Annotated in this window: 59 protein-coding genes and 1 pseudogene (1 of these 60 cut by a window edge); 46 read left to right on the top strand and 14 right to left on the bottom strand. The window is 56.6% G+C overall.

Features of this window, described 5'->3' with window-relative positions:
* Positions 1 to 219: 219 nt before the first annotated feature.
* The 12 genes from atpI to G9X48_RS20660 all read left to right on the top strand — a co-directional run bounded on the left by atpI (position 220) and on the right by G9X48_RS20660 (position 11,557).
* The gene (gene atpI, locus G9X48_RS20715) at positions 220 to 600 is read left to right on the top strand and encodes a F0F1 ATP synthase subunit I (protein WP_007872206.1); all 381 of its coding nucleotides are present in this window, start codon (positions 220 to 222) and stop codon (positions 598 to 600) included.
* A gap of 8 nt (positions 601 to 608) precedes the next feature.
* On the top strand, positions 609 to 1,427 hold the full coding sequence (atpB, locus tag G9X48_RS20710; RefSeq protein ID WP_004386172.1) for a F0F1 ATP synthase subunit A: 819 nt from the start codon (positions 609 to 611) through the stop codon (positions 1,425 to 1,427).
* Between the two features lie 50 nt (positions 1,428 to 1,477).
* Positions 1,478 to 1,717 (top strand): F0F1 ATP synthase subunit C, encoded by a 240-nt coding sequence (gene atpE / locus G9X48_RS20705; RefSeq protein WP_000429386.1) that lies wholly within the window; start codon positions 1,478 to 1,480, stop codon positions 1,715 to 1,717.
* Positions 1,718 to 1,781: 64 nt separating this feature from the next.
* Positions 1,782 to 2,252 (top strand): F0F1 ATP synthase subunit B, encoded by a 471-nt coding sequence (atpF, locus tag G9X48_RS20700; RefSeq protein WP_004386171.1) that lies wholly within the window; start codon positions 1,782 to 1,784, stop codon positions 2,250 to 2,252.
* A gap of 14 nt (positions 2,253 to 2,266) precedes the next feature.
* Positions 2,267 to 2,800, top strand: a complete 534-nt coding sequence (gene atpH, locus G9X48_RS20695; RefSeq protein ID WP_004386170.1) for a F0F1 ATP synthase subunit delta — start codon at positions 2,267 to 2,269, stop codon at positions 2,798 to 2,800.
* 12 nt (positions 2,801 to 2,812) lie between these two features.
* On the top strand, positions 2,813 to 4,354 hold the full coding sequence (gene atpA / locus G9X48_RS20690; protein ID WP_004386169.1) for a F0F1 ATP synthase subunit alpha: 1,542 nt from the start codon (positions 2,813 to 2,815) through the stop codon (positions 4,352 to 4,354).
* Positions 4,355 to 4,404: 50 nt separating this feature from the next.
* Positions 4,405 to 5,268, top strand: coding sequence for a F0F1 ATP synthase subunit gamma (gene atpG, locus G9X48_RS20685; protein WP_004386168.1), 864 nt, complete (start codon positions 4,405 to 4,407; stop codon positions 5,266 to 5,268).
* 26 nt (positions 5,269 to 5,294) lie between these two features.
* On the top strand, positions 5,295 to 6,677 hold the full coding sequence (gene atpD, locus G9X48_RS20680) for a F0F1 ATP synthase subunit beta (RefSeq protein ID WP_004386167.1): 1,383 nt from the start codon (positions 5,295 to 5,297) through the stop codon (positions 6,675 to 6,677).
* Between the two features lie 20 nt (positions 6,678 to 6,697).
* Complete coding sequence (locus tag G9X48_RS20675) at positions 6,698 to 7,117, top strand: F0F1 ATP synthase subunit epsilon (protein WP_004386166.1); 420 nt, start codon at positions 6,698 to 6,700, stop codon at positions 7,115 to 7,117.
* Positions 7,118 to 7,459: 342 nt separating this feature from the next.
* The gene (gene glmU, locus G9X48_RS20670) at positions 7,460 to 8,830 is read left to right on the top strand and encodes a bifunctional UDP-N-acetylglucosamine diphosphorylase/glucosamine-1-phosphate N-acetyltransferase GlmU (RefSeq protein ID WP_097640773.1); all 1,371 of its coding nucleotides are present in this window, start codon (positions 7,460 to 7,462) and stop codon (positions 8,828 to 8,830) included.
* Between the two features lie 227 nt (positions 8,831 to 9,057).
* Positions 9,058 to 10,887: a glutamine--fructose-6-phosphate transaminase (isomerizing) gene (gene glmS / locus G9X48_RS20665; RefSeq protein WP_097640772.1), complete on the top strand. Its 1,830-nt coding sequence runs from the start codon at positions 9,058 to 9,060 to the stop codon at positions 10,885 to 10,887.
* 79 nt (positions 10,888 to 10,966) lie between these two features.
* Complete coding sequence (locus G9X48_RS20660) at positions 10,967 to 11,557, top strand: hypothetical protein (RefSeq protein WP_097570796.1); 591 nt, start codon at positions 10,967 to 10,969, stop codon at positions 11,555 to 11,557.
* Positions 11,558 to 11,654: 97 nt separating this feature from the next.
* Here the strand turns inward: G9X48_RS20660 and G9X48_RS20655 are convergent, their stop codons facing one another.
* Entirely contained in the window at positions 11,655 to 11,981 is a 327-nt protein-coding gene (locus tag G9X48_RS20655; protein WP_007797714.1) for a hypothetical protein, read from the bottom strand.
* A gap of 198 nt (positions 11,982 to 12,179) precedes the next feature.
* On the opposite strand from G9X48_RS20655, the gene pstS reads away from it, so the two are divergent.
* From pstS to G9X48_RS20625, 6 genes are all read left to right on the top strand, one after another.
* On the top strand, positions 12,180 to 13,220 hold the full coding sequence (pstS, locus tag G9X48_RS20650) for a phosphate ABC transporter substrate-binding protein PstS (RefSeq protein ID WP_097640771.1): 1,041 nt from the start codon (positions 12,180 to 12,182) through the stop codon (positions 13,218 to 13,220).
* Positions 13,221 to 13,359: 139 nt separating this feature from the next.
* Positions 13,360 to 14,319: a phosphate ABC transporter permease PstC gene (pstC, locus tag G9X48_RS20645; protein WP_097570797.1), complete on the top strand. Its 960-nt coding sequence runs from the start codon at positions 13,360 to 13,362 to the stop codon at positions 14,317 to 14,319.
* Positions 14,319 to 15,209 carry a phosphate ABC transporter permease PstA gene (gene pstA, locus G9X48_RS20640; protein ID WP_004387545.1) on the top strand — a complete coding sequence of 297 codons (891 nt, stop codon included), beginning with the start codon at positions 14,319 to 14,321 and terminating at the stop codon, positions 15,207 to 15,209. The genes pstC and pstA overlap by 1 nt, the downstream gene beginning before the upstream one ends.
* 50 nt (positions 15,210 to 15,259) lie before the next feature.
* Positions 15,260 to 16,033: a phosphate ABC transporter ATP-binding protein PstB gene (gene pstB / locus G9X48_RS20635; RefSeq protein WP_004387544.1), complete on the top strand. Its 774-nt coding sequence runs from the start codon at positions 15,260 to 15,262 to the stop codon at positions 16,031 to 16,033.
* 58 nt (positions 16,034 to 16,091) lie between these two features.
* Positions 16,092 to 16,817 (top strand): phosphate signaling complex protein PhoU, encoded by a 726-nt coding sequence (phoU, locus tag G9X48_RS20630; protein ID WP_004387543.1) that lies wholly within the window; start codon positions 16,092 to 16,094, stop codon positions 16,815 to 16,817.
* A gap of 142 nt (positions 16,818 to 16,959) precedes the next feature.
* Entirely contained in the window at positions 16,960 to 18,102 is a 1,143-nt protein-coding gene (locus tag G9X48_RS20625) for an alpha/beta hydrolase-fold protein (RefSeq protein ID WP_161593574.1), read from the top strand.
* Between the two features lie 179 nt (positions 18,103 to 18,281).
* On the opposite strand, the gene yieH is transcribed toward G9X48_RS20625, so the two are convergent.
* Positions 18,282 to 18,947, bottom strand: a complete 666-nt coding sequence (gene yieH / locus G9X48_RS20620) for a 6-phosphogluconate phosphatase (protein WP_097570801.1) — start codon at positions 18,945 to 18,947, stop codon at positions 18,282 to 18,284.
* A gap of 169 nt (positions 18,948 to 19,116) precedes the next feature.
* Here yieH and G9X48_RS20615 point away from each other — a divergent pair, with 169 nt between their 5' ends.
* Positions 19,117 to 20,454, top strand: a complete 1,338-nt coding sequence (locus G9X48_RS20615) for an NCS2 family permease (RefSeq protein WP_097640770.1) — start codon at positions 19,117 to 19,119, stop codon at positions 20,452 to 20,454.
* A gap of 32 nt (positions 20,455 to 20,486) precedes the next feature.
* On the opposite strand, the gene G9X48_RS20610 is transcribed toward G9X48_RS20615, so the two are convergent.
* From G9X48_RS20610 to G9X48_RS20600, 3 genes are all read right to left on the bottom strand, one after another.
* Positions 20,487 to 21,056: an NADPH-dependent FMN reductase gene (locus G9X48_RS20610; RefSeq protein ID WP_004388038.1), complete on the bottom strand. Its 570-nt coding sequence runs from the start codon at positions 21,054 to 21,056 to the stop codon at positions 20,487 to 20,489.
* A gap of 24 nt (positions 21,057 to 21,080) precedes the next feature.
* Complete coding sequence (locus G9X48_RS20605) at positions 21,081 to 21,830, bottom strand: hypothetical protein (RefSeq protein ID WP_041460644.1); 750 nt, start codon at positions 21,828 to 21,830, stop codon at positions 21,081 to 21,083.
* Between the two features lie 214 nt (positions 21,831 to 22,044).
* Positions 22,045 to 22,905 (bottom strand): LysR family transcriptional regulator, encoded by an 861-nt coding sequence (locus G9X48_RS20600; protein ID WP_029039514.1) that lies wholly within the window; start codon positions 22,903 to 22,905, stop codon positions 22,045 to 22,047.
* A 244-nt stretch (positions 22,906 to 23,149) separates the two neighbouring features.
* Here G9X48_RS20600 and G9X48_RS20595 point away from each other — a divergent pair, with 244 nt between their 5' ends.
* The 7 genes from G9X48_RS20595 (at position 23,150) to G9X48_RS20565 (ending at position 27,502) form a co-directional block, all read left to right on the top strand.
* Positions 23,150 to 23,896: a 2OG-Fe dioxygenase family protein gene (locus G9X48_RS20595; protein ID WP_097578166.1), complete on the top strand. Its 747-nt coding sequence runs from the start codon at positions 23,150 to 23,152 to the stop codon at positions 23,894 to 23,896.
* The gene (locus tag G9X48_RS20590; RefSeq protein ID WP_004388034.1) at positions 23,880 to 24,362 is read left to right on the top strand and encodes a GNAT family N-acetyltransferase; all 483 of its coding nucleotides are present in this window, start codon (positions 23,880 to 23,882) and stop codon (positions 24,360 to 24,362) included. The genes G9X48_RS20595 and G9X48_RS20590 overlap by 17 nt, the downstream gene beginning before the upstream one ends.
* Entirely contained in the window at positions 24,344 to 25,066 is a 723-nt protein-coding gene (locus tag G9X48_RS20585) for an AzlC family ABC transporter permease (RefSeq protein WP_097640769.1), read from the top strand. Before G9X48_RS20590 ends, G9X48_RS20585 begins: the two co-directional genes overlap by 19 nt.
* Positions 25,042 to 25,368: an AzlD domain-containing protein gene (locus G9X48_RS20580; protein ID WP_004388032.1), complete on the top strand. Its 327-nt coding sequence runs from the start codon at positions 25,042 to 25,044 to the stop codon at positions 25,366 to 25,368. The genes G9X48_RS20585 and G9X48_RS20580 overlap by 25 nt, the downstream gene beginning before the upstream one ends.
* Positions 25,369 to 25,408: 40 nt before the next feature.
* Entirely contained in the window at positions 25,409 to 26,323 is a 915-nt protein-coding gene (locus G9X48_RS20575; protein ID WP_097640768.1) for an ABC transporter substrate-binding protein, read from the top strand.
* Between the two features lie 59 nt (positions 26,324 to 26,382).
* The gene (locus G9X48_RS20570; RefSeq protein ID WP_007781103.1) at positions 26,383 to 26,781 is read left to right on the top strand and encodes a rhodanese-like domain-containing protein; all 399 of its coding nucleotides are present in this window, start codon (positions 26,383 to 26,385) and stop codon (positions 26,779 to 26,781) included.
* Positions 26,782 to 27,076: 295 nt separating this feature from the next.
* Complete coding sequence (locus G9X48_RS20565; RefSeq protein WP_085661919.1) at positions 27,077 to 27,502, top strand: hypothetical protein; 426 nt, start codon at positions 27,077 to 27,079, stop codon at positions 27,500 to 27,502.
* Positions 27,503 to 27,612: 110 nt separating this feature from the next.
* Here G9X48_RS20565 and mnmE read toward each other — a convergent pair whose 3' ends face one another.
* From mnmE to rpmH, 5 genes are all read right to left on the bottom strand, one after another.
* Positions 27,613 to 28,977 (bottom strand): tRNA uridine-5-carboxymethylaminomethyl(34) synthesis GTPase MnmE, encoded by a 1,365-nt coding sequence (mnmE, locus tag G9X48_RS20560; protein WP_097570810.1) that lies wholly within the window; start codon positions 28,975 to 28,977, stop codon positions 27,613 to 27,615.
* Positions 28,978 to 29,077: 100 nt separating this feature from the next.
* Positions 29,078 to 30,730 carry a membrane protein insertase YidC gene (yidC, locus tag G9X48_RS20555; RefSeq protein ID WP_012126180.1) on the bottom strand — a complete coding sequence of 551 codons (1,653 nt, stop codon included), beginning with the start codon at positions 30,728 to 30,730 and terminating at the stop codon, positions 29,078 to 29,080.
* A gap of 2 nt (positions 30,731 to 30,732) precedes the next feature.
* Positions 30,733 to 30,990, bottom strand: coding sequence for a membrane protein insertion efficiency factor YidD (yidD, locus tag G9X48_RS20550; RefSeq protein ID WP_004386003.1), 258 nt, complete (start codon positions 30,988 to 30,990; stop codon positions 30,733 to 30,735).
* Positions 30,954 to 31,313, bottom strand: coding sequence for a ribonuclease P protein component (gene rnpA, locus G9X48_RS20545; protein ID WP_004386002.1), 360 nt, complete (start codon positions 31,311 to 31,313; stop codon positions 30,954 to 30,956). The genes yidD and rnpA overlap by 37 nt, the downstream gene beginning before the upstream one ends.
* 14 nt (positions 31,314 to 31,327) lie before the next feature.
* On the bottom strand, positions 31,328 to 31,468 hold the full coding sequence (gene rpmH / locus G9X48_RS20540; protein WP_000831330.1) for a 50S ribosomal protein L34: 141 nt from the start codon (positions 31,466 to 31,468) through the stop codon (positions 31,328 to 31,330).
* A 607-nt stretch (positions 31,469 to 32,075) separates the two neighbouring features.
* Here rpmH and dnaA point away from each other — a divergent pair.
* The 5 genes from dnaA to yidA all read left to right on the top strand — a co-directional run bounded on the left by dnaA (position 32,076) and on the right by yidA (position 39,346).
* Complete coding sequence (gene dnaA / locus G9X48_RS20535; RefSeq protein WP_004386001.1) at positions 32,076 to 33,461, top strand: chromosomal replication initiator protein DnaA; 1,386 nt, start codon at positions 32,076 to 32,078, stop codon at positions 33,459 to 33,461.
* 4 nt (positions 33,462 to 33,465) lie between these two features.
* Complete coding sequence (dnaN, locus tag G9X48_RS20530) at positions 33,466 to 34,566, top strand: DNA polymerase III subunit beta (RefSeq protein WP_004386000.1); 1,101 nt, start codon at positions 33,466 to 33,468, stop codon at positions 34,564 to 34,566.
* Between the two features lie 156 nt (positions 34,567 to 34,722).
* The gene (recF, locus tag G9X48_RS20525; protein ID WP_004385999.1) at positions 34,723 to 35,796 is read left to right on the top strand and encodes a DNA replication/repair protein RecF; all 1,074 of its coding nucleotides are present in this window, start codon (positions 34,723 to 34,725) and stop codon (positions 35,794 to 35,796) included.
* Positions 35,797 to 35,824: 28 nt separating this feature from the next.
* Complete coding sequence (gene gyrB, locus G9X48_RS20520) at positions 35,825 to 38,239, top strand: DNA topoisomerase (ATP-hydrolyzing) subunit B (protein ID WP_004385998.1); 2,415 nt, start codon at positions 35,825 to 35,827, stop codon at positions 38,237 to 38,239.
* A 294-nt stretch (positions 38,240 to 38,533) separates the two neighbouring features.
* On the top strand, positions 38,534 to 39,346 hold the full coding sequence (gene yidA / locus G9X48_RS20515) for a sugar-phosphatase (protein ID WP_004385997.1): 813 nt from the start codon (positions 38,534 to 38,536) through the stop codon (positions 39,344 to 39,346).
* Positions 39,347 to 39,466: 120 nt separating this feature from the next.
* Here the strand turns inward: yidA and G9X48_RS20510 are convergent, their stop codons facing one another.
* Together G9X48_RS20510 and G9X48_RS21565 are read right to left on the bottom strand one after the other, a co-directional pair.
* Complete coding sequence (locus G9X48_RS20510) at positions 39,467 to 39,586, bottom strand: type I toxin-antitoxin system Hok family toxin (protein ID WP_108695446.1); 120 nt, start codon at positions 39,584 to 39,586, stop codon at positions 39,467 to 39,469.
* A pseudogene (locus tag G9X48_RS21565) lies at positions 39,534 to 39,683 on the bottom strand (DUF5431 family protein); the annotation flags it as partial. The pseudogene G9X48_RS21565 and the gene G9X48_RS20510, both read right to left, overlap by 53 nt.
* Before the next feature lie 438 nt (positions 39,684 to 40,121).
* Between G9X48_RS21565 and dgoR the strand changes: the two are divergent.
* From dgoR to G9X48_RS20470, 8 genes are all read left to right on the top strand, one after another.
* Positions 40,122 to 40,805 carry a D-galactonate utilization transcriptional regulator DgoR gene (gene dgoR / locus G9X48_RS20505; protein ID WP_007703761.1) on the top strand — a complete coding sequence of 228 codons (684 nt, stop codon included), beginning with the start codon at positions 40,122 to 40,124 and terminating at the stop codon, positions 40,803 to 40,805.
* Positions 40,802 to 41,686: a 2-dehydro-3-deoxygalactonokinase gene (locus tag G9X48_RS20500; protein WP_097640767.1), complete on the top strand. Its 885-nt coding sequence runs from the start codon at positions 40,802 to 40,804 to the stop codon at positions 41,684 to 41,686. The genes dgoR and G9X48_RS20500 overlap by 4 nt, the downstream gene beginning before the upstream one ends.
* Positions 41,670 to 42,287: a 2-dehydro-3-deoxy-6-phosphogalactonate aldolase gene (locus G9X48_RS20495; RefSeq protein ID WP_097640766.1), complete on the top strand. Its 618-nt coding sequence runs from the start codon at positions 41,670 to 41,672 to the stop codon at positions 42,285 to 42,287. Before G9X48_RS20500 ends, G9X48_RS20495 begins: the two co-directional genes overlap by 17 nt.
* Positions 42,284 to 43,432 carry a galactonate dehydratase gene (gene dgoD / locus G9X48_RS20490; RefSeq protein WP_012126176.1) on the top strand — a complete coding sequence of 383 codons (1,149 nt, stop codon included), beginning with the start codon at positions 42,284 to 42,286 and terminating at the stop codon, positions 43,430 to 43,432. The genes G9X48_RS20495 and dgoD overlap by 4 nt, the downstream gene beginning before the upstream one ends.
* Positions 43,433 to 43,758: 326 nt before the next feature.
* Complete coding sequence (locus tag G9X48_RS20485; RefSeq protein WP_007872317.1) at positions 43,759 to 45,051, top strand: MFS transporter; 1,293 nt, start codon at positions 43,759 to 43,761, stop codon at positions 45,049 to 45,051.
* A gap of 136 nt (positions 45,052 to 45,187) precedes the next feature.
* Positions 45,188 to 46,507, top strand: coding sequence for an MFS transporter (locus tag G9X48_RS20480; protein ID WP_007872319.1), 1,320 nt, complete (start codon positions 45,188 to 45,190; stop codon positions 46,505 to 46,507).
* A complete protein-coding gene (locus G9X48_RS20475; protein WP_097640765.1) occupies positions 46,504 to 47,436 on the top strand; it encodes a 2-hydroxyacid dehydrogenase in 933 nt (310 codons plus the stop codon). Before G9X48_RS20480 ends, G9X48_RS20475 begins: the two co-directional genes overlap by 4 nt.
* Positions 47,437 to 47,497: 61 nt before the next feature.
* On the top strand, positions 47,498 to 48,760 hold the full coding sequence (locus tag G9X48_RS20470; protein WP_097647390.1) for a DUF3748 domain-containing protein: 1,263 nt from the start codon (positions 47,498 to 47,500) through the stop codon (positions 48,758 to 48,760).
* Here G9X48_RS20470 and G9X48_RS20465 read toward each other — a convergent pair whose 3' ends face one another.
* Complete coding sequence (locus G9X48_RS20465; protein WP_007872325.1) at positions 48,761 to 49,087, bottom strand: YceK/YidQ family lipoprotein; 327 nt, start codon at positions 49,085 to 49,087, stop codon at positions 48,761 to 48,763.
* A 304-nt stretch (positions 49,088 to 49,391) separates the two neighbouring features.
* On the opposite strand from G9X48_RS20465, the gene ibpA reads away from it, so the two are divergent.
* Positions 49,392 to 49,808, top strand: coding sequence for a small heat shock chaperone IbpA (ibpA, locus tag G9X48_RS20460; protein ID WP_004385985.1), 417 nt, complete (start codon positions 49,392 to 49,394; stop codon positions 49,806 to 49,808).
* Between the two features lie 111 nt (positions 49,809 to 49,919).
* On the top strand, positions 49,920 to 50,405 hold the full coding sequence (gene ibpB / locus G9X48_RS20455) for a small heat shock chaperone IbpB (RefSeq protein WP_007765888.1): 486 nt from the start codon (positions 49,920 to 49,922) through the stop codon (positions 50,403 to 50,405).
* Positions 50,406 to 50,465: 60 nt separating this feature from the next.
* Here ibpB and G9X48_RS20450 read toward each other — a convergent pair whose 3' ends face one another.
* Positions 50,466 to 51,182, bottom strand: coding sequence for a GntR family transcriptional regulator (locus G9X48_RS20450; protein ID WP_007872328.1), 717 nt, complete (start codon positions 51,180 to 51,182; stop codon positions 50,466 to 50,468).
* 221 nt (positions 51,183 to 51,403) lie between these two features.
* Between G9X48_RS20450 and G9X48_RS20445 the strand changes: the two genes are divergently transcribed.
* The 5 genes from G9X48_RS20445 to G9X48_RS20425 all read left to right on the top strand — a co-directional run.
* Positions 51,404 to 53,020 carry an alpha-glucoside-specific PTS transporter subunit IIBC gene (locus tag G9X48_RS20445; RefSeq protein WP_097564204.1) on the top strand — a complete coding sequence of 539 codons (1,617 nt, stop codon included), beginning with the start codon at positions 51,404 to 51,406 and terminating at the stop codon, positions 53,018 to 53,020.
* Positions 53,017 to 54,339, top strand: coding sequence for a 6-phospho-alpha-glucosidase (locus tag G9X48_RS20440; RefSeq protein WP_007779762.1), 1,323 nt, complete (start codon positions 53,017 to 53,019; stop codon positions 54,337 to 54,339). Before G9X48_RS20445 ends, G9X48_RS20440 begins: the two co-directional genes overlap by 4 nt.
* Before the next feature lie 118 nt (positions 54,340 to 54,457).
* Complete coding sequence (locus G9X48_RS20435; protein WP_007703818.1) at positions 54,458 to 54,805, top strand: DUF202 domain-containing protein; 348 nt, start codon at positions 54,458 to 54,460, stop codon at positions 54,803 to 54,805.
* Positions 54,795 to 55,136, top strand: coding sequence for a DUF202 domain-containing protein (locus tag G9X48_RS20430; RefSeq protein ID WP_007872333.1), 342 nt, complete (start codon positions 54,795 to 54,797; stop codon positions 55,134 to 55,136). The genes G9X48_RS20435 and G9X48_RS20430 overlap by 11 nt, the downstream gene beginning before the upstream one ends.
* A gap of 73 nt (positions 55,137 to 55,209) precedes the next feature.
* A protein-coding gene (locus tag G9X48_RS20425; protein ID WP_038879247.1) for a cellulase family glycosylhydrolase crosses the window boundary here: on the top strand, positions 55,210 to 55,527 show its beginning. Its footprint extends 780 nt past the window's final position; only the first 318 of its 1,098 coding nucleotides appear in the window; its start codon is at positions 55,210 to 55,212; its stop codon lies off the right edge, out of view.

The raw sequence follows: 55,527 nt of genomic DNA, 5'->3' as shown, positions 1-55,527 counted from the left end.
CGCGCGATTTGCAGTTTTTACATTTGCTTTCAGATTTAAGAGAAACTTGAAAAAAACGCCTCCTGAAAATTATTTAAACATTTATTCACCTTTTGGCTACTTATAGTTTGAAATCACGTGCTCGCCCCGTATAATTTGAGCGCTTTTTGAGGCTTGACTCAGAGCGTCAAAGAACGTTTTATACGACACGCGTCATACCTCGAAGGGAGCAGTGGCAAAATGTCTGCGTCGCTTATGAGTAAAAAAGTGGCCCGCAAGCTCCTGCTCATCCAGTTCATCGCGGTTCTGGCGGCAGGATTGTTGTTTTGCTTCAAAGACCCTTTCTGGGGCTTCTCTGCGTTATGCGGAGGGCTGGCAGTGTGGCTGCCGAATGTGCTGTTTATGAATTTTGCCTGGCGTCATCAGGCGCATACACCCGCTAAAGGCCGCGTGGCCTGGTCTTTCGCCTTCGGCGAAGCGTTTAAGGTGATTGCGACTTTTACCCTGCTGGTGGTGGCGCTGGCGTGTTTGAAGGCGGTTTTCTTGCCGCTGATTGTGACGTGGGTTTCGGTGCTGGTTGTGCAGATACTGGCGCCAGCTGTAATTAACAACAAAGGGTAAGAGGCATCATGTCTGCAGGAGAAATCTCGACGCCGCAGGAGTACATAGGCCACCATCTGAATAACCTTCAGATTGACCTGCGTACCTTCTCGCTGGTGGATCCGCATAACCCCCCGGCCACCTTCTGGACGCTCAACATCGACTCGATGTTTTTCTCGGTGGTGCTGGGCCTGTTATTCCTGGTTCTGTTCCGTAAAGTCGCCAAACACGCGACCAGCGGCGTACCGGGCAAATTCCAGACCGCGGTAGAGCTGGTTATCGGCTTTGTGCATGGTAGCGTACAAGACATGTACCACGGCAAAAGCAAGCTCATTGCGCCGCTGGCCCTGACGATTTTCGTCTGGGTATTCCTGATGAACCTGATGGATTTGCTGCCTATCGACCTGCTGCCGTACATCGGCGAGCACGTATTTGGCTTGCCGGCCCTGCGCGTGGTGCCGTCTGCGGACGTGAACATCACCCTTTCCATGGCGCTTGGTGTATTTATCCTCATTCTTTTCTACAGCATCAAAATGAAAGGCGTTGGCGGCTTTACTAAAGAGCTGACGCTGCAGCCGTTCAATCACCCGGTATTTATTCCGATCAACCTGATTCTGGAAGGTGTGAGCCTGCTGTCCAAACCGGTTTCTCTCGGTCTGCGACTGTTCGGCAACATGTATGCCGGTGAGCTGATTTTCATTCTGATTGCGGGTCTTCTGCCGTGGTGGTCACAATGGTTGTTAAATGTGCCCTGGGCCATTTTCCACATCCTGATCATTACGTTGCAGGCCTTCATTTTCATGGTTCTGACGATTGTCTATCTGTCGATGGCATCTGAAGAGCATTGATTTTTTACTCAACACTACTGCGTTTTAACTGAAACAAACTGGAGACTGTCATGGAAAACCTGAATATGGATCTGCTGTACATGGCTGCCGCTGTGATGATGGGTCTGGCGGCAATCGGTGCTGCGATCGGTATCGGCATCCTCGGGGGCAAATTCCTGGAAGGCGCTGCGCGCCAGCCTGATCTGATTCCTCTGCTGCGTACTCAGTTCTTTATCGTAATGGGTCTGGTGGATGCTATCCCGATGATCGCTGTGGGTCTGGGTCTGTACGTGATGTTCGCCGTCGCGTAGTAAACGAAGTTGTCTGAATTTCCAGACAATATCAGAACATTAACCAGATAAGAGGCATTGTGCTGTGAATCTTAACGCAACAATCCTCGGCCAGGCCATCGCGTTTGTCCTGTTCGTTCTGTTCTGTATGAAGTATGTATGGCCGCCAATTATGGCTGCCATCGAAAAACGTCAGAAAGAAATTGCTGACGGTCTGTCTTCTGCAGAACGCGCTAAAAAGGATCTGGAGCTTGCACAGTCCAACGCGACCGACCAGCTGAAAAAAGCGAAAGCGGAAGCCCAGGTGATTATTGAGCAGGCGAACAAACGCCGTGCTCAGATCCTGGACGAAGCGAAAGCTGAAGCAGAGCAGGAACGTAACAAAATCGTGGCGCAGGCCCAGGCCGAAATCGAAGCCGAGCGTAAACGTGCCCGTGAAGAGCTGCGCAAGCAGGTTGCTATCCTGGCTGTTGCTGGCGCCGAGAAGATCATTGAACGTTCCGTGGATGAAGCTGCTAACAGCGACATCGTGAATAAACTGGTCGCTGAACTGTAAGGAGGGAGGGGCTGATGTCTGAATTTGTAACGGTAGCTCGCCCCTACGCCAAAGCAGCTTTTGACTTTGCCGTCGAACACCAAAGCCTCGACCGCTGGCAGGATATGCTGGCGTTTGCCGCTGAAGTGGCCAAAAACGAACAGATGGCTGAGCTTCTCTCTGGCGCCCTGGCGCCAGAAACGCTCGCTGAGTCGTTTATCGCAATCTGTGGTGACCAGTTAGACGCCAACGGCCAGAACCTGATTCGGGTGATGGCAGAAAACGGCCGTCTGAAGGTACTTCCTGATGTTCTTGAGCAGTTCATTCAGTTACGCGCAGCCCTTGAGGCTACCGTTGAAGTCGAAGTGACTTCCGCCAGCGCACTGAGCGATGAACAGCTTGCGAAAATCAGCGCCGCGATGGAAAAACGTCTGTCACGCAAAGTGAAGCTGAATTGCAAAATTGATAAGTCTGTAATGGCGGGCGTCATCATCCGTTCGGGTGATACGGTCATTGACGGCAGCGTGCGCGGCCGTCTTGAGCGCCTCGCAGACGTCTTGCAGTCTTAAGGGGACTGGAGCATGCAACTGAATTCCACCGAAATCAGCGAACTGATCAAGCAGCGCATTGCTCAGTTCAATGTTGTGAGCGAAGCTCATAACGAAGGTACTATTGTTTCTGTAAGCGACGGTGTTATCCGCATTCACGGCCTGGCCGATTGTATGCAGGGTGAGATGATTTCCCTGCCGGGTAACCGTTACGCTATCGCACTGAACCTGGAGCGCGACTCCGTTGGTGCAGTGGTTATGGGGCCGTACGCTGACCTCGCCGAAGGCATGAAGGTGAAATGTACTGGCCGTATTCTTGAAGTACCGGTTGGCCGCGGCCTGCTGGGCCGTGTGGTTAACACCCTCGGCGCGCCGATCGATGGTAAAGGTCCGGTTGAACACGATGGCTTCTCGCCAATCGAAGTTATCGCACCAGGCGTTATCGATCGTCAGTCCGTAGACCAGCCTGTACAGACCGGTTATAAGTCCGTTGACGCCATGATCCCAATCGGTCGTGGTCAGCGTGAACTGATCATCGGCGACCGTCAGACCGGTAAAACCGCGATGGCTATCGACGCCATCATCAACCAGCGCGATTCCGGCATCAAATGCGTGTACGTGGCTATCGGCCAGAAAGCGTCCACCATTGCTAACGTGGTTCGTAAACTGGAAGAGCACGGTGCGCTGTCCAATACCATCGTTGTGGTTGCGACCGCTTCTGAATCCGCTGCGCTGCAGTACCTGGCTCCGTATGCCGGTTGCGCGATGGGCGAATACTTCCGTGACCGCGGCGAAGACGCGCTGATCGTTTACGATGACCTGTCTAAACAGGCTGTCGCTTACCGTCAGGTTTCCCTGCTGCTCCGTCGCCCGCCGGGACGTGAAGCATTCCCGGGCGACGTGTTCTACCTCCACTCCCGTCTGCTGGAGCGCGCATCCCGTGTTAACGCGGAATACGTTGAGAACTTCACCAAAGGTGCAGTGAAAGGTAAAACCGGCTCTCTGACCGCACTGCCGATCATCGAAACCCAGGCGGGTGACGTTTCCGCGTTCGTTCCGACCAACGTAATTTCTATTACCGATGGTCAGATCTTCCTGGAAACCAACCTGTTTAACTCCGGTATTCGTCCGGCGGTTAACCCGGGTATCTCCGTATCGCGTGTGGGTGGTGCTGCTCAGACCAAGATCATCAAGAAACTGTCCGGTGGTATCCGTACCGCGCTGGCGCAGTATCGTGAACTGGCGGCGTTCTCTCAGTTCGCCTCCGATCTGGACGAAGCAACCCGTAAGCAGCTGAGCCACGGCCAGAAAGTGACTGAACTGCTCAAGCAGAAACAGTACGCGCCGATGTCCGTTGCACAGCAGGGCCTGGTCCTGTTCGCGGCGGAGCGCGGTTACCTCGAAGATGTGGAACTGGCGAAAATCGGTAGCTTCGAAGCCGCTCTGCTGGCTTACGCTGACCGTGATCACGCTCCGCTGATGCAAGAGATCAACCAGACCGGTGGCTATAACGATGAGATCGAAGGCAAGCTGAAAAGCCTCCTCGACTCCTTCAAAGCAACCCAGTCTTGGTAACGTCTGGCGGCTTGCTGTAAGGCAAGCCGCAAGGCATTGAGGAGAAGCTCATGGCCGGCGCAAAAGAGATACGTAGTAAGATCGCAAGCGTCCAGAACACGCAAAAGATCACTAAAGCGATGGAGATGGTCGCCGCTTCCAAAATGCGTAAATCGCAGGATCGCATGGCGGCCAGCCGTCCTTATGCAGATACCATGCGCAAAGTGATTGGTCACCTTGCTACCGGTAATCTGGAATACAAACACCCGTACCTGGAAGAACGCGACGTTAAGCGCGTGGGCTACCTGGTGGTGTCGACTGACCGTGGTCTGTGCGGCGGCTTGAACATCAACCTGTTCAAGAAACTGCTGGCGGATATGAAAGCATGGTCCGATAAAGGCGTTCAGTGCGATATCGCAATGATCGGCTCTAAAGGCGTTTCTTTCTTCAATTCAGTGGGCGGCAACATTGTGGCGCAGGTCACCGGCATGGGGGACAACCCTTCCCTGTCCGATCTGATTGGCCCGGTTAAAGTGATGTTGCAGGCTTATGATGAAGGCCGTCTGGACAAGCTTTACGTTGTCAGCAACAAATTTATTAACACCATGTCTCAGGCTCCGACCATCACTCAGCTGCTGCCGCTGCCGGCATCAGAAGACGATGAGTTGAAGCACAAATCCTGGGATTACCTGTACGAACCCGATCCGAAGGCGCTGCTGGATACCCTGCTGCGTCGTTATGTCGAATCGCAGGTTTATCAGGGTGTGGTTGAAAACCTGGCCAGCGAGCAGGCCGCACGAATGGTGGCGATGAAAGCCGCAACCGATAATGGCGGCAGCCTGATTAAAGAGCTGCAGTTGGTGTACAACAAAGCTCGTCAGGCCAGCATTACTCAGGAACTCACCGAGATCGTCTCGGGGGCCGCCGCGGTTTAACCAGGTTATTTCGTAGAGGATTCAAGATGGCTACTGGAAAGATTGTCCAGGTAATCGGCGCCGTGGTGGACGTCGAGTTCCCTCAGGATGCTGTACCGAAAGTGTACGACGCCCTTGAGGTAACGAATGGTAATGAGCGTCTGGTGCTGGAAGTCCAGCAGCAGCTCGGCGGCGGTATCGTACGTACCATCGCGATGGGCTCTTCCGACGGTCTGCGTCGCGGTCTGCCTGTTGCAGACCTTGAGCACCCGATCGAAGTGCCGGTAGGTAAAGCGACGCTGGGTCGTATCATGAACGTCCTGGGTCAGCCTATCGACATGAAAGGCGACATCGGCGAAGAAGAGCGTTGGGCGATTCACCGCGCGGCGCCGTCCTATGAAGAGCTGTCCAGCTCTCAGGAACTGCTGGAAACCGGCATCAAAGTTATCGACCTGATGTGTCCGTTCGCGAAGGGCGGTAAAGTCGGTCTGTTCGGTGGTGCAGGTGTAGGTAAAACCGTAAACATGATGGAGCTTATTCGTAACATCGCGATTGAGCACTCCGGTTACTCCGTGTTTGCGGGCGTGGGCGAACGTACCCGTGAAGGTAACGACTTCTACCACGAAATGACCGACTCCAACGTACTGGATAAAGTATCCCTGGTGTACGGCCAGATGAACGAGCCGCCGGGAAACCGTCTGCGCGTTGCGCTGACCGGCCTGACCATGGCTGAGAAATTCCGTGACGAAGGTCGTGACGTTCTGCTGTTCGTCGACAACATCTACCGTTACACCCTGGCCGGTACTGAAGTATCCGCACTGCTGGGCCGTATGCCTTCAGCGGTAGGTTACCAGCCGACCCTGGCGGAAGAGATGGGCGTTCTGCAGGAGCGTATCACCTCCACCAAAACCGGTTCTATCACCTCCGTACAGGCGGTATACGTACCGGCGGATGACTTGACTGACCCGTCACCAGCCACCACCTTTGCGCACCTTGACGCAACCGTGGTACTGAGCCGTCAGATTGCTTCTCTGGGTATCTACCCGGCCGTTGACCCGCTGGATTCCACCAGCCGTCAGCTGGATCCGCTGGTAGTAGGCCAGGAGCACTACGACACCGCTCGCGGCGTGCAGTCCATCCTGCAGCGTTACCAGGAACTGAAAGACATCATCGCCATCCTCGGTATGGACGAGCTGTCTGAAGAAGACAAACTGGTCGTTGCGCGTGCTCGTAAAATTCAGCGTTTCCTGTCACAGCCGTTCTTCGTGGCAGAAGTGTTTACCGGCGCGCCGGGCAAATACGTATCGCTGAAAGACACCATCCGTGGCTTTAAAGGCATTATGGAAGGTGAATACGATCATCTGCCGGAGCAGGCGTTCTACATGGTTGGCTCCATTGATGAAGCCGTGGAAAAAGCCAAAAAACTTTAACGCCTTAATCGGAGGGTGACATGGCAATGACTTACCACCTGGATGTCGTCAGCGCAGAGAAACAGATGTTCTCTGGTCTGGTCGAGAAAATCCAGGTTACGGGTAGCGAAGGTGAACTGGGTATTTACCCGGGCCACGCGCCGCTGCTCACCGCCATTAAGCCTGGTATGATCCGCATCGTGAAACAGCACGGCCACGAAGAGTATATCTATCTCTCCGGCGGCGTGCTGGAAGTGCAGCCGGGCAACGTAACCGTGCTGGCTGACACCGCGATTCGCGGCCAGGATCTCGACGAAGCGCGAGCCCTGGAAGCGAAGCGTAAAGCGGAAGACCATATCCGTAGCTCCCACGGTGACGTGGACTACGCTCAGGCTTCTGCTGAGCTGGCCAAGGCGATCGCCAAACTGCGCGTTATCGAGTTGACCAAAAAAGCGATGTAACACCGGCTTGAAAGTTAAAAAGCCAGCCAGGGCGACCCGGCTGGCTTTTTTTATGTCTGCGTTATACGCAAGGACGTATGTTTGCTGGATTTTAGTCGGCATTTATCGCGCTTTATTCCAGACGCAAAAAAACGGCATCCCATTGTTTTTATGAATGATAAGACGCCAGAAAGCGTTTACGCTCTCTTTTTACGCCTTCCGGCATGCATTACGCGACTGTATAACGTGGTAAAACAGGCTTAAAGCGGCGATTTGCCAGCAGCCCGTTTTATGCTGAAAAATATGTAGAATTTCGGGCGCTAAATCGCTTTACTTCATTCACTTTCATAAGACAGGACGACTATGTCTAGCCATGCTATGAGCGTTGTGATCCTTGCCGCTGGCAAAGGCACGCGCATGTACTCCGATCTTCCAAAAGTGCTGCACACTCTGGCCGGGAAGCCGATGGTGCAACACGTGATTGATGCCGCCAAACATGTTGGCGCGCAACATATTCACCTGGTTTACGGTCATGGCGGCGATCTGCTGCAAAGCACTCTTAAAGACGCCTCGCTCAACTGGGTATTGCAGGCCGAGCAGCTCGGCACCGGTCATGCGATGCAGCAGGCAGCGCCGTTCTTTAGCGACGACGAAGATGTGCTGATGCTCTACGGCGACGTACCGCTGATCTCCGTTGACACCCTGCAACAGCTCTGCGCGGCGAAGCCGCAGGGCGGCATTGGGCTGTTAACCGTGAAGCTCGACGATCCGACCGGTTATGGCCGCATTACCCGTGAGAATGGCAATGTCTCCGGTATCGTTGAGCATAAAGATGCCAGCGACGAGCAGCGCCAGATTAACGAAATCAACACCGGCATCCTCGTCGCCAACGGCGCGGATCTGAAACGCTGGCTGGCGAAGCTCGATAACAACAATGCGCAGGGTGAATACTACATCACCGATATCATCGCGATGGCCTGGAACGAAGACCGCGAGATTGCCGCCGTGCATCCACAGCGTTTAAGCGAAGTGGAAGGCGTGAACAACCGCCTGCAACTGGCGCGTCTTGAGCGCGTTTATCAGGCCGAGCAGGCAGAAAAACTGCTGCTGGCGGGCGTGATGTTACGTGACCCGGCGCGTTTTGATCTGCGCGGCACGCTGCAACACGGGCGCGATGTCGAAATTGACGCTAACGTGATTATTGAAGGCGACGTAGTGCTGGGCAATCGCGTGAAAATCGGCGCGGGCTGCGTGATTAAAAACAGCGTCATCGGCGACGACTGCGAAATCAGTCCTTACAGCGTGGTGGAAGACGCCCGTCTGGATACCGCCTGTACCATCGGGCCGTTCGCGCGTCTGCGTCCGGGCGCGGAGCTTCTCGAAGGCGCGCATGTCGGCAACTTCGTCGAGATGAAAAAAGCGCGTCTGGGTAAAGGCTCAAAAGCGGGTCACCTGACCTATCTCGGCGACGCGGAAATCGGCGATAACGTTAATATCGGCGCGGGCACCATCACCTGTAACTATGATGGCGCTAACAAGCACAAAACCATCATTGGCGATGATGTGTTTGTCGGCTCCGATACCCAGCTGGTGGCACCGGTGACGGTGGCGAAAGGCGCGACCATCGCCGCAGGCACCACCGTGACGCGCAATATCGCGGAAAACGAGCTGGTGCTCACCCGCGTGCCGCAGGTACACAAACAGGGCTGGCGTCGCCCGGTGAAAAAAAAATAAGTTATGTTCATGGCGGGCGCGCTGTATCTGCCCGCCATACGGTTTTGTCGGTCGCAGAGCAGTCATGCCCTGCGGCAGACTCGGGATGAGGGGATAACATAATCTTCCGCCCACAGGCAGTACCAAAACAATAACCCCACTCTCTACAAGGCTCGGGGAGCCCGGCAAACGGGCAAATACAGGTCGGCGACAACGCATGGCGAAATGCCATTGTCAGGAAATTAATTATGTGTGGAATTGTTGGCGCTGTAGCGCAACGTGATATTGCTGAAATCCTTCTCGAAGGTTTGCGTCGTCTGGAGTACCGCGGCTATGACTCCGCTGGTCTCGCGGTGGTGGATAACGCGGGGCATATAACCCGTCTGCGTCGTCTGGGCAAAGTACAGATGCTGGTTCAGGCGGCGGAAGAACATCCGCTGCACGGCGGCACGGGTATCGCGCACACCCGCTGGGCGACCCACGGCGAACCGTCAGAAGGCAACGCGCACCCGCATGTCTCCGGGCATATTGTGGTGGTGCATAACGGCATTATCGAAAACCACGAACCGCTGCGCGAACTGCTGAAAACGCGCGGCTACGAATTCGTCACCGAAACCGACACCGAAGTGATCGCGCACCTGGTGCACTGGGAGCTGGAGCAGGGCGGTACGCTGCGTGAGGCGGTGCTGCGCGCTATTCCTCAGCTGCGCGGCGCTTACGGCACCGTCATTATGGATAACCGCGATCCGAGCGTCCTGCTGGCGGCCCGTTCCGGCAGCCCGCTGGTGATTGGCCTCGGCGTGGGCGAAAACTTCATCGCCTCCGATCAGCTGGCGCTGCTGCCGGTGACCCGCCGCTTTATCTTCCTCGAAGAGGGCGATATCGCCGAAGTGACCCGCCGCTCCGTCGCGATTTTCAACACCCAGGGCGAAAGCGTCTCCCGCCCGGAAATCGAATCTAATGTGCAGTATGACGCCGGTGATAAAGGCATCTACCGCCACTACATGCAAAAAGAGATCTACGAGCAGCCGAACGCGATTAAAAACACGCTGGCCGGGCGCATCAGCCACGGCGAGGTGGATTTAAGCGAGCTGGGTCCGAACGCCGACGAACTGCTCTCTAAAGTTGAGCATATTCAGATTGTCGCGTGTGGCACCTCGTACAACTCCGGTATGGTTTCTCGCTACTGGTTTGAAGCGCTGGCAGGCGTGCCGTGCGATGTCGAAATCGCCTCGGAATTCCGCTATCGCAAATCCGCCGTGCGCCGCAACAGCCTGATGATCACGCTGTCGCAGTCCGGCGAAACCGCAGACACCCTCGCGGCGCTGCGTCTGTCCAAAGAGCTCGGTTATCTCGGTTCGCTGGCCATCTGTAACGTTCCGGGCTCATCGCTGGTGCGTGAATCGTCGCTGGCGCTGATGACCAAAGCCGGCACGGAAATTGGCGTGGCGTCCACCAAAGCGTTCACTACCCAGTTAACCGTTCTGCTGATGCTGGTGGCGAAACTGGGCCGGCTGAAAGGTGTGGATGCCGCCGTTGAGCACGATATCGTTCACGGCCTGCAGGCGCTGCCGAGCCGTATCGAGCAGATGCTCTCTCAGGACAAACGCATCGAGGCGCTGGCGGAAGACTTCTCCGACAAGCACCACGCGCTGTTCCTGGGTCGTGGCGATCAGTACCCGATCGCCCTGGAAGGCGCGCTGAAGCTCAAAGAGATCTCCTACATTCACGCCGAAGCCTATGCGGCAGGCGAGCTCAAGCACGGCCCGCTGGCCCTGATTGACGCCGATATGCCAGTTATCGTCGTGGCGCCGAATAACGAACTGCTGGAAAAACTGAAGTCCAACATCGAAGAAGTTCGCGCCCGTGGCGGCGTGCTGTATGTCTTCGCCGATCAGGATGCCGGCTTCACCAGCAGCGATAACATGAACATCATCCCGATGCCGCATGTTGAAGAGGTTATCGCGCCGATCTTCTACACGGTTCCGCTGCAACTGCTGGCTTACCACGTCGCGCTGATTAAAGGCACCGACGTTGACCAGCCGCGTAACCTGGCGAAATCCGTTACGGTGGAATAACGCGTTCTCGCGCGTGTTATGCTCTGAAGAGGTTGCCGGAAGGCAGCCTCTTTTTTTTAACGTCACGCAAAGGGATGTTATGTCGCTAAAGCGCTTTCTCGCCGGTACGCGGTTTTATCAGCTCATCACCTATAGCGCAGAGGTGGATGACGATATCGCCCACCGCAGGCTGCATAAGCTCAAACTTAAAATGGCCGAGCGCCACGATCTGCCCGATGTCCGCATCATCGGCTCGCGCCGTTTCTGGCGAGTGCCGGTGGGGTGCGTCTATGCCATGGTGTTGAGTGCCGTCCTCAATCTCGCCGCGCTGCGGCCCGCTTTTTCTGTGCTGTGGATACTCTCAGGCGCTATCTGGCTGGTGTTGCTGATACTCGTGATGTTGATGATAGAAAAAGGGCGGCACCGCGGTTTGCAGCTGTTTCTCTTCAGCGCGTTTTTTCATGCGGCGTTAAGCCTGGCGACGCTAATTACCGGCCTGATAATGTGCCCGTTTTCCGGTGTGTTCTGGCTCTGCTGGAGTGCGGGCGCGCTGCTGGTGTGCGCCGCATGGCGAATGATGAACAGTGAGGAGATGTTCAGGCTGGTCCGCTGGTGTCTTGCGAACAAAATGCGACGCGCTCATACCAAAGCCCTTCAGCGCCCTTCGGAAAAACGCGCTTTAAAACGTTAAGCGCTGCAGGCGGATGATCCGCTCAATATTGTACGCCATTCATCTGCGGGGCAAATGAACAGGCTCCCTGCCTGTCGCTATACAGGGAGCGCATCGCTTATTTAATCTTGCGTTTTAAATCATCCAGTTCACGGGACAGCTTGTCATTTTCCTGCTCCAGCGCCCGCACGCGATTTTCCAGATCGCTATCTTTTCTGTCGTCCGAGTAGCGGTTTTGCTCTTTGCGCTTATACGCCTCGACGGCCTTTTCCACATCCGAGATATCGACATTAGACGGTGCCACGACGCCATCGCTGGTAAATATCGTCACCGGCGCGCCGTGAATACGGGTACTGTGGTCATCCAGTTGAACCGGCGCGGCATAACTTATTGATGAAAAAGTAAGTAATGACGCAGCGGAGAAAAGTGACATTTTTTTTATCATTACGGCTATCCTTATAAATGACGGGCGGGTTGAGGAATTATAAAAGCATTAATTTTCAAAAAGTTAAGTAAGACATTTCTGCATCTTTTTCATTGTCATAAAACTGTCATAATTCGTACATTTATCTGTCACCAAACTGTCCTACTTTGCTCACCGTAGCCACGAAACAATAAATTACGAACACCAGCAGGAGACATTATGAAAGTTATGCGTACCACCGTCGCAACTGTTGTCGCCGCGACCTTATCTCTGAGCGCTTTTTCCGCTTTCGCGGCAGCAAGTCTGACTGGCGCGGGCGCAACATTCCCGGCACCGGTGTATGCCAAATGGGCGGATACCTACCAGAAAGAAACGGGTAACAAGATAAACTACCAGGGTATCGGCTCCTCCGGTGGCGTTAAACAAATCATTGCTAACACGGTTGATTTTGGTGCTTCTGACGCGCCGCTTTCTGACGAAAAATTACAGCAAGAAGGACTTTTCCAGTTCCCGACCGTGATCGGCGGCGTGGTGCTGGCGGTTAACCTGCCGGGCTTCAAGTCTGGCGAGCTGGTGCTGGATGGCAAAACCCTGGGCGACATCTACCTTGGCAAAATCAAGAAGTGGGATGACGAGGCGATCGCCAAACTGAACCCGGGCAAAAAACTGCCTTCTCAGAATATCGCCGTGGTGCGCCGCGCTGACGGTTCCGGTACCTCTTTCGTCTTCACCAGCTATCTTGCGAAAGTGAACGACGAGTGGAAATCCAAAATCGGCTCTGGCTCTACCGTTAACTGGCCGACCGGCCTTGGCGGTAAAGGTAACGACGGTATCGCCGCGTTCGTACAGCGTCTGCCGGGTTCTATCGGTTACGTGGAATACGCGTACGCCAAGCAGAACAACCTGACCTATACCAAACTGGTTTCCGCTGACGGCAAACCGGTCGCACCGACCGAAGAGAGCTTCGCCAACGCCGCGAAAGGCGCTGACTGGAGCAAATCCTTCGCGCAGGATCTGACCAACCAGAAAGGCGACGACGCGTGGCCAATCACTTCCACCACTTTCATTCTGGTTCACAAAGAGCAGAAGAAACCTGAGCAGGGCGCCGAAGTGCTGAAGTTCTTCGACTGGGCCTACAAGTCAGGTGCGAAACAGGCTAACGACCTGGATTACGCCTCTCTGCCGGACAGCGTGGTTGAGCAGGTTCGCGCCGCATGGAAGACCAACGTGAAAGACAGCAGCGGTAAAGCGCTGTATTGATCGAGATTTACCGATGATGGCGGATGGCGCTTCGCTTATCCGCCCTACAAAAATCCGGTAACATGCTGTTTTTTGTAGGCCCGGTACGCATCACGCTGCCGGGCATCATTCAAAACAGAGTTTAACTGAAGAGTGAAATATGGCTGCCACCAAGCCTGTATTTAACCCCCCCGGAAAAAAGGGCGATATGATCTTCAGCGCGCTGGTACGACTGGCTGCGCTGATTGTGCTATTGCTGCTGGGCGGGATTATCGTGTCGCTGATCTTCTCTTCCTGGCCGAGCATGGAAAAATTCGGTTTTTCCTTCCTCTGGAACAAGGAATGGGATGCGCCTAACGAAACCTTTGGCGCGCTGGTGCCCATCTACGGCACGCTGGTGACCTCGTTTATCGCGCTGCTGATAGCGGTTCCCGTGAGCTTCGGCATTGCGCTGTTCCTGACGGAGCTGGCGCCTGGCTGGCTGAAACGCCCGCTGGGTATCGCCATTGAACTGCTGGCGGCTATTCCGAGTATCGTGTACGGCATGTGGGGGCTGTTTATCTTCGCCCCGCTGTTCGCGACGTATTTCCAGGAGCCGGTCGGCAACGTCCTTTCTGCCATCCCGTTTATCGGCGCGCTCTTTTCAGGCCCGGCGTTCGGTATCGGCATCCTGGCGGCGGGCGTCATTCTCGCCATCATGATCATTCCATACATCGCCGCGGTTATGCGTGATGTGTTCGAACAGACCCCGGTGATGATGAAAGAGTCGGCTTACGGCATCGGCTGCACCACCTGGGAAGTTATCTGGCGCATCGTTCTGCCGTTCACCAAAAATGGGGTGATTGGCGGCGTTATGCTCGGCCTTGGCCGTGCGCTCGGCGAAACTATGGCGGTGACCTTTATCATCGGTAACACCTACCAGCTCGACAGCCCGTCGCTCTACATGCCGGGCAACAGCATCACTTCGGCGCTGGCTAATGAATTCGCCGAGGCGGAATCCGGGCTGCATGTGGCAGCGCTGATGGAGCTGGGCCTGATCCTCTTTGTGATCACCTTTATCGTGCTGGCCATCTCCAGGCTGATGATCATGCGTCTGGCGAAAAACGAGGGGGCACGCTAATGGCGACGATGGAACTGCAAAACACCACGGAGCTTGCGGAATCCCGCCGCAAAATGCAGGCGAAGCGCCGCATGAAAAACCGCATCGCGCTGACGCTTTCGATGGCGACGATGGCGTTCGGCCTGTTCTGGCTTATCTGGATCTTAATCTCCACGGTATCGCGCGGGTTTGACGGCATGTCGCTGGCGCTCTTTACCGAGATGACGCCGCCGCCGAACACCGCCGGTGGCGGCCTTGCGAACGCGCTCGCAGGCAGCGGGCTGCTGATCCTGTGGGCGACGGTTATTGGTACGCCGCTTGGCATCATGGCGGGTATCTATCTCGCGGAATATGGCCGCAAGTCGTTTCTCGCGGAAGTCATCCGCTTTATTAACGACATTCTGCTTTCTGCGCCGTCTATCGTCGTCGGGCTGTTCGTCTACACCATCGTGGTGGCGCAGATGGAACACTTCTCCGGCTGGGCGGGCGTGATTGCGCTGGCGCTGTTGCAGGTGCCGATTGTTATCCGCACCACCGAGAACATGCTCAAGCTGGTGCCGGACAGCCTGCGTGAAGCGGCCTACGCGCTCGGCACGCCGAAGTGGAAGATGATCTCCGCCATTACGCTTAAAGCTTCTGTGTCGGGCATCCTGACCGGCGTGCTGCTGGCGGTCGCGCGTATCGCGGGCGAAACCGCGCCGCTGCTCTTTACCGCGCTCTCCAACCAGTTCTGGAGCACGGACATGATGCAGCCTATCGCCAACCTGCCGGTGACGATTTTCAAATTCGCCATGAGCCCGTTTGCCGAATGGCAACAGTTGGCCTGGGCAGGCGTGCTGATTATCACCCTTTGCGTACTGCTGCTGAACATCCTGGCGCGCGTGCTGTTCGCCAAACGTAAACACGGTTAATTTTTTGACGGCGTGGCGTTTCGCGACGCCGGATAAGGAAAACGATTGAGATGAGTATGGTTAATAAGGCCCCGGGCAAGATTCAGGTTCGCGATTTGAACTTTTACTACGGGAAATTCCATGCCCTGAAAAACATCAGCCTGGATATCGCCAAAAACGAAGTGACCGCGTTTATCGGCCCGTCTGGCTGCGGTAAATCCACGCTGCTGCGTACCTTTAACAAAATGTTTGAGCTCTACCCGGAGCAGCGCGCGGAAGGCGAGATCCTGCTGGATGGCGAAAACATTCTGAACCACTCCCAGGATATCGCGCTGCTGCGCGCGAAAGTGGGCATGGTGTTCCAGAAGCCGACGCCTTTCCCGATGTCAATTTACGACAACATCGCGTTTGGCGTGCGTCTGTTTGAGAAACTCTCCCGCGCCGATATGGACGAGCGCGTGCAGTGGGCGCTGACCAAAGCCGCATTATGGAACGAAACCAAGGATAAACTGCACCAGAGCGGGTACTCTCTCTCCGGTGGTCAGCAGCAGCGTCTGTGTATCGCCCGCGGCATCGCTATCCGTCCGGAAGTGCTGCTGCTGGACGAACCGTGTTCGGCGCTGGACCCGATCTCCACGGGCCGTATCGAAGAGCTCATTACCGAGCTTAAGCAGGATTACACCGTCGTTATCGTGACGCACAACATGCAGCAGGCGGCGCGCTGTTCCGATCACACGGCGTTTATGTACCTTGGCGAGCTGATCGAGTACAGCAACACCGACGATCTCTTCACCAAGCCGAAAATGAAACAGACCGAAGACTATATTACCGGTCGCTACGGTTGATATGCCCGGATTTCTCATGTGGGCCGCTTTTGAATTTATCGGGCATGTGGAGTGCTAAATGGATAATCTGAATCTGAATAAACATATTTCCGGTCAGTTCAACGCTGAACTGGAATACATTCGCACCCAGGTGATGACCATGGGCGGGCTGGTGGAGCAGCAGCTCTCCGATGCGATCACCGCCATGCACAACCAGGACAGCGAACTGGCCAAACGCGTTATCGACGGCGATAAAAAGGTCAACATGATGGAAGTGGCGATCGATGAAGCCTGCGTGCGCATCATCGCCAAGCGCCAGCCGACCGCGAGCGATCTGCGTCTGGTGATGGCCATCATTAAAACCATCGCGGAGCTGGAGCGTATCGGCGACGTGGCGGATAAAATCTGCCGCACCGCGCTTGAGAAATTCTCGCACCAGCACCAGCCGCTGCTGGTGAGCCTGGAGTCGCTTGGCCGCCATACCGTACAGATGCTGCATGACGTGCTGGACGCCTTCGCGCGTATGGATCTCGATGAAGCGGTACGTATCTATCGCGAAGATAAAAAAGTCGACCAGGAATATGAGGGCATCGTGCGTCAGCTGATGACCTATATGATGGAAGATTCCCGCACCATTCCGAGCGTTCTGACCGCGCTCTTCTGCGCCCGATCTATCGAGCGTATCGGCGACCGCTGCCAGAATATCTGCGAATACATTTTCTATTTCGTGAAGGGCCAGGATTTCCGCCACGTGGGCGGCGACGAGCTGGATAAACTGCTCGCCGGTAAAGATCCGAAAGAGTAAGCCTGTCGCCCTCGTCACGCGCGAGGGCAATTTTGGGGCGCGCGTCGCCCATTTTGCGGATTTTACTCAATACTATAAGGGGTTACCGAGCCCGTTATAAAAGGATAAATCCGTGAAATTACCTTCCCGTACCGCTCTCGCGATGGCAGCCGTGATTGGTTGCGCCAGTTTATCCGCCTTCAGCGCGCCGCTGCCGGCAACCCCCGATCCGTCTATTCCGGTCAGCCATTACATCACGCAGGTGAATCCCGATAAATCCATTACCTTCCGCCTGTTCGCGCCCCAGTCGAAGCGCGTGGCGGTCGTGCTCGGCGCGACGGCGGACAGCCAGGTGTCCCATGAGATGCGCAAAGAGGCGAACGGCGTCTGGAGCTGGAAGAGCGCGCCGATGACGCCGGATCTGCACGAGTATTTTTTTGACGTTGACGGGTTTCGCTCCATCGATACCGGCAATCCGTATGTGAAACCGCAGCGCCAGCCGAATACCTCGCTGATTCTGGTACCGGGCAGCATTATTGATGACCGGGCGGTGCCGCACGGCGATCTGCGCACGCTGACGTACCACTCCGGCGCGCTGAAATCGGAGCGGCGGGTGTACGTCTGGACGCCGCCGGGCTATAGCCGTGAAAGTGAGCCGCTGCCGGTGCTCTACTTCTATCACGGCTTTGGCGATACCGGGCTTTCCGCCGTTACCCAGGGTCGTATCCCGCAGATGATGGATAACCTGCTGGCGGAGGGCAAAATCAAACCGATGCTGGTGGTTATCCCGGATACCGAAACGGATATCGCCGACGCGGTGCCGGAGAATTTTCCGCCCGCCGAACGTCGCAAAGATTTCTACCCGATTAACGCCCGCGCAGCGGATAAAGAGCTGATGAACGATATCATTCCGCTGATCGGGCAGCGATTTAACGTGCGCCAGGATGCGCAGGGGCGCGCGCTGGCGGGGCTGTCGCAGGGTGGCTACCAGGCGCTGGTGTCCGGCATGTCGCATCTGCAAAGCTTTGGCTGGCTGGCCTCGTTGAGCGGCGTGACCACCGCCACGGTGCCGAATGACGACGTGACGAAACAGCTCTCCCGCGCGGACGAGGTGAACAGCCAGTTGCGTAACTTTACGCTGGTGGTGGGTGATAAAGACAGCGTGACGGGCCGGGATATCGCCGGGTTGAAAACCGAGCTTGAGCGTGACGGCGTGAAATTTGATTACCACGTTTATCCGGGGCTCGGCCATGAAATGGCCGTATGGCGCCCGGCCTATGCCGAGTGGGTGCAGAAGATTTTTTAATGGTGGTTGATGTGGGGCGGTAGGGGCGAGTTGTCAAAGGTGGGTGCGCTGGCGCTTACCCACCCTACAAAAACTCTGCATCCCTGCACAGGTGGGTGCGCTGCGCTTACCCACCCTACAAAATTCTGTATCCATACCGTAGGGCGGGTAAGCGAAGCGCACCCGCCGTTGCCCCATGATCAGCGCGTCACATCCCAGCCGCGAGCCCGCCATAAATCCGGCAGCTGCGCTAAATCGGTAAACACCGTCACATTCGGATGCTCCAGCGGCGGGTTATGCGGATCGGCACAGAAATAAAACACCTGCATCCCGGCGGCGATGCCTGCCTTTGCGCCGGCGGCGGAATCATCCACCAGAATGCAGCGCTCCACATTCACCTGCATCGCATCGGCGGCAAAATGCATTAACGCCGGGTCGGGTTTCCAGCGCTGAATATCGTAGCCGCTAAAGAGTTTATCGGTGAAATAGCGCAGCATCCCGGTTTTGCCGAGCGACTGCTGCATTTTGCTCACCGGGCCGTTCGAGACGATACATATCGGCACCGCCATTTTCTCAAGCAGCGCCGCGGCACCGGGGATCTCTTTGAGCTCCGCGTCAAAAAGCCGGGCCACTTCTGCGCGGTAGACCGGCTCAAGCTCGGCTTTCTCCAGCTGTACGCCATATTCAGCATTGATGGTATCAATGATTTCGTAGAGCTTTACGCCCTTAAAGCGCTTAAACACCTCTTCCAGCTCAAGCGTAATGCCTGCCCTTGCGAACATATGTACATAGGCGCGGGAGCAGATCACTTCGCTATCCACCAGCGTACCGTCGCAGTCGAAAAATACCGCTTCAATTCGGGACATGCCGTTTCCTGTTGTTGCAAGTTGAACGATTACTCTAAGCGCTTTGCGTCACGCAATCGATGCCGTATAAGCAAATTCAATGAAAAAAAGTCTGTGATGACCATCAATATCGGGCCTTTTTGGTATAGGATAGCGACGAATTTTTCCCCTCCTTGTACGGAATTAAAGAATGAGCCAACAACAGACGTCCCAGGCCGAAGGGCAGGGATTGCTTGAGCGCGTGTTTAAATTACGCGCGCACGGCACCACGGCCCGCACCGAGGTGATCGCAGGCGTAACGACCTTCCTGACGATGGTGTATATCGTTTTTGTAAACCCGCAGATCCTTGGCGCGGCTGGCATGGACACCAGTGCAGTCTTCGTAACGACCTGTCTTATCGCCGCGTTTGGCAGCATTCTGATGGGCCTGCTGGCGAATCTGCCCGTTGCGCTGGCACCGGCGATGGGCCTGAACGCCTTCTTCGCGTTTGTCGTGGTTGGCGCGATGGGGCTTTCCTGGCAGGTAGGGATGGGTGCGATTTTCTGGGGCGCTGTCGGCCTGCTGCTGCTGACCATTTTCCGCGTGCGCTACTGGATGATTGCCAATATTCCGGTGAGCCTGCGTATCGGGATCACCAGCGGTATCGGCCTGTTTATCGGCATGATGGGGCTTAAAAACGCGGGCGTTATTGTCGCGAACCCGGAAACGCTGGTGGCTATCGGTAATCTCACGTCGCATACCACGCTGCTTGGCGTGCTGGGCTTCTTTATCATCGCTATTCTCGCCTCCCGCAACATTCACGCGGCGGTGCTGGTCTCTATCATTGTGACCACACTGCTGGGCCTCGCGTTTGGCGATGTGCATTTCAAAGGCGTGGTATCAGAGCCGCCGAGCGTAATGACGGTGCTGGGCCATGTTGACCTCGCGGGCTCGCTGGATATCGGCCTCGCGGGCGTGATTTTCTCGTTTATGCTGGTCAACCTGTTCGACTCCTCCGGCACGCTGATTGGCGTGACCGATAAGGCCGGGCTTGCCGATGAAAGCGGTAAATTCCCGCGCATGAAACAGGCGCTGTATGTGGACAGCATTTCGTCGGTGGCGGGCTCGTTTATTGGTACGTCGTCCGTAACCGCTTATATCGAATCTTCGTCCGGCGTCTCCATTGGCGGGCGCACCGGCCTTACCGCGGTCGTGGTCGGCCTGCTGTTCCTGCTGGTGATTTTCCTCTCGCCGCTGGCGGGCATGGTGCCGCCTTACGCCGCTGCGGGCGCGCTGATTTACGTGGGTGTGCTAATGACGTCCAGCCTGTCGCGCGTGAAGTGGGATGACCTGACCGAAGCGGTGCCGGCGTTTATCACCGCCGTCATGATGCCGTTTAGCTTCTCGATTACTGAAGGTATCGCGCTGGGCTTTATCTCTTACTGCGTGATGAAAATTTTCACCGGTCGCCTGCGCGATCTGAACGCCTGCGTGCTGGTTGTGGCGCTGCTGTTCCTGCTGAAAATTATCTTTATCGACGCGCATTAATCAAAAAGGCCAGCGAATCGCTGGCCTTTTTATTATTCGCGGCGCACCCGCTTGATATACTCCGCAAACGCGGTCAACTGGCCGGTCAGGTGATCCAGCGTGCTTTGGTCCACCACTTCGCCGGTCTGCGTATCGACTTTGTTCTGAATCGCCCCGCCCATAAACTCCGGTTTGTTCATCACCATCGCATCGAGAAACACCAGAATCTGACGCAGATGATACTGGCAGCGTGCGCCGCCAATCGCGCCCATTGAGCTGGTCTGAATAAGCACCGGCTTGCCCGCGAGCGGCTGGTCGGGCAGGCGCGACAGCCAGTCAATGGCGTTCTTCAGGCCGCCCGGCACAGAATAGTTATATTCCGGCGTCACAATCACCACGCCGTCTGCTTCGCGGATCTGCGCGGCTATCGCTTCCACTGTCTGCGGAAAGCCTTCTTCCTGCTGGATATCGGCGTCATAAATCGGGATGTCGCGAATCGAGGGCAGCTCGTCCACCGTCATACCGGCGGGGGCCAGTTTTGGCAACGTGCGGGCGACCATCGCGTTAAAGGAGCCTTTGCGCAGGCTGCCAATCAGCGTTACTACCTTAAGCGTGTCAGACATTGAAACCTCCGGGCGTGTCAAAGCTTAGTTAATACTCATCGCTTTTTCCGAGGGCAGACTGGTAAAGCGCATCAGACGCGTATCCGGGCTGGTGCTGCGTTTACGCATATCCGGCAGGCTGCGCCAGCCCTGTATGCTGTCATATTCCCACAGATACAGCTTTTCAATAGCGGGCGATACCGCCACTGTCCAGATTAATACGTCTTCAGCATCGCACGCCGCTTCCACATGCGGAAATTGCGCCACGCGCAGTTTTCCGGCGCCTGGCAACAGCTGGAAATGCTGACCGTCATCATTCTGCTGGCCTGTCAGCTTCAGCAGGCTGCGGCGCAGCGTCACCAGCTGGGTACGCGCTTCCAGCGGATCATTTTGATTATCAACCCAGATAGTTTCATTTTTGCTAAGCGTATGGCCGGTTTGCGGTGCGAGAGGGTGCGTAAACGTGCGAGTGGCGGGCTGTAGTTCCATATCCAGCCCACAACAGCCTTCGGTGGTAATCGCCACACCCAGCATATTGCCGGTATGGGCGAGAGAGAAGTCCGCAAGGCCTGGGTCAGTAAAGCGCGGGCGGCCCTGCTCATTAACCACGATTTCCGGCAGCACAGGAATGCCATAGAGCATAAATACCAGCTCGGCCAGCAGCGAGCGCGACGCCAGAAAACGGCTGCGGCGGTGCTCCGGCAGGTGTTGCGCGGCTTTCAGCGCGTCAGCTGAGAGCCTGGGGGAGATGCTGAGTTCGGGGCCAAGCGTCCTTCTTGCAAAATGCGTTGCCATTTTTCGCTCCGTGATAATGGTCACTAACGGGTAATTATCGAAATGATAAATGCATAATCTGCAACTCATCAGCCCGATAGTGTTTAGGTTTTAATGCCTAATGCGGACGCTGAAAAGTACTCTGTACGGACTTTTACAAAATTATCACACGGCCAGGGGCAACACACCGTTATAAAAGCGCGATCCTGCGCTCTCAGGGCTGTGGCAGAACCGTTTATGCGGTCAGCGGGATCTCTGGCAGATGCACCACATTGTTATAGAACGATTCCAGATCGTGCTCGGTCAGAATCGGTTCTTTCATTATCAGATGCACATCAAGCACATCTTCAAAGCCCGGCAAAATATTCAGGCCGTTCGCCTGCGCCAGATCCTGAGAAATAATCCCGATGCTGCTGAAACTCTTCATCAGGGAAACGGTAATCAGCTCACTGCCGGAGAAAATCACGCTGGCCTCCTGCAGGAGCGGTTTATGCCGGGCGGTAAATTTATCAAAGCTCGCGGAGTACGGGCATTCCGCCAGCGGTTGCACCAGCGTGGTGGCGGCGGCGGCGCTTTCTGCCGAGCAGGCGGCAATCACTTTAATATTCAGCCCGGTTAATTTTATGCTGTAGAAGCCGGGCGGCACGTTCCCACCCAATACCACTGCGATGTCCGTTTCGTCTTTGGCGATTTTCACCAGATTTTCCGGTGATTCCGACGTGCTGAAAATTACGCTGTAGTCGCTCAGTTTGTCGATCATGAAGTTGATGATTTTCTTATTAGTATCGACAGAGAAGGTACTGTTGAGTGCGATGCGAATGGGCGTTGTCGTGCTTTTCTTAAGCTGTTCGGCTTTGAGGCGCAGGTGCTCGGAGGTTTTGACGACATTCATAATATAGGGCAGTAAATCCTTACCCTCAGACGTTAGTACCACGCCTTTATTATTGCGATTAAATATTTTAAAACCGAAATATTCTTCCGCTTTGTTAAGTTGCGCCGCCAGCGCCTGAATAGTGATATTCGCCTCTTCCGCGGCACAGGTTAACGAACCCATCTGCGCGGTTTTTAGCAGATTCCTCAAAACCTTAATATCCATATGTCACCCCATGACGTGCCGGTCTTTCCTTTATATCAACCGCCATAAGAATTATCAATTGATACGCGGACATTACGCTGACCGAAAACTCCGGTTTTGCTGGTTTTTTCGGTCAGAAAGACCTCAAAACGGCTTGCTTAAAATGATTATTAAGGTGACTGAAAAAGAATTGAATATAAACAACTTAATTAACTGGTAGTTTAACACAAAACCTCCCTACCAACCCTGGATGAATATAGAATATATGTTACAGCTCAATAAAGACATCGGCGATGACCTGAGAAAAAATAAAGCGGTAAATGTTCTGGGTTTAGATTTCTCACTGACGGGTGGATTTAGCGACTTCGTTAAATTCACGCAAAGCTGGGAAACGATGGGCATTGATAAATTCTATGGTCAGGCCGATCGCGGAACGCGTTATCGCCGTTACAGCGATTTTGATTACAACCCGGTTACTAAAACGCTAACGCCGCTCGGCCATCGCGCGTATGAACAATCGGTCGAGCATAATAAATATGTTGGTGGTATTGAACGTCACTTTGATGATATTACCACTGAGGTATTACATTCACCGGTATTACGTGCGCTGGTGGAGCTGGATTTCAACGTCTATAAAGAAGTGCTGCCGCCGGAATTGCATAATGAAGTCTGGCAGTGCCAGATTCATCAAATCCGCATTGAAATTAAACCTGGCTGTGAGCTGGAAATCACGCCAGAAGGCATCCACTGCGACGGCTATCCGTTCAGCGGCGTTCACTTCTGGGGCCGTCATAACGTTGAAGGCGCCATGAGCCAGGTCTTTAAGAAAGACGGCACGCTGGTGGATTCCGGTACCTATCGCAATATTCTCGACACCACCTTTTTCCTCGATCGCGAAATGCTGCATTACGTGACCAGCGCGTTTAACCCGACAGAAGACGCGATGGGCTTTCGTCAGATAATCGCCGTTTCGTTTTCAAGACCGGGGACGGAATATGATATCATCAAATAAACTCCAGCTTGTTTCTTCTGACGTTGAAAAAAACACGGCACCGGATGGGTTAGTCATTTCTAAAGCGACTATTAACGATGCCTGCGATATTGTCAGCTTTTTAAAATTCTTTAAAGAGGTGGCTTTTTGCGAATGGCAGGATGAAGAGCATATTCGAAAAATTGTCGCGGCAGAAAATGCCCGCTGTTATTTAGCGAAAGACCAGAATGGCGTCCTGGTGGGCGCTATTATTGGCGGTATGCTCGGCACGCGCGCCACGCTAAATCACATCGCGATTTCGCCTATCTTCAGGAATAACAAAATAGGTACGGTACTGACAAAAACCATTCTGAATGATTTTTATCTGAGCGGTATTAAACGTGTCTTTTTGTTTATTGAAGATAAAAACCAGGTCGCGTTCAAATTCTGGCGTTCCCAGGGTTTTCAACCGACCACAGGAGAAACGACGTGCGAACTGGATCTTTAAAAAACCTGAATTACGCCGAGCGTAGCGATCTTAAAGAGAGCCTGTTGAATGCCTCGCCGATTATGGCGGGGTATTTCGTCGTCGCGTTTGTCTTCGGCGTCATGTGCATCAACGCCGGGCTGCCGGTCTGGTTCCCGGCGGCGATGTGCCTGTTTGTCTACGCGGGAACGGCGCAATTCGCCGCGCTGGCGCTGCTCACTTCGGGCGCGTCGCTGCTGCCCATTGTGCTCTCGACACTGCTTATCAATTCCCGACATATTTTGATGTCGATGTATATGTCGAAGAAACTCGGCCCTGTCGGCATGTCCGGGCTGAAAAAGTCGCTTTATGCGTTCGGTCTGACGGATGAATCTTTCGCAATGCACAGCCAGCGCCTGGAGAGCCGTATCGCGACGACGGCGGGTTATCTGCTGAGCTTCAATGCCTTTTGCCATGTGTCGTGGGTGGTGGGCGGCTTTGCGGGGGCGGTGGCGTCTGAGTATCTGGCGAAATTCATCAGCTTCAAACTCGACTACGCGCTCACGGCCATGATGCTGTTCGTGCTGGTCGCGCTCTGTAATACCACCGGTAAGCGCATCGTCGCGCTGGTCTCTGTTGCGACCACGATCGGTATGAACTTTATCCATATTTCACCGTTGAACGTCTTTGTGGCGACGGCGGTCGGTTGCGGAGTCGGCGTATGTCTCAAGAAATCTTCCTCCTGATTGTCATCTTCTCAATGATGGCGGTGACGTTTGCGATTCGTCTGATCCCGCTGCATTTAAGCCCGGAGCGCACGCCGCGCTTTATTAACGCGGTGATTGAGTACATTCCGGCCGCGGTGATTTCCAGTATTACGATTCCGGCGCTGTGCTTTCCGCAAAACGCGGAGTTCAGTTTATATAACGCCAGCGTCCTGGCGGCGTTGCCCGTCGTATTCACTGCCTGGTTTACGAAGAATTTAATTGTCAGTGTGGTGGTGGGTGTTATCTGTCAGGTGCTCGCCAGCCATTTTCTTTTTGGGTAATTCACCGCTTCGGCGCACGGACAAAGGATCGACGCTATTAATGAAACGTATTGCCTGCGTGGCCTGCCTTGATCCGAAATTTTCTGTGCATGCGCATACTTTTTTACGTGCCGTAGTGCTCGCCAGACATGGACAGCTGGTAAAAGAGGCGCAGATCAGACTGTTTGACGACGGCGGCAGTCGGGAGGGCGCGCTACGCGCCGCGCGGGAGATAGCGTCCTGGGGGGCGGACGCTGTCGTCGGGCATTATGTCTCTTCCGCGGCGGCGGCCGCCGCGCCTGAATACGCCAGATGCGGCGTACCGCTGTTTCTGCCTGCCGCGACCGCCAGCCATCTGACGCGCAATGAGACGACATGGCGGCTCTGCGATAACGATGCCGACTATGTCGCCTGGCTGAAAGAGCGTGTCAGTCAGGCGCAGTGGCAGGTCGCCACACCTGAACATGACGGCTCGCTGCATGGCATCAGCGTATCAGAACAACTGGCGGCAGCGCTGCCGATTACGCCCTATGGTCCGACACGGATATTTACAGGCCGCTACGCCGCGTCGGTTCGCTATGCCATTCGCTGGGCGCATATTGAACTGCCCGGGCGGTTGATTCTGACAGACGACGCGGGCTCACCCGCGCTGGTGCCGGATTTGCTGGCGCACGGTATCGATCCTAATCAGCACGAGATCCTGATTGCGGGCATTAGTCCGCACCCTGTTGGTGATATAGCCCATTTGGTACGCCAGACCTGGCAGCGACGCTGGGGTGGCGAGCCAGGCGCGTACCTGTGGGAAACGCTGGCGGCGATTCAGACGGCGGCGGCGTTTCCGCATATCCCCGCCCGAACGGTACTGGGGCCGCTGCGTTTCGATGCGCGGCGCGAGAGCCGTCCTGGTCATTTTCGACTCTGGCAGGTGACGCGCCAGGGCTTTATCGCTTATCAGCCCGTACCGGAGACGATATGACATCGCCCAGTGCGCTGACTGGCGCTTCACCATTACCCATCTGACGACACGAGGAATTTATGTCAAACCTTGAGCAACTGGCGTATTACCAGAAAAAACTCTCCTTTGAAGCCGATTCATGGGATCTCTATCTCGCGCTTAATGCCGGGGAAAATATTGTCGTCGTGGATGGCCGTAGTGAAGAGGCGTACCAGCGCGAGCATATTCCGGGCGCGATTAACCTGCCGCATAAAGCGCTGTGTTTTAACAACACCGCGGAGCTGGATAAATCTAAAGTCTATATCTGCTATTGCGATGGCATCGGCTGCAACGGCTCGACCAAAACCGCGATGAAACTGCTGACGCTGGGGTTTCAGGTAAAAGAGCTTATCGGCGGGCTGGACTGGTGGAAACGCGATGGTTACGCCACCGAAGGCCATCAGGGCCGCGACGGTACGCCGGTCAGCTGCGGCTGCTGATTTACAAGGCGTGGTGCTGCGGTAAGAAGGAGCACAACGGAAAAAATAACGGAGAACGGCTGACAATGCCGTTCTTTTTTTGCCTGAACCATGCTGCTGGTTAATAAGATCGGTTGTTGAGAGCCCGGTTATCGCGGCGTCCGGATATTCATTTTATGACGCGCAATCAGGTTGATATTCCTGCCAATAATTAACGTTTCTGGCGGGAAAATAAATTACATTTTGCAAAGCCGGTTGGTTGTAAGTTTCGTTATTCATGAAAGGAGTTTTACCGTGCAGTGAGGGTGCACATCATATGAAAAAAGCAGCCCTGTTTTTCCTGCTGGCAATCGTTGTTTGCCCTTTAGCGCAGAGCCGTGAATGTTCTAAAGAGAAAGCAGAAGCGGCAGAAAACGCCGTAGATAACCTTAAAACATGGAAAGCGGTTTATGAAAGTTATAGGCGTTATTCGTCATGCGATGAGGGAAGTATTGGTGAAGGCTATTCTGAAGCGATAATTCGTCTTTTAGCTGATCGCTGGAGCGAATTACCGGCTTTAGATGCACTGGGAAAACGTAGCGCATCTTTTGAACGTTGGGTGCTGAGTCATATCGACTCCACGCTCGGCTCAGACGATCTGCAAAAGGTGAGCGATATCGCTAAAACGCAATGCCCATCAGGACATACCGCGCTGTGCGAAAAGATAGCGGCGGCGGCTTCTAAAGTGATAAACGAAGGTTGATTCACCTTTTAGGATGCCATGCTGTATTACTGCTCTTTATAAATAAAAACCCACCTTAACAAGTATTAAGGTGGGTTAGTGGATGCTTACTTGCTCAGGCGAAGCGGGCGTTATTTACCAATACAGAAGCTGGAGAAAATACGGCCGAGCAGGTCGTCGGAGGTAAATTCGCCGGTTATCTCGCTTAGCGCCTGCTGCGCCAGACGCAGCTCTTCGGCCAGCAGTTCGCCAGCCCATGCGCCAAGCAACTGCGCTTTGCCCTGCTGCAAGTGATTCGCCGCGTCTTCCAGTGCCTGGAGATGACGACGGCGGGCCAGGAAGCCGCCTTCCATGCTGGTATCAAACCCCATGCTTTGCTTCAGATGATTGCGCAGCACGTCCACGCCCTCATTGGTGCGCGCCGAAAGGCGGATAAGTGAGTGACCATTCACTTCGCTTATGCCCGGCTGTTCGCCGGTGACGTCCGCTTTATTACGCACCACGGTAATCGGCAGTTTCGCCGACAGACGGGCGATAAAATCGGGCCAGATCTGCGCCGGGTCGGTGGCGTCGGTCGTCGTGCCGTCAACCATAAACAGTACGCGGTCGGCCTGTTCGATTTCCTGCCATGCGCGCTCAATGCCGATGCGCTCCACTTCGTCGCTCGCCTCGCGCAGACCGGCGGTATCGATGATGTGCAGCGGCATGCCATCGATGTGAATATGCTCGCGCAGCACGTCGCGGGTGGTGCCCGCGATATCCGTTACAATCGCCGCCTCGCGGCCCGCCAGCGCGTTCAGCAGGCTCGATTTGCCCGCGTTCGGGCGGCCTGCAATCACCACTTTCATTCCTTCGCGCAGCAGGCTGCCCTGACGCGCTTCGGCGCGTACCGCGTCGAGATCGCCGATGACCTCGTTAAGCTGCGCCTCGATTTTGCCATCGGAGAGAAAGTCGATCTCTTCATCGGGGAAATCGATAGCCGCTTCGACAAAAATGCGCAGGTGCGTCAGCGCTTCGACCAGATGGTTCACGCGCGCGGAGAATGCGCCCTGTAGCGAGTTCAGCGCCGAGCGCGCCGCCTGTTCAGAGCTGGCGTCAATCAGATCGGCGATGGCTTCCGCCTGGGCGAGATCGAGCTTGTCGTTGAGAAACGCCCGCTCGGAGAATTCGCCGGGCCGTGCGATACGCACGCCGGGCAGGGTGAGGATGCGCTTTAACAGCAGATCCAGAATCACCGGGCCGCCGTGACCCTGCAGCTCCAGCACATCTTCGCCGGTAAAGGAGTTCGGGCCAGGGAACCACAGCGCGATGCCCTGATCGAGCGCGGTGCCGTCCGCGTCTTTAAACGGCAGATAATCGGCATAGCGCGCTTTCGGCAGCTTGCCGAGCACGGCCTGCGCCACGTCCCGCGCCTGTTGGCCGGAGACGCGAAGAATGCCCACGCCGCCGCGTCCGGGAGGCGTCGCCTGGGCGACAATAGTGTCGTTATGGCTCATGGTCTTTCTGTCACTCTGTCTGGCGGGGCGTTTTCTCTGCCCCACGTAAAGAAAAAGGCGGTCATCAGACCGCCTTCCATTTTAGCGTTGCCCTGACGAATCAGGCTTTTTTCTTCTTCTCGCGGCTGTGCAGACCGCGTTTTTCCAGACCGCGGTAGATCAGCTGCTGCTGAAGGATGGTCACCAGGTTGCTGACGATATAGTACAGCACCAGACCGGACGGGAACCACAGGAAGAAGACCGTAAAGATGACCGGCATAAAGGTCATGATCTTCTGCTGCATCGGGTCGGTCACGGTGGTCGGCGACATCTTCTGGATGAAGAACATGGTCGCGCCCATCAGGATCGGCAGAATGTAGTACGGGTCCTGCGCGGAAAGGTCGTGGATCCACAGCGCGAACGGCGCGTGACGCAGTTCCACCGAGCCCATCAGCATGTAGTACAGCGCAAGGAAGATTGGCATCTGGATGAGCAGCGGGAAGCAGCCGCCCAGCGGGTTCACTTTCTCCGCTTTGTACAGCGCCATCATCTCCTGGCTCATACGTTGCTTATCGTCGCCCAGACGCTCGCGCATCGCCTGAATCTTCGGCTGCAGCAGGCGCATTTTCGCCATGGAGGTGTACTGCGCTTTGGTCAGCGGGTACATCACGCCACGAACGATAAAGGTGATGGCGATAATCGAGAAGCCCCAGTTGCCAAGGAAGCTGTGGATCCATTTCAGCAGCTTGAACAGCGGCTGAGAGATGAACCACAACCAGCCGTAGTCAACGGTCAGGTCAAGATGCGGCGCGACCTGCGCCATTTTGTCCTGAATCTCCGGACCCACCCACAGAGTGCTGGCAAGTTTGGCGGTCTGGCCTGGCTGAACCTGAACCGGCTCAGATTTGTAACCGATAGCCGCAACGCCATGACCCAGATCGGCGGTATAGAAGTTGCTGGTCACATTGCTTGCCGGAACCCACGCGGTCGCGAAGTACTGCTGGAGCATCGCTACCCAGCCGCCTTTGGCGTTCACGTTCAGGTTCTCGTCGTCAGCGATAGTATCGAACTTATATTTCTCATACTTCTCGTCCGGCGTGGAGTAAGCCGCGCCGCGGAAAGTATGCAGAGCAAAGTTGCTGCTGCCGGTGTCGCGATGGCTCGGCAGGTCGATAGTTTGCTTCAGCTGACCGAATGAAGAGATTTCAAGCGGCTGCGTGCCGGCGTTCTTCACGTCGTAACCCACATAGACCGCGTACTGGCCGCGTTTCAGGGCAAACGTTTTGGTGAAGGCGTTACCTGCCTCGTCAGTGAAGGTCATCGGGATCACCAGTTCATCCTGGCCGTCAGCCAGAACATAGGTGTCACGCTCGGTGTTATACAGCGGGCGACCCTTGTTGTTATTCGGGTTGTCCGGGCCGTTACGACCAGTCAGGCCGCTCTGAGCCTGATAAACGAAGTTTGGCGTCGTTTCCAGCAGCTGGAAAGGTTCGCTGGAGCCCAGCTCTTTCGGGTATGCCAGCAGAAGCGCCTGCTCGATGTCGCCACCACGGGTATTGATGGTAAGAGAGAGGACATCGGTCTTAACGGTAATGAGTTTCCCCTGGCCACTGGCCGGTACGCCCTGGCTTGCGGCGCTACCCGCTGCGGTGGTCGTAGTCTGCGTGGTCTGCTGAACCTGAGGTTTTGGAGCTTTATCTTGCTCCCAGGTTTGCCAGATCATGAAAGACACGAACAACAAAGCGATGACAAGAAGATTGCGTTGCGAATCCATCGTTAGTGTTCTCTGGTATCAAAAGGTCCTGGCGGGACGGGGTCGTCGCCACCCGGGTTCAAAGGGTGGCATTTTAATACGCGTTTCACTGTCAACCAACTGCCTTTTAACACCCCAAACCTGCGCAATGCCTCAATTCCGTACTGCGAACAGGTGGGGTGAAAACGGCAATGCGGCCCGAGAAGCGGACTAATGAAGCGTTGATAGACCCGGATGAGGGCTATCAGGAGCCGCGAACCAGGCGACAATGACGACGCCATAATTTTTCCAAAGCTTCCGAAAGCTCCCGGTTATCGAGGTCGGCAATCCCGCGCTTCGCCACCACCACGAAATCCATCGGAGGGAGTTCATGCTGACGTAAACGAAAGCTTTCACGCGTCAGACGTTTAATCCGATTGCGTTCATGCGCGCGTTTAACGTTTTTCTTGGCGACGGTAAGACCGATGCGGGGATGCCCCAGCGAATTAAGGCGGCCGAGGATGGTGATTTGCGGCGTGCCAGCCCGTTGTGGCTGCTGGAAGACGAAGGTGAAATGAGCGGGAGTTAACAAACGTAACTCCCTGGGAAATGCGAGCTTAACCACTAAAGGGTTAGCTATTACTTGGAAACGGTCAGACGAGCGCGGCCTTTAGCACGACGACGTGCCAGAACCTGACGACCATTTTTAGTAGCCATACGAGCACGGAAGCCGTGAGAACGGTTGCGCTTCAGTACAGACGGTTGAAAAGTGCGTTTCATGGCGATTTCTACCTAAACTTGAATAAATTCACTGACTTTGCGTATGCGCGAACGGCCTGCCGGACGACTTACGCCAAAGTAATCGACGATTAAAGAGGCCGGATTGTAATAATTGTACACTCCGGAGTCAATTCACTTTCCTTATTTCCCGCGCTTTTCCCCTCGGTTTGAGGATAAAAAACACGCAAAATTCAGGCGATAAACCGCGCTTTACGCACCGGGTGGGGAATTATACGGGCTCGCCGCCAAAGCGCAAGGATCGTCAGGGATCTTCCTTAGATCGATAACGCGCGGTTTTCCGGATCGTCATTAATTTTTCCGATATGCCGGGTAAAACGCACCGCAGCCGCCAAAGGATCGATTACACTTAAGCGTCCTGACGCAGGCCTGTGGATAAATCGGGAAGAATCTGTGAGAAACAGGAGATCTCTGGCTCGCTTTAGGCTATGATCCGCGGTCCCGATCGGGATCCCTGATCTCAGCCTCGGGTAAAAACCGCAAATAGCGGTTCGCACGCCTCCCGACTCGGGGCTTATCGGCGTGTGTCAACAATCATGAATGTTTCAGTCTTCGTCTTTTATCGACTTTTGTTCGAGTGGAGTCCGCCGTGTCACTTTCGCTTTGGCAGCAGTGTCTTGCCCGATTGCAGGATGAGTTACCAGCCACTGAATTCAGTATGTGGATACGCCCCCTACAGGCGGAACTGAGCGATAACACGCTGGCTTTGTATGCGCCAAACCGGTTTGTGCTCGATTGGGTAAGGGACAAATACCTCAATAATATTAACGGATTACTGAATGATTTCTGCGGCTCTGACGCGCCGCTGCTGCGCTTTGAAGTCGGCACGAAACCCCTGACGGCGGCGACAACCGCACCGGCAAGCCAGGCGGTAAAACCTGCGCAGGCCGCGCCTGCGGCCGCACCCGTGCGCCCGGCGTGGGACAACGTGCCCGCTCCCGCGGAGCCGTCATACCGTTCGAACGTCAACGTCAAACACACCTTTGATAACTTCGTTGAGGGTAAATCCAACCAGCTGGCCCGCGCGGCGGCGCGTCAGGTGGCGGACAACCCTGGCGGCGCGTATAACCCGCTCTTCCTTTATGGCGGCACGGGTCTGGGTAAAACGCACCTGTTGCACGCGGTGGGCAATGGCATCATGGCTCGCAAGCCTAACGCCAAAGTGGTCTACATGCACTCTGAGCGTTTCGTCCAGGATATGGTGAAAGCGCTGCAAAACAACGCTATCGAAGAGTTTAAACGCTACTACCGTTCGGTGGATGCGCTGCTTATTGATGATATCCAGTTCTTCGCCAATAAAGAGCGATCCCAGGAAGAGTTTTTCCACACCTTTAACGCCCTGCTGGAAGGCAATCAGCAGATCATTCTGACCTCGGATCGCTATCCAAAAGAGATCAACGGGGTTGAGGATCGTCTGAAATCGCGCTTCGGCTGGGGTCTTACGGTAGCCATTGAGCCGCCGGAGCTGGAAACTCGCGTGGCGATCCTGATGAAAAAGGCGGATGAGAACGATATCCGTCTGCCGGGCGAAGTGGCCTTCTTTATCGCCAAGCGTCTGCGATCCAACGTGCGTGAGCTTGAGGGCGCGCTGAACCGCGTGATCGCCAACGCCAACTTTACTGGCCGCGCGATCACTATCGATTTTGTGCGCGAGGCGCTGCGCGATCTGCTGGCGCTCCAGGAAAAACTCGTCACTATCGACAATATTCAGAAGACGGTGGCGGAGTACTACAAGATCAAGGTGGCGGATTTGCTCTCCAAGCGGCGTTCCCGCTCGGTGGCACGTCCGCGCCAGATGGCGATGGCGCTCGCCAAAGAGCTGACCAACCACAGCCTGCCGGAGATCGGCGATGCGTTTGGCGGCCGCGACCACACTACGGTGCTGCACGCCTGCCGCAAGATTGAGCAGCTGCGTGAGGAAAGCCACGATATCAAAGAAGATTTCTCCAATTTAATCAGAACATTATCTTCGTGACGCTATGAAATTTACCGTTGAACGTGAACACTTATTAAAGCCGCTCCAGCAGGTCAGCGGCCCGCTGGGCGGCCGTCCGACGCTGCCTATCCTCGGCAACCTGTTGCTTCAGGTCGCGGATGGCGCGCTGTCGCTGACCGGCACCGATCTGGAAATGGAAATGGTGGCGCGCGTCGCGTTGGTGCAGCCGCATGAGCCGGGCGCGACCACAGTCCCTGCCCGTAAATTCTTTGATATCTGCCGCGGCCTGCCGGAAGGCGCGGAAATCGCGGTTCAGCTGGATGGCGACCGTATGCGCGTGAGCTCCGGGCGTAGCCGTTTCTCGCTCTCCACGCTGCCCGCGGCGGATTTCCCGAATCTGGACGACTGGCAGAGCGAAGTGGAATTCACGCTGCCTCAGGCGACCATGAAGCGTCTTATCGAAGCTACGCAGTTTTCCATGGCGCATCAGGATGTCCGTTATTATCTCAACGGCATGCTGTTTGAAACCGAAGGTGAAGACCTGCGAACCGTTGCGACCGACGGCCACCGTCTGGCGGTCTGCGCGATGCCGGTCGGCCAGCCGTTGCCGAACCATTCGGTGATCGTGCCGCGTAAAGGGGTGCTGGAGCTGATGCGTATGCTTGATGGCGGTGACGCCCCGCTGCGTATTCAGATCGGCAGCAACAATATTCGCGCGCACGTCGGCGATTTCATCTTTACCTCAAAGCTGGTCGATGGCCGCTTCCCGGATTATCGCCGCGTGCTGCCGAAAAACCCGGACAAAACGCTGGAAGCGGGCTGCGATATTCTCAAGCAGGCGTTTGCCCGCGCGGCCATTCTCTCCAACGAGAAATTCCGCGGCGTGCGTCTGTATGTGAGTGAAAACCAGCTTAAAATCACCGCCAACAACCCGGAGCAGGAAGAGGCGGAAGAGATCCTCGACGTCACTTATGCGGGCGCGGAGATGGAGATCGGCTTCAACGTCAGTTATGTGCTGGACGTACTGAATGCGCTCAAATGCGAAAATGTTCGTATTTTGCTGACGGATTCGGTATCGAGCGTGCAGATAGAAGATGCGGCGAGCAGTTCCGCGGCCTATGTTGTTATGCCCATGCGTCTATAGAAAATATCGGGCTATCTTACTTGCCATTTTCAACCTGGGCAGTGCTCGCCCCTGTCACGTACGCCGTGTACGCTCCAGGGCCTGCGCGCTGTCCGCGTTGAAACTGGCTGCGCCGATAACGCCCTGGGTTTGCTGTAAAGGCGGAAAAGTCACTCTATGTCTCTGACGCGTCTCCTTATCAAAGATTTCCGCAATATTGAAAACGCGGATCTCGCGCTCTCTCCCGGCTTTAACTTTCTGGTTGGCGCGAACGGCAGCGGGAAAACCAGCGTGCTGGAAGCGATTTACACGCTGGGCCACGGACGCGCGTTTCGCAGTCTGCAAATCGGTCGCGTGATCCGCCACGAACAGGATGCCTTTATTCTCCACGGGCGGTTGCAGGGCGACGAGCGCGAAGTCTCGGTCGGCCTGACGAAAGATCGCAACGGCGACAGTACGGTGCGCATCGACGGCAGCGACGGTCACAAAGTCGCCGAACTGGCGCAGCTGATGCCGATGCAATTAATTACCCCCGAGGGGTTTACTTTACTCGGCGGCGGCCCCAAATACAGAAGAGCGTTCCTCGACTGGGGATGCTTCCATAACGAACCGGGCTTCTTTGTGGCCTGGAGCAACTTAAAGCGCCTGCTCAAACAGCGCAACGCCGCGCTGCGACAGGTGACCCGCTATGAACAACTGCGCCCGTGGGACCGTGAACTGGTTCCGCTGGCCGAACAGATAAGCCAGTGGCGCGCCAGCTATAGCGAAGCGATCGCCAACGACATGGCCGATACCTGCGCGCAATTTTTGCCGGAATTTTCGCTCACGTTTTCTTTCCAGCGCGGCTGGGAGAAAGAGAGCGACTATGCCGACGTGCTGGAGCGCGGCTTCGAGCGCGACCGGATGCTGACCTACACCGCGCACGGCCCGCACAAGGCCGATTTCCGCATTCGCGCCGACGGCGCGCCGGTGGAAGATACGCTGTCGCGCGGGCAGCTCAAGCTCCTGATGTGCGCGCTGCGTCTGGCCCAGGGCGAGTTTCTGACTCGCGAAAGCGGGCGACGCTGCCTGTATCTGATAGATGATTTTGCCTCTGAACTCGACGATGCCCGACGTGGGCTTCTGGCGCAGCGCCTGAAGGCTACGCAGTCGCAAGTCTTTGTCAGCGCGATCAGCGCTGAACATATTCTCGACATGACGGACAAAAATTCGAAGATGTTCGCTGTCGATCAGGGTAAAATAACGGATTAACCCAAGTTAAAATGAGCGAGAAACGTTGATGTCGAATTCTTATGACTCCTCCAGTATCAAAGTCCTGAAAGGGCTGGATGCGGTGCGTAAGCGCCCGGGTATGTATATCGGCGATACGGATGACGGCACCGGTCTGCACCACATGGTATTCGAGGTGGTAGATAACGCTATCGACGAAGCGCTCGCGGGTCACTGTAAAGATATCGTCGTGACTATCCATGCCGACAACTCCGTCTCGGTATCGGATGACGGGCGCGGCATTCCGACCGGTATCCACCCGGAAGAAGGCGTTTCGGCGGCGGAAGTTATCATGACCGTGCTGCACGCGGGCGGTAAATTCGATGATAACTCCTATAAAGTCTCCGGTGGTCTGCACGGCGTAGGCGTATCCGTGGTTAACGCCCTGTCCCAGAAACTGGAACTGGTGATTCGCCGCGAAGGTAAAATCCACCAGCAAACTTACGTGCACGGCGTGCCGCAAGCGCCGCTGGCCGTAACCGGCGACACCGATCAGACCGGTACTCAGGTCCGTTTCTGGCCAAGCCTCGAAACCTTCACCAACGTCACTGAGTTTGAATACGATATTCTGGCGAAGCGCCTGCGCGAACTCTCGTTCCTGAACTCCGGCGTGTCGATTCGTCTCGTGGATAAGCGCGACGGTAAGCAGGATCACTTCCATTATGAAGGCGGCATCAAAGCGTTCGTTGAATACCTGAACAAGAACAAAACGCCGATCCACCCAAATATCTTCTATTTCTCCACCGAAAAAGACGGTATCGGCGTGGAAGTGGCGCTGCAGTGGAACGACGGCTTCCAGGAAAACATTTACTGCTTCACCAACAATATTCCGCAGCGCGACGGCGGTACGCACCTGGCGGGCTTCCGTGCGGCGATGACCCGTACGCTGAACGCCTATATGGATAAAGAAGGCTACAGCAAGAAAGCGAAAGTCAGCGCTACCGGCGATGACGCACGTGAAGGCCTGATTGCCGTTGTGTCCGTTAAAGTGCCGGACCCGAAATTCTCTTCCCAGACCAAAGACAAGCTGGTCTCCTCAGAGGTGAAATCCGCGGTTGAGCAGCAGATGAACGAGCTCCTGGCGGAATACCTGCTGGAGAACCCGAACGACGCGAAAATCGTGGTCGGCAAAATCATCGACGCCGCGCGCGCCCGTGAAGCGGCACGTAAAGCGCGTGAAATGACCCGTCGTAAAGGCGCGCTCGATCTCGCAGGGCTGCCGGGCAAACTGGCGGATTGCCAGGAGCGCGACCCGGCGCACTCTGAGCTCTACCTGGTGGAAGGGGACTCCGCGGGCGGTTCTGCAAAACAGGGCCGTAACCGTAAGAATCAGGCGATCCTGCCGCTGAAAGGGAAAATCCTGAACGTGGAGAAGGCGCGCTTTGACAAGATGCTCTCTTCCCAGGAAGTCGCGACGCTTATCACCGCGCTCGGCTGCGGCATCGGCCGTGACGAATACAACCCGGATAAACTTCGCTACCACAGCATCATCATCATGACCGATGCTGACGTCGACGGCTCGCACATCCGTACGCTGCTGTTGACCTTCTTCTATCGTCAGATGCCGGAAATCATTGAGCGCGGCCATGTCTATATCGCCCAGCCGCCGCTCTATAAAGTGAAAAAAGGCAAGCAGGAACAGTACATTAAAGACGACGAGGCGATGGATCAGTACCAGATCGCCATCGCGCTGGACGGCGCGACGCTGCATGCGAATGCCAGCGCGCCTGCCATTGCCGGTGAAGCACTGGAAAAACTCGTCTCTGAGTACAACGGCGCGCAGAAGATGATCAACCGTATGGAGCGTCGTTACCCGCGCGCGCTGCTGAAAGAGCTTATCTATCAGCCGACACTGTCCGAAGAGACGCTGGCCGATGAAGCGAACGTGACCCGTTGGGTGTCTGCGCTTATCACCACGCTCAATGACAACGAGCAGCACGGCAGCGTCTGGAAATACGATATCCGTGAAAACGCGGAAACGCGTCGTTTCGAGCCAGTGGTGCGCGTGCGTACCCACGGCGTTGATACCGATTACGTGCTCGACCACGAGTTTGTGACCGGTGGTGAATACCGTCGTCTGTGTACGCTTGGCGAGAAGCTGCGCGGCCTGATTGAAGAAGACGCGTTTATCGAGCGCGGTGAACGCCGTCAGCCGGTGGCAAGCTTCGAGCAGGCGCTGGACTGGCTGGTGAAAGAGTCCCGTCGCGGCCTGTCGATTCAGCGTTATAAAGGTCTTGGCGAGATGAACCCGGAGCAGCTGTGGGAAACCACGATGGATCCGGAAAGCCGCCGTATGCTGCGCGTGACGGTAAAAGACGCGATTGCGGCCGATCAGCTCTTTACCACGCTGATGGGCGACGCCGTTGAACCGCGTCGCGCCTTTATCGAAGAAAACGCCCTGAAAGCGGCGAATATCGATATCTGATGGTCGTTATGGCGGGTGGCGCTTCGCTTACCCGCCCTACAACAGCACACAAGGCGGGTAAGCGCAGCTTCACCCGCCTTTATCATTTATAGCGCCACCCAATGCAGGGCGGGTAAGCGAAGCGCACCCGCCACTCGCCCTTCATACACCCGCTACCCTGTTCTTCCCTTCGCCACGGGCGCATTAACCGGCATTTTCCCTGCGGATCCATCCCCTTTTCTCGCCCCGGCTGCTACTGTGTTTTGAGCACAATCGCGTTAGCATGCGAAAAGACTCTTTTATGCAGGGGAACTCATGGCTATTAAACTTATCGCAATCGACATGGATGGCACATTACTGCTGCCCGATCACACCATTTCACCCGGCGTGAAAAACGCCATCGCCGCCGCCCGCGAACAGGGCATCAACGTGGTGCTGACGACCGGCCGACCTTTTGCGGGCGTGGAGAGTTATCTGCGCGAGCTGCACATGGATAAACCCGGCGATTACTGCATCACCTATAACGGCGCGCTGGTACAAAAGGCGAGTGACGGCAGCACCGTGGCGCAAACCCCGCTCAGTTATGACGATTACCGCTATCTGGAGCAGCTTTCGCGTGAAGTGGGCTCGCACTTCCATGCGCTCGATCGCACCACGCTCTACACCGCGAACCGCGACATCAGCCGCTATACCGTACATGAATCATTTGTCGCCACCATTCCGCTGGTATTCTGCGAGGCGGAAAAAATGGACCCGAACATGACTTTTCTGAAGGTCATGATGATCGACGAGCCGGAAATCCTCGATAAAGCCATTACGCGCATCCCGCAGGACGTGAAAGAGAAATACACCGTGCTGAAAAGCGCGCCTTACTTCCTGGAAATCCTCGATAAACGCGTTACCAAAGGCACCGGCGTGAAATCGCTGGCGGAAGTTTTAAACATCCAGCCGGAAGAAGTGATGGCGATTGGCGATCAGGAAAACGATATTGCGATGCTGGAATATGCGGGCGTCGGCGTGGCGATGGAGAACGCCATTGATGCGGCGAAAGAGGCCGCCAATTTTGTGACCCGCTCGAACCTGGAAGATGGCGTTGCGTACGCGATTGAGAAATTCGCCCTGCGCTAAGGGGGAATGTTGACGCGCCGCCCGTTACGGGCGGCGCGTCAGAAAGGCGCTTTCGGCTGCAAAACCACCTTCAGCCTCGCCTTACCTGAAAGAGCGGGGTTGCCCCCGCCCGACAGGTTGCTACTTACCGGATTCGTAAGCCAGAAACGCAGCAAACTCCCTTTGCCCGTCCTTCAGCCTCAGTTCGCACAGCGAATGACGCGTCAGAAATGTGAACATTAACAACGTTATACATATCATTAATACACACCAGAACAGGGTGCTTCGCAGCAGTTTCATGGCCTTCTTCTCCTTGCCTTTCGGCGGGTAAGAGGCTACGCTGATGGTGTCTAGGCATCAGGGGCCTCGTTGGTTAATTGAATAAATGACCTTCGGGGCTTTCTTCTTTCTGCCTCACCATCACGGCATTTCTGCCGACAGCATGAGGCAAAAAGCCTCAAGCGCCGCCGCCATTATAAATTGTCCATCCTGAGCGAAACCATCGAAAACCTACGGGCATTTTGCTGAATTTTCACGCCTTTTTCGTAACGCTTTCCCGTAAATCACGTCTTTTACATTCCCATCGAACAACCTGATAAATCCCCTTCTGTTATCTCGCCCGATATATTCTTTTGTCGTTTTTGTGATCTAAATTGTAGTACAACCATAATGGATTGTACTACATTGAACCCATCGGCACGGCCACCCGCGTCACGGTTGTACTTCAAAAATGCGGCGAAAATCGGCGGTCAGGGTAAAGTAAGCGAAGAAACCTCGCGTGAAAGGAACCCATAACATGACCAAAACCGACCGCATCATCGTGACGCTGGGCCGCCAGATAGTTGGCGGGAAATATGTACCGGGCGCGTCACTGCCGGCAGAAGCGGAGCTGTGCGAGGAGTTTGAAACCTCGCGCAACATCATTCGCGAAGTGTATCGCTCGCTGATGGCGAAGCGGCTCATTGAGATGAAGCGCTATCGCGGCGCGTTTGTTGCGCCCCGCAACCAGTGGAACTACCTCGACACCGAGGTGCTCCAGTGGGTGCTGGAACATGACGATGACCCACGCCTGATTGCCTCAATGAGCGAAGTGCGTAACCTGGTTGAGCCCGCTATCGCCCGTTGGGCGGCAGAGCGCGCGACCTCAAGCGATCTGGCGCGTATTGAAGCGGCGCTGAACGACATGATTGCCAACAACCAGGATCGCGACGCCTTTAACGAGGCGGATATTCGTTATCACGAAGCGGTACTGGAGGCGGTGCATAACCCGGTGCTGCAACAGCTCAGCGTGGCGATAAGTTCCCTGCAACGCGCCGTGTTTGAGCGTACCTGGATGGGCGATGAGGCCAACATGCCGAAAACGCTCCAGGAGCATAAAGCGCTGTTCGATGCGATCCGGCATCAGGACGGCGAGGCGGCGGAGCAGGCGGCATTAACCATGATTGCCAGCTCGACAAAAAGGCTTAAGGAAATCACATGACATCTCGCTACATCGCTATCGACTGGGGTTCCACCAACCTGCGCGCCTGGCTTTACCAGGGCGAACAGTGCCTGGAAAGCAGGCAATCGGAGGCGGGCGTCACCCGCCTCAACGGCAGAACCCCCGAAGCGGTGTTAGCGCAGGTAACCGAAGGCTGGCGCGATGACGCTACGCCGGTCGTCATGGCGGGCATGGTCGGCAGCAACGCGGGCTGGAAAATCGCCCCGTATCTGCCTTGTCCGGCCCGTTTTGCCGATATCGGCAGCCAGCTCACGACGGTTGCGGAACGCGTTTTTATTATCCCTGGCCTGTGCGTAAGCCGTGACGACAACCGCAACGTCATGCGCGGCGAAGAAACCCAGCTGCTTGGTGCCTGCGAGCTGGCCCCCGCGCCGCTCTACATCATGCCCGGCACGCACTGCAAATGGGTACAGGCGGACGCGCAGCAGGTCAATGATTTTCGCACGGTGATGACCGGCGAGCTGCACCATCTTTTGTTAACCCATTCGTTGATTGGCGCGGGCCTGCCGGAACAGCAGCAGAGCGCCGATGCCTTTAACGCCGGGCTTGAACAGGGCGCGGAAACCGACGCGCCGCTGACCCGCCTGTTTGAAGTTCGCGCCGCCCATGTGCTGGGAAGCCTTGCACGCGAACACGTCGCCGAATTTCTTTCCGGGTTGCTGATTGGCAATGAAGTGGCAAGCCAGCTTCGCCACTGGCAGCCAGACAGCAAGCAACCCCTCACGCTGGTCGCCAGCTCCTCGCTCGCCAGCCGTTACCAGCGCGCGCTGTCGCTGCTGGGATATACGGCGCAGGCGCTTGAAGGCGACCGTGCATTTCAGACAGGCATAAGGAGTCTCGCTCATGCAGTGGCACAATAAACTTCCACTCATCGCCATCCTGCGCGGCATCACGCCCGACGAGGCGCACGATCACGTCGCGGCGGTTATCGACGCCGGGTTCGAGGCGGTGGAAATCCCGCTCAATTCGCCGGACTGGCGCACCAGTATCGCCGCAATGGTCAACGCGTTTGGCGATCGTGCGCTGATTGGCGCAGGCACGGTGTTAAAGCCGGAGCAGGTGGATGAGCTGGCAGAGATGGGCAGCAAACTTGTCGTCACGCCCAATATTCAGCCGGAGGTGATCAGGCGCGCTGTGAGCTACGGCATGACCGTCTGCCCTGGCTGCGCCACGGCGACCGAGGCGTTCAACGCCATCGAGGCGGGCGCGCAGGCGCTGAAAATTTTCCCGTCCGCTGCCTTCGGCCCCGATTACATCAAAGCATTAAAAGCCGTGCTGCCGCCGGAAATTCCGGTGTTCGCAGTAGGCGGCGTCACGCCGGAAAACCTGGCGGTGTGGCTGAATGCGGGCTGCGTCGGCGCCGGGCTTGGCAGCGATTTGTATCGCGCCGGGCAGCCGGTTGAGCGCACGGCCGCGCAGGCGAAAGCATTTGTTAAGGCGTATCGGGAGGCAGTGCAATGAAAATAACCAAACTAACGACATACCGTTTACCGCCCCGCTGGATGTTTCTGAAGATTGAAACTGACGAAGGCGTGGTTGGCTGGGGTGAGCCGGTCATTGAGGGCCGGGCGCGGACGGTCGAGGCGGCGGTCCATGAGCTGGGCGAATATTTGATTGGCCAGGATCCGGCGCGCATCAACGACCTGTGGCAGGTGATGTATCGCGGCGGGTTTTACCGCGGCGGCCCAATCCTGATGAGCGCCATCGCCGGTATCGATCAAGCGCTGTGGGATATTAAAGGCAAAGTGCTGAACGCGCCGGTCTGGCAGTTAATGGGCGGCCTGGTGCGCGATAAAATTAAAGCGTACAGCTGGGTGGGCGGCGACCGTCCGGCAGAAGTCATCGCCGGTATTAAAACGCTGCGCCAGATTGGTTTTGATACTTTTAAATTAAACGGCTGCGAAGAGTTAGGCATTATTGATGATTCGCGTAAAGTCGATGCGGCGGTCAATACCGTGGCGCAGATCCGTGAAGAATTTGGCAGCGATATCGAGTTTGGTCTCGATTTCCATGGTCGCGTCAGCGCGCCGATGGCGAAAATATTAATTAAAGAGCTGGAGCCGTATCGCCCGTTATTTATTGAAGAGCCGGTATTAGCCGAGCAGGCGGAATATTATCCGCGCCTCGCCGCGCAGACGCATATTCCGATTGCAGCGGGTGAGCGCATGTTCTCGCGCTTTGAATTTAAGCGCGTGCTGGAAGCAGGCGGCCTGGCCATTCTGCAACCCGATTTATCGCATGCGGGCGGTATTACCGAGTGCGCGAAAATCGCCGCGATGGCGGAGGCGTATGACGTCGGCCTTGCGCCGCATTGCCCGCTTGGGCCCATCGCGCTGGCGGCCTGTCTGCATGTCGATTTCATCTCGCGCAATGCGGTGTTCCAGGAGCAGAGCATGGGCATCCATTATAACCAGGGCGCTGAGCTGCTTGATTTTGTTAAAAATAAAGACGATTTCAAAATGGAAGGCGGTTACTTCCAGCCGTTGATGAAGCCGGGGCTTGGCGTGGAGATCGATGAAGAGCAGGTAGTGGCGCGCAGTCAGGGTTGCGCAGACTGGCGCAATCCGTTGTGGCGGCATGCCGATGGCTCCGTCGCCGAGTGGTAATGTCCGTCCTGTTTCGCGCTGTAACGGCGTTGGCTGCGTTTACTCACTGCGGTCATTTACTTCAGTAAGCGCCCGAGGATTTGTTAATTTGCCGCCTTCCCACAACGCGAATTATTTAGCGCGTTGCGCACAGCGGTTTTTCATGCAACGCGAATTATTCAGGACAAGGTAATTCCGGCTTTTACGAAAATTATTTCGCGTATTGATTAAATGAAAATGAGCCCGGCTCGCCGGGCAGTACACCCGAATATAAAAAACACACCCTCTGTATTTTACAGGGCATGGTGAGCGGCCTCGCTATGCCTTAATTCTGGAGACAGAACGTTATGGATATTTCTGTAACTGCTGCAAAATCGGGGCGTCGTCGTTATCTGACGCTGGCGATGATCTTTATTACCGTGGTGATTTGTTATGTTGACCGCGCCAATTTAGCCGTGGCGTCGGCGCATATTCAGGAGGAGTTTGGCATCAGCAAAGCGGAAATGGGCTACGTCTTTTCCGCCTTCGCCTGGCTCTATACGCTCTGCCAGATCCCCGGCGGCTGGTTTCTCGACCGCATGGGCTCGCGCCTGACCTACTTCATCGCCATTTTCGGCTGGTCGGTCGCGACGCTGTTTCAGGGCTTCGCCACAGGGCTGCTCTCGCTCATCGGCCTGCGCGCCATCACCGGCGTGTTTGAGGCCCCCGCGTTCCCGACCAACAACCGCATGGTGACCAGCTGGTTTCCGGAGCACGAGCGCGCCTCGGCGGTCGGGTTTTATACCTCCGGTCAGTTCGTCGGGCTCGCGTTTCTCACGCCGCTGCTCATCTGGATCCAGGAGCTTTTAAGCTGGCACTGGGTGTTTATCGTCACCGGCGGCATCGGGATTATCTGGTCGCTCGTCTGGTTTAAGGTTTACCAGCCGCCGCGGCTCACCAAAGGCATCAGCCAGGCGGAGCTGGATTACATCCGCGACGGCGGCGGCCTGGTGGACGGCGACGCGCCCGTTGCGAAAGCCGAGCGTCAGCCGCTCTCCCGCGCCGACTGGAAGCTGGTGTTTCATCGCAAACTGATTGGGGTTTATCTCGGCCAGTTTGCGGTCACCTCCACGCTCTGGTTCTTCCTCACCTGGTTCCCGAACTATCTCACCCAGGAGAAAGGCATCACGGCGCTGAAAGCAGGCTTTATGACAACCGTGCCGTTCCTCGCCGCGTTCTTCGGTGTGCTGCTCTCCGGCTGGCTGGCGGATAAGCTGGTGAAAAAAGGGTTTTCACTGGGCGCGGCGCGTAAAACGCCGATTATCTGCGGCTTGCTCATCTCTACCTGCATCATGGGCGCGAACTACACCAACGATCCGACATGGATTGTGGTGCTGATGGCGCTCGCGTTCTTCGGTAACGGTTTTGCGTCGATCACCTGGTCGCTGGTCTCGTCGCTGGCCCCGATGCGCCTGATTGGCCTTACCGGCGGCATGTTTAACTTTGTCGGCGGGCTGGGCGGCATCACGGTGCCGCTGGTGATTGGTTATCTGGCGCAGGATTACGGCTTCGGCCCGGCGCTGGTGTACATCTCGGTCGTGGCGCTTATCGGCGCGCTCTCTTACATCCTGCTGGTCGGGGAGGTGAAACGCGTCGGCTAAGGCCGTGATGGAAGGCAGGGACGCCAGCGACGGAATGCGCAGATAACGCGCCGCCGGTCACCGGCGCGCGTTACGTATCAACGTATAACAACCATAAACCTGCCGGGTTAGCCACGGCAGGAAAGAGGGTTCTGCTATGCATACCGATCTGTACTCGACCACCCTGCGGCAGCTCAACGCGAAGATAATTCCGTTTATCATCATCTGCTACTTTGTCGCTAACCTCGATAAAACCAACATTTCCATCGCGGCGCTGCAAATGAACGCCGATCTCGGTCTGAGCGCCAGCATGTATGGCCTCGGCGTCGGGATGTTCTACATCTCCTACATCATTTTTGAAATCCCGAGCAACGTCATCATGACGAAGGTGGGCGCCCGCGTCTGGATAGCGCGCATCATGATCACCTGGGGCATCGTCAGCGCCGGGATGTCGCTGGTGCAGACGCCAACGCAGCTCTACGTCATGCGCTTTTTGCTCGGCATGGCGGAGGCGGGCTTTACGCCGGGCATCATCTATTACATCTCCTGCTGGTTCCCGAAGAGTAACCGCGCGCGGGCGATGTCGTTCTTTTACATGGGCTCGGTGATGGCGTCGATTATCGGCCTGCCGATCTCCGGCTCTATTCTCAATATGCACGGCCTCGCGGATATCGCAGGCTGGCGCTGGCTGTTCGCCATCGAGGGCGTGCCGGCGGTGGTGCTCGGCATCATGGTGCTCTGGCGGCTACCGCAAACGCCGGATCACGCCCCGTGGCTGTCGGCAGAACAAAAAGGCTGGCTGAAGGCGCAGCTGGCGCGCGACAACGCGGGTGTGGAAGTGGGTAAAAACCACAGCTGGCTGAGCGCGCTGAAAAACAAAACCGTGCTGCTGCTGAGCCTGGTCTGGTTCCTCCAGGCGTTTGGCTCTATCGGCATTACGCTGTTTCTGCCGCTCATTATTAAGAGCATGGCGAGCGATCAGAGCAACATCGTGGTGAGCCTGCTCTCCGCCGTGCCGTTTATCGCTGCCTGCCTGTTTATGTATCTCAATGGCCGCCACTCCGACACCACGCATGAGCGCTCCTGGCATCTCGGCCTGCCGCTGATCCTCTCTGGCGTATCGCTGGCCATCGCTGTCTGGTCCAGCAACCTGCTGGTGGCCTACGGGCTGCTGGTGCTGACGGTCGGTTTTAACTTCGCCCTCACGCCGATTTTCTGGGCGGTCACGACCGAAAAACTGGCGGGCGTCGCCGCTGCCGCCTCTATCGCCTTTATTAATACCGTGGCGAATTTCGTCGGGCTTGGCCTGCCGCCGGTGCTCGGCAAAATCAAAGACGCGACGGACAGCTACCACTACGGGCTGCTGATTGTGGCCGTGGCGCTGATCCTGGGCGGCATTATTGGCGTGCTGGTCTCGCGCCCGGCGCGCCCTGGCATGGCTGGACCGTCCGCCTCACTTAAACAGGAGTCCCGATGAAACCGATGGTGCTGAAACACGCGTACCTGCCGGATGCGCTTACGGCTGAACTGCGCGAGCGCTACGATCTGCGTGAGTTTTCGCAGATGTCTGACGCCGACTTCGTGGCGATTGCTGGCGACATCACGGCGCTGGTCACCAACGGCGAAGCGGTGGTCACTGCTGAGTTTATCGCCCGACTACCGGCGCTTTCGTTGATTGCGGTTTTCGGCGTCGGTTATGACGGCGTGGACGTGGCGGCGGCGCGTGAGCGCGGCATCGCCGTGACCCATACGCCCGGTGTGCTGACGGATGACGTGGCCGATCTCGCCATCGGCCTGATGCTCGCCACGTCGCGCCGTATCGTCGCCGCGCAGAAGTTTATCGAACAGGGCGGCTGGCAGCAGGGCGGCTTTACGTGGTCGCGGAAAGTCTCCGGCGCGCGGCTCGGTATTTTCGGCATGGGGCGCATCGGGCAGGCCATCGCCCGCCGCGCGCAGGCGTTTGATATGGAGATCCGTTACACCGGCCGCCAGCCGCACAGCGCGCTGCCGTACCGCTTTGTGCCGGGTTTAGCGCAGCTCGCGCGGGAGAGCGATTTCCTGATGCTCTGCGCGCCGGGTGGCGATGCGACGCGCGGCGTGGTCAATGCCGCCGTGCTGGAAGCACTCGGCCCGCAGGGGATTCTGATTAACGTCGCGCGCGGCAGCGTGGTGGACGAAACGGCGCTGATTGCGGCGCTGGAGAGCGGCAAGATTGCCGGTGCCGGGCTGGATGTTTTCACGGATGAGCCGAACGTGCCCGCAGCGCTTCAGCAGCGCGACAACGTCGTCATCACGCCGCATATGGCGAGCGCCACGTGGGAGACGCGGCGCGAGATGTCGCGGCTGGTGCTGGAGAACGTCAACGCCTGGTGCGCGGGCGAGCCGCTGATTACGCCCGTTCCCTGATAGGCTTTTTCCGCGGAATCTTTTACCCTGAGGCCCTCTTTGGCTTCAGGGTTTTCTCTTGATGAAACAGCTCACCTTCGCCCCGCGTCACCATCAGCTCACCAATATTAACGTCTGGACGCCCGACAGCCAGTGGCTGGCGTTTGACGTGCGCCCGTCCGGCGCGTCGTTTACCGGCAAAACCATTGAGCGCGTCAATGTCGGGACGGGCGAGGTGGAGGTTATCTATCGCGCCCCGGAAGGCGCACACGTGGGCGTGGTGACGGTGAGCCCGGTGGCGGAGCAGTATGTTTTTATTCACGGCCCGGAGAACCCGGACGACACCTGGCGCTACGATTTTCATCACCGCCGTGGTGTGGTGGTGGAAAACGGCGCGGCAGAGAATCTCGACGCGATGGATATCACGCCGCCGTTCACGCCCGGCGCGCTGCGCGGCGGCAGCCATGTGCATGTGTTCAGCCCGGACGGCGCGTGGCTGAGCTTTACCTATAACGACCACGTCCTGCATGAGCGCGATCCGGCGCTCGATTTGCGTAACGTCGGCGTGGCGCTGCCGTTCGGGCCGGTCACGCCGCCCTGCACGCACCCGCGCGAATACGCAGGCAGCCGCTGGTGCGCGCTGGTGAGCCGCACCACACCTGCGCCGCGCCCCGGCAGCGATGAGATCAACCGTGCGTATGAAGAGGGCTGGGTCGGGCTTGACGGTTATCAGAAAGCGGACGGCACGCGGCAGCGGCGTGCGCTGGCGTTTATCGGCGATACGCTGACGCAGGCAGGCGTGAAAGCGCCGGAGCTGTTTATCGTCGATTTACCGCAAGACGAGGCCGCGTGGAAGACGCCTGGCGACGCGCCGCTCGAAGGCACGCCAGACGCCATGCCTGCGCCGCCTGCAGGCGTTATGCAGCGCCGTCTGACGTTCACGCACGATCGCCGCTATCCGGGGCTTGCCGCCACGCCGCGCCACTGGGTGCGCAGCAATCCGCAGGGCACGGAAATCGCGTTTTTGATGAACGATGATAACGGCGTGGCGCAGTTGTGGCTCATTGCGCCTGCGGGCGGCGAGCCGCGTCAGGTGACGCAGGGCGCACAGGGCGTATCGTCAGCGTTTAGCTGGCATCCGTCGGGCGAGGCTATCGGGTTTATGCAGGGCAATCGGATTGTGCTTTGCGATATCAACACGGGCGAGATAACGCCGCTCATGCCGCCGCAGACGGCGGCAATTTCCGCCGATGCCGTAGTGATCTCGCCGGATGGAAAACGCATCGCCTGGATGCAGGAGACCGACGGTTTCCGTCAAATCTGGATGACGGAAACCGGAAGATAATCAGGGCGCGGGAGGGATCACGGCGTTAATGGCGAAGGACTTCTTTTCGCTTTCTTCCACCCGTGATTTCACCGATTTATCGGTACGGAAGGCGTCCCACGGGATAAGCAGCGTATCCGCTATCGCCGTAAAGGGGAGATCGAGCGCCACCAGCGGCTTCAGCCCCCAGCTGGTGTCGTCATCGGCGAGCATCGTCGCGCTGGCCCGCGTGCCGGGATAATACCCTTGCTCGCCGCCGCCAGTGTGCGACATGACGCTGGAACAGCCGCCGAGTAGCAACGCGCTACTACAAAAAATCACTTTCCCGAGAGTATTGTTCATTTTCATTCTTCTGTTATGTCGTCGCATCGCAGGCGTCAGTCATGAGATATAACGCCCCTGAATCAGAATGAATAGCGCGCCTTTGCCGTCCTGTGGCAGCGCTCGCAGTTTAGCATTAGATGCTGTTATCCCCAGTCTACGCAAAGAAATGTAAATCGACAAAAAAAGGCCGATTTCGGCCCTTGAAAAGCGTCGGGCCGCACCCATTTTTGGATCGTGGTCGCAGGGAGGATGCCGAACGGGCCTTCCGCCACAGCCGCCTGTCCTTTGAGGAAGGCGATGTTAACTCTCGCTGATTTCAGGAGTATGTATGCGTAACTTTGATTTATCCCCGCTGTATCGTTCCGCCATCGGTTTTGACCGTCTTTTCAATCTGCTTGAGAACAACCAGAGCCAGAGCAACGGCGGCTACCCTCCGTACAACGTCGAGCTGGTAGACGAAAACCACTACCGTATCGCCATTGCCGTGGCAGGCTTTGCAGAAAGCGAGCTGGAGATCACCGCCCAGGACAACCTGCTGGTGGTGAAAGGCTCTCACGCGCCGGATCAGAAAGAGCGTACCTACCTGTATCAGGGTATCGCCGAGCGCAACTTCGAGCGCAAATTCCAGCTGGCCGAGAATATCTTCGTGCGTGGCGCAAATCTGGTGAACGGCCTGCTCTACATCGAGCTTGAGCGCGTGATCCCGGAAGCCAAAAAACCGCGCCGTATCGAAATCGGTAACTAATTTCGCCGGGTCGCCGCGGCGGCCCGCCTTTGATGTTCCGTGCTCGCCGAACGGGAGCACAGCCAGTCAACGCACTGGCGTTTTCACTCGCTTCAAAGAAGGAGAGATACTATGCGTAACTATGATTTATCCCCGTTTTTCCGTCAGTGGATCGGTTTTGACAAACTGGCCAACGCGCTGATGAACACCGCTGAAAGCCAGAGCTTCCCGCCCTATAACATCGAAAAAAGCGACGATAACCACTATCGCATTACCCTTGCGTTAGCCGGTTTCCGTCAGGAAGATCTGGAGATTGAGCTGGAAAATACCGTGCTGCGCGTGAAAGGCACGCCGGTGAAACCGGAAAATGAACCGAAATGGCTCCATCAGGGGCTGGTTATTCAGCCCTTCAGCCTGAGCTTCACGCTGGCTGAACATATGGAAGTCTCCGGCGCGACCTTCACCAACGGGCTGCTGCACATCGATCTGGTGCGCAATATCCCTGAAGCGCTGGCCCCGCAGCGTATCGCCATCGGTCAGCCGCGCGCCCAGGATGACGAGCGCGTCATTGAGGGCGAACGCCCGGCGCTGAGCCACAGCGAAACCGAAAACCAGTAACGGCATCGTATGAAAAGGCCCCCGCAGCGGGGCCTTTTTTTATGCGTGGCCGTCCGGTCATCATAATACCGGCGGGCGAACGCGATGCAGGTGGTAATCCACCTGATAGTCGCTGGTATTGCGAAACATCACCGAGTAATTGAGAAATTCGCCGCTGTCGCTGTAAGAGAGTGACGTAATGCGCAGCAGCGGCGTCTGCTCCTGCACGTTCATCACTGCCGCCAGCTGTTTATCCGCCAGCACCGGCGTCAGGCTTTCATAGTTGCCGCTGATGGTAATCCCGCACTCCTTCTCAATGTAATCAAACTTCGAGCCTTCCAGATGCGCCAGCGACAGGGTGCGAAAGAGCTTCACCGGCATATAGCTGTCTTCCAGCATCAGCGGTTTCCCCTCGACATAACGCACCCGGCGCGAGAAGTAGATACGTTCGTTTATCTGAATGCGCAACTGGCTGGCGATGGCGGGCGGCGCGGGCATCACTTCAAACTGCAGCACCTTGCTGTGTACTTCTTTCCCTTGCTGACGCAGCACTTCCACCAGCCCGGTCAGATTCGTGGTTTCGTGATGCACGTCTTTGCGCGCCACATAGGTGCCGCTGCCGTGGCGGCGCACCACCAGCCCCCAGCCCACCAGTAAATCGACCGCTTTGCGAATCGTCATCCGCGCCACGCCAAACTCCTGCGCCAGCGCTTTCTCGCCAGGCAGTGGGCTGCCGATGTGATAGTCCGATGAATTCAGGCGCAGACGCAGCCTCTCGGCAATGGATTTGTAGATCACCCGTAGACCTCTTTACGCCTGTTAACCGGGAGATTGCTCCCGGAGATGTCCAGATTTAATAGGGAAAGTAGACCTGAGTGTGCAAATTAAAACCATGAATGCGATCACGGAACGCAGCGGCGCGCCATGTTCACGCCGCGGTTACTTTTTATGCTCGCTTCAGGCCACCAGAAAATAATTAAGGCCTCAAACCCTACAGGTTGTTACATGAGGATTTAAAAATGCTCAGTCAAATACAACGATTTGGCGGTGCCATGTTTACCCCGGTGTTGTTATTTCCTTTCGCCGGGATGGTCGTCGGCATTGCCATCATGCTGCAAAACCCGCTGTTTGTGGGCGAGGCATTTACCGCGCCCGATAATCTCTTCGCGCAGATCGTTCACATCATTGAAGAGGGCGGCTGGGCGGTGTTTCGCAATATGCCGCTGATTTTCGCCGTCGGCTTACCGATTGGCCTCGCCCGTGAGGCGCAGGGCCGCGCCTGCCTCGCCGTGCTGATTAGCTTTCTGACCTGGAACTATTTTATTAACGCGATGGGAATGACCTGGGGGCATTTCTTTGGCGTTAATTTCGCCGCCGACCCGGTCGCGGGCAGCGGCTTAACGCTGATCGCCGGGATTAAAACGCTCGATACCAGCATTATCGGCGCGATTGTTATCTCCGGGATCGTCACGGCCATCCATAACCGCTACTACGAGAAATCGTTACCGGTCTTCCTTGGTATTTTTCAGGGCACCTCGTTTGTGGTGATTATCGCGTTCCTGGTGATGATCCCCTGCGCCTGGCTCACGCTGCTGGGCTGGCCGAAAGTGCAGATGGGCATTGAGTCATTACAGGCGTTTCTACGCTCCGCCGGCGCGCTCGGCGTCTGGGTTTATACCTTCCTTGAGCGCATTTTGATCCCGACCGGACTGCACCATTTTGTCTACGGCCCGTTTATCTTCGGCCCGGCGGCGGTGGAAGGCGGCATTCAGGTCTACTGGGCGCAGCATCTGCAGGAATTCAGCCAGAGCACGGCACCGCTCAAATCGCTGTTCCCGGAAGGTGGCTTTGCGCTGCATGGCAACTCGAAAGTGTTTGGCTCGGTGGGGATCGCGCTGGCTATCTGGTACACCGCCGCGCCGGAAAACCGCGTCAAAGTGGCGGGGCTGTTGATCCCGGCGACGTTAACGGCGGTGCTGGTGGGGATCACCGAGCCGCTGGAGTTCACCTTCCTGTTTATTTCTCCGCTGCTGTTCGCGGTACATGCGGTTCTGGCGGCCTCCATGGCGACGCTGATGTATATCTTCGGCGTGGTGGGCAACATGGGCGGTGGCCTGCTTGACCAGTTCCTGCCGCAGAACTGGATACCCATGTTCCACAACCATTCCGGCATGATTTTTACCCAGATTGGCATCGGCTGCGGGTTTACCGCGCTCTACTTCATCGTCTTCAGGACGCTTATCCTGCGCTTTGACCTCAAAACGCCAGGCCGCGCCGAGAGCGACATCAAGCTCTACAGCAAAGCCGATTACCGCGCCGCGCGCGGGCAGACCACGGCGGCCGCGCACTCCGCTGCCGGTCAGGCCGCGGGTTTCCTTCAGGCGCTTGGCGGCGCGGAGAATATCGAAAGCATCAATAACTGCGCCACCCGGTTGCGCATCACGCTCGTCGACATGGCGAAAACCCAGAGCGATGACGTCTTTAAAGCCCTTGGCGCCCACGGCGTGGTGCGTCGCGGCAACGGCATTCAGGTGATTGTCGGTCTGCACGTTCCACAGGTGCGCGACCAGCTTGAATCGCTGATGAAAACCCCTTCCACGAACCCACTATCCCCCATGACGGAGGCTGTATCATGAAAAAATTCTCAGTTGTCATCGCAGGCGGCGGCAGCACCTTTACACCCGGCATTGTTCTGATGCTGCTGGCTAACCGCGACCGCTTTCCGCTGCGCGCGCTGAAGTTCTATGACAACGACGGCGCGCGTCAGGAAATCATCGCCGAAGCGTGCAAAATCCTGCTGAAAGAGCAGGCACCGGAGATTGAGTTTACCTACACCACGGACCCGCAAACGGCTTTTACCGACGTGGATTTTGTGATGGCGCATATTCGCGTTGGCAAATATCCGATGCGCGAAAAAGATGAAAAAATCCCGCTGCGCCACGGCGTGCTCGGCCAGGAAACCTGCGGCCCGGGCGGAATAGCCTACGGGATGCGCTCTATCGGCGGCGTGCTGGAGCTGGTGGATTATATGGAGCAATACTCGCCGAACGCGTGGATGCTGAACTACTCCAACCCGGCGGCGATTGTGGCGGAAGCCACCCGCCGCCTGCGCCCGAACGCCAGAATTCTTAACATCTGTGATATGCCGATTGGCATCGAAGGGCGGATGGCGAAAATCGTCGGCCTGAACAGTCGCAAAGAGATGCGCGTGCGCTACTACGGCCTTAACCACTTTGGCTGGTGGACATCAATTGAAGATCTGGAGGGCAACGATCTGATGCCGCGTCTGCGCGAATACGTGGCGAAGCATGGCTATGTGCCGCCCTCAGAAGACGCGCATACCGAAGCGAGCTGGAACGACACCTTCGCGAAAGCGAAAGACGTGCAGGCGCTGGACCCCGACACCATGCCGAACACCTACCTGAAATACTATCTCTTCCCGGATTACGTCGTGGCGCATTCCAACCCGGCGCACACCCGCGCCAACGAAGTGATGGAGCACCGCGAAAAACAGGTCTTTGACGCCTGCCGCGCCATTATCACCGCGGGCCACTCCTCGGCGGGCGAGCTGGAAATCGACGAACACGCCTCGTATATCGTCGATCTGGCGACCGCTATCGCTTTCAACACCCAGGCGCGGATGCTGCTGATTGTGCCGAACAACGGCGCTATCCATAACTTTGATGCCGATGCGATGGTCGAGATCCCGTGTCTGGTGGGTAAAAACGGGCCGGAGCCGCTGACAGTCGGCGATATTCCGCACTTCCAGAAAGGGCTGATGAGCCAGCAGGTGGCGGTGGAAAAACTGGTGGTGGACGCCTGGGAGCAGCGCTCATACCAGAAACTGTGGCAGGCGATTACGCTGTCGAAAACCGTTCCGAGCGCGTCGGTCGCGAAAGCGATTCTCGACGATCTCATTGAGGCCAACAAAGACTACTGGCCGAAGCTGCACTAACGTTAAGCCCCGCCTTTTCGACCGGCATCGTCATGGTGCCGGTCGCACTGCCAGCGCTCCTCTGTGACGCCCGTTTTACGTTATGCTGAGGCGAGCACAGCTAAAACAGGGAGCCGTCATGAAAATTTCCCGTCTCGGCGAAGCGCCGGACTATCGCTTTTCACTGGCCAATGAACGCACGTTTCTGGCGTGGGTGCGCACCGCGCTGGGGTTTCTGGCGGCAGGCGTCGGGCTTGATCAGCTCGCGCCGGATTTCGCCACGCCGGTAGTGCGCGAGGCGGTGTCGCTGCTGCTCTGCTTTTTTGCGGGGGCGCTCGCCATTTACGGTTACCTGCGCTGGCTGCGCAACGAAAAGGCGATGCGCCTGAAAGCGGCGCTGCCCTATACCCGCATGCTGGCGTTTATCAGCGGCGTGCTGGTCGTGGTGGCGCTGGCGGTGATGCTGGTGGTGTTTTATGCCGGGTAACCCGCGCGATCCGGGGCTGCAACCAGAGCGCACGTCGCTTGCGTGGGTGCGCACGCTGCTTGGCTACGGCGCGCTGCTGGCGCTGGCGCTGCGCCACGCGTGGAATAACGCCGGCCTGCTTATCTGGTTGGCGCTCGGGGGCGTTGCGGCCGTGGCCGGGCTGATTTACGTCTATGCCCGTCAGCGTCGCCTGATTACGCTGGTACACGAGGATTTTTCCGCACCCGGCCAGGTGCGGGCGAAACTGGCGATTGCGCTGGCCGTCTGCGCGCTGGCACTGCTCTTTGTGGTGACGCATCTCCATGCGCTGATAGCGTTGCTTGCCGAATAACACATCCGCAGACTACCCGGCCTGCGCGGATCCGTGCTACATATTCCAGATTCCTGTTCCCGATACGGTCGCTATGAAAACGCTGCTTCCTCTCGCTTTTCTGCTGCTCTTTACCTCCGCGCATGCCGCGCCGCCCGCAAGCGCCAGCGAGCCGCTCTCGGCCCAGCGCTACAGCGCGCAGCTTGGCGTCGGCATGGACGTTGACTGGGCGCGCACCGAGCGCGGCATCCGTGAGTTCGATCCGCTGGCGGTACGCGATTTTCAACAGCGCGGCATTCGCCATGTGCGGGTGCGGGTGGCGGGCGACGCCACCGAGGAGCGGCTCATCCATTTGCGCAAAATCGTCGAAGCCTGCGAGCGTTACGACATCATCCCGATTATTTCCTACCAG

This window comes from Cronobacter sp. HA18006 (genome assembly GCF_011605445.1).
In the GTDB taxonomy this organism is placed as follows: domain Bacteria; phylum Pseudomonadota; class Gammaproteobacteria; order Enterobacterales; family Enterobacteriaceae; genus Cronobacter; species Cronobacter sakazakii.
Note: the sequence above shows the minus strand (reverse complement) of the source record. Positions and strands in the feature narration are given on the sequence as shown.

Excerpts from the sequence above, each read along its gene's own strand:
- atpI (WP_007872206.1), top strand. The coding sequence starts at position 220 with ATGTCTGCGTCGCTTATGAGTAAAAAAGTGGCCCGCAAGCTCCTGCTC.
- atpB (WP_004386172.1), top strand. The coding sequence starts at position 609 with ATGTCTGCAGGAGAAATCTCGACGCCGCAGGAGTACATAGGCCACCAT.
- atpE (WP_000429386.1), top strand. The coding sequence starts at position 1,478 with ATGGAAAACCTGAATATGGATCTGCTGTACATGGCTGCCGCTGTGATG.
- atpH (WP_004386170.1), top strand. The coding sequence starts at position 2,267 with ATGTCTGAATTTGTAACGGTAGCTCGCCCCTACGCCAAAGCAGCTTTT.
- atpA (WP_004386169.1), top strand. The coding sequence starts at position 2,813 with ATGCAACTGAATTCCACCGAAATCAGCGAACTGATCAAGCAGCGCATT.
- atpG (WP_004386168.1), top strand. The coding sequence starts at position 4,405 with ATGGCCGGCGCAAAAGAGATACGTAGTAAGATCGCAAGCGTCCAGAAC.
- atpD (WP_004386167.1), top strand. The coding sequence starts at position 5,295 with ATGGCTACTGGAAAGATTGTCCAGGTAATCGGCGCCGTGGTGGACGTC.
- G9X48_RS20675 (WP_004386166.1), top strand. The coding sequence starts at position 6,698 with ATGGCAATGACTTACCACCTGGATGTCGTCAGCGCAGAGAAACAGATG.
- glmU (WP_097640773.1), top strand. The coding sequence starts at position 7,460 with ATGTCTAGCCATGCTATGAGCGTTGTGATCCTTGCCGCTGGCAAAGGC.
- glmS (WP_097640772.1), top strand. The coding sequence starts at position 9,058 with ATGTGTGGAATTGTTGGCGCTGTAGCGCAACGTGATATTGCTGAAATC.
- G9X48_RS20660 (WP_097570796.1), top strand. The coding sequence starts at position 10,967 with ATGTCGCTAAAGCGCTTTCTCGCCGGTACGCGGTTTTATCAGCTCATC.
- G9X48_RS20655 (WP_007797714.1), bottom strand. The coding sequence starts at position 11,981 with ATGATAAAAAAAATGTCACTTTTCTCCGCTGCGTCATTACTTACTTTT.
- pstS (WP_097640771.1), top strand. The coding sequence starts at position 12,180 with ATGAAAGTTATGCGTACCACCGTCGCAACTGTTGTCGCCGCGACCTTA.
- pstC (WP_097570797.1), top strand. The coding sequence starts at position 13,360 with ATGGCTGCCACCAAGCCTGTATTTAACCCCCCCGGAAAAAAGGGCGAT.
- pstA (WP_004387545.1), top strand. The coding sequence starts at position 14,319 with ATGGCGACGATGGAACTGCAAAACACCACGGAGCTTGCGGAATCCCGC.
- pstB (WP_004387544.1), top strand. The coding sequence starts at position 15,260 with ATGAGTATGGTTAATAAGGCCCCGGGCAAGATTCAGGTTCGCGATTTG.
- phoU (WP_004387543.1), top strand. The coding sequence starts at position 16,092 with ATGGATAATCTGAATCTGAATAAACATATTTCCGGTCAGTTCAACGCT.
- G9X48_RS20625 (WP_161593574.1), top strand. The coding sequence starts at position 16,960 with ATGGCAGCCGTGATTGGTTGCGCCAGTTTATCCGCCTTCAGCGCGCCG.
- yieH (WP_097570801.1), bottom strand. The coding sequence starts at position 18,947 with ATGTCCCGAATTGAAGCGGTATTTTTCGACTGCGACGGTACGCTGGTG.
- G9X48_RS20615 (WP_097640770.1), top strand. The coding sequence starts at position 19,117 with ATGAGCCAACAACAGACGTCCCAGGCCGAAGGGCAGGGATTGCTTGAG.
- G9X48_RS20610 (WP_004388038.1), bottom strand. The coding sequence starts at position 21,056 with ATGTCTGACACGCTTAAGGTAGTAACGCTGATTGGCAGCCTGCGCAAA.
- G9X48_RS20605 (WP_041460644.1), bottom strand. The coding sequence starts at position 21,830 with ATGGCAACGCATTTTGCAAGAAGGACGCTTGGCCCCGAACTCAGCATC.
- G9X48_RS20600 (WP_029039514.1), bottom strand. The coding sequence starts at position 22,905 with ATGGATATTAAGGTTTTGAGGAATCTGCTAAAAACCGCGCAGATGGGT.
- G9X48_RS20595 (WP_097578166.1), top strand. The coding sequence starts at position 23,150 with ATGTTACAGCTCAATAAAGACATCGGCGATGACCTGAGAAAAAATAAA.
- G9X48_RS20590 (WP_004388034.1), top strand. The coding sequence starts at position 23,880 with ATGATATCATCAAATAAACTCCAGCTTGTTTCTTCTGACGTTGAAAAA.
- G9X48_RS20580 (WP_004388032.1), top strand. The coding sequence starts at position 25,042 with ATGTCTCAAGAAATCTTCCTCCTGATTGTCATCTTCTCAATGATGGCG.
- G9X48_RS20575 (WP_097640768.1), top strand. The coding sequence starts at position 25,409 with ATGAAACGTATTGCCTGCGTGGCCTGCCTTGATCCGAAATTTTCTGTG.
- G9X48_RS20570 (WP_007781103.1), top strand. The coding sequence starts at position 26,383 with ATGTCAAACCTTGAGCAACTGGCGTATTACCAGAAAAAACTCTCCTTT.
- G9X48_RS20565 (WP_085661919.1), top strand. The coding sequence starts at position 27,077 with ATGAAAAAAGCAGCCCTGTTTTTCCTGCTGGCAATCGTTGTTTGCCCT.
- mnmE (WP_097570810.1), bottom strand. The coding sequence starts at position 28,977 with ATGAGCCATAACGACACTATTGTCGCCCAGGCGACGCCTCCCGGACGC.
- yidC (WP_012126180.1), bottom strand. The coding sequence starts at position 30,730 with ATGGATTCGCAACGCAATCTTCTTGTCATCGCTTTGTTGTTCGTGTCT.
- yidD (WP_004386003.1), bottom strand. The coding sequence starts at position 30,990 with ATGGCGTCGTCATTGTCGCCTGGTTCGCGGCTCCTGATAGCCCTCATC.
- rpmH (WP_000831330.1), bottom strand. The coding sequence starts at position 31,468 with ATGAAACGCACTTTTCAACCGTCTGTACTGAAGCGCAACCGTTCTCAC.
- dnaN (WP_004386000.1), top strand. The coding sequence starts at position 33,466 with ATGAAATTTACCGTTGAACGTGAACACTTATTAAAGCCGCTCCAGCAG.
- recF (WP_004385999.1), top strand. The coding sequence starts at position 34,723 with ATGTCTCTGACGCGTCTCCTTATCAAAGATTTCCGCAATATTGAAAAC.
- gyrB (WP_004385998.1), top strand. The coding sequence starts at position 35,825 with ATGTCGAATTCTTATGACTCCTCCAGTATCAAAGTCCTGAAAGGGCTG.
- yidA (WP_004385997.1), top strand. The coding sequence starts at position 38,534 with ATGGCTATTAAACTTATCGCAATCGACATGGATGGCACATTACTGCTG.
- G9X48_RS20510 (WP_108695446.1), bottom strand. The coding sequence starts at position 39,586 with ATGATATGTATAACGTTGTTAATGTTCACATTTCTGACGCGTCATTCG.
- dgoR (WP_007703761.1), top strand. The coding sequence starts at position 40,122 with ATGACCAAAACCGACCGCATCATCGTGACGCTGGGCCGCCAGATAGTT.
- G9X48_RS20500 (WP_097640767.1), top strand. The coding sequence starts at position 40,802 with ATGACATCTCGCTACATCGCTATCGACTGGGGTTCCACCAACCTGCGC.
- G9X48_RS20495 (WP_097640766.1), top strand. The coding sequence starts at position 41,670 with ATGCAGTGGCACAATAAACTTCCACTCATCGCCATCCTGCGCGGCATC.
- dgoD (WP_012126176.1), top strand. The coding sequence starts at position 42,284 with ATGAAAATAACCAAACTAACGACATACCGTTTACCGCCCCGCTGGATG.
- G9X48_RS20485 (WP_007872317.1), top strand. The coding sequence starts at position 43,759 with ATGGATATTTCTGTAACTGCTGCAAAATCGGGGCGTCGTCGTTATCTG.
- G9X48_RS20480 (WP_007872319.1), top strand. The coding sequence starts at position 45,188 with ATGCATACCGATCTGTACTCGACCACCCTGCGGCAGCTCAACGCGAAG.
- G9X48_RS20475 (WP_097640765.1), top strand. The coding sequence starts at position 46,504 with ATGAAACCGATGGTGCTGAAACACGCGTACCTGCCGGATGCGCTTACG.
- G9X48_RS20470 (WP_097647390.1), top strand. The coding sequence starts at position 47,498 with ATGAAACAGCTCACCTTCGCCCCGCGTCACCATCAGCTCACCAATATT.
- G9X48_RS20465 (WP_007872325.1), bottom strand. The coding sequence starts at position 49,087 with ATGAAAATGAACAATACTCTCGGGAAAGTGATTTTTTGTAGTAGCGCG.
- ibpA (WP_004385985.1), top strand. The coding sequence starts at position 49,392 with ATGCGTAACTTTGATTTATCCCCGCTGTATCGTTCCGCCATCGGTTTT.
- ibpB (WP_007765888.1), top strand. The coding sequence starts at position 49,920 with ATGCGTAACTATGATTTATCCCCGTTTTTCCGTCAGTGGATCGGTTTT.
- G9X48_RS20445 (WP_097564204.1), top strand. The coding sequence starts at position 51,404 with ATGCTCAGTCAAATACAACGATTTGGCGGTGCCATGTTTACCCCGGTG.
- G9X48_RS20440 (WP_007779762.1), top strand. The coding sequence starts at position 53,017 with ATGAAAAAATTCTCAGTTGTCATCGCAGGCGGCGGCAGCACCTTTACA.
- G9X48_RS20435 (WP_007703818.1), top strand. The coding sequence starts at position 54,458 with ATGAAAATTTCCCGTCTCGGCGAAGCGCCGGACTATCGCTTTTCACTG.
- G9X48_RS20430 (WP_007872333.1), top strand. The coding sequence starts at position 54,795 with ATGCCGGGTAACCCGCGCGATCCGGGGCTGCAACCAGAGCGCACGTCG.